Consider the following 57671-nt stretch of genomic DNA (forward strand, 5'->3'; position numbering starts at 1 on the left):
GCGTCAGCGGCGCCACGTTCGGCCACAACGAAATGGTCTCCAGCGTATCGATCCGCCCGGCGAGGTGTGACGATCTGCCCGCACTTCTGCTCGCTTCGCTGGTCCAGAACCCGCATCACGCCTCACACCCCTTGCACCGTGTGCTGCTTAGCTTGTTTGAATGAGCGCACGTATTTCATCGAACACCCTTGCCTTCACGGCGAGCACGGATTCAGCCGTCAATGACGGGCTCAAGCATTCGATTGCGGACAGGTGGCTCCGCACACATCCCACGCTGCCGCTTCCCGGACGCGGCCACACCCTGGAGCGCTGGCAGACGCTGGCCGATATCGCGGCAGAAGACCTGTGCGTGGCCAAGTTGCTGGAAGCCCATTACGACGCACAGGCCATATGCGCCGACCTGGGCGTGGATATCATGACGCCGACACAGCGCTGGGCGGTGTGGGCGGCCGAGCCGCCGGGGTCCGATATGCGTTTTTCCGGGCAGACGCTCAGCGGCACCAAGGCGTGGTGTTCCGGCGCCGCGCAGGTGACGCATGCGCTGGTGACCACGCCCCATGCAGGCAGCAGTTGCCTGTTTGCGGTGGCACTGGATCAGCCCGGTATACAGATCGACAGCAGTGCGTGGCAGGCAGTGGGGATGCAAGGCATCGAGACGGCCAATGTCCGCTTCTCCGATACGCCGGCGCGGCAGATCGGCGCGGCCGACGCGTACCTGACCCGACCTGGCTTCTGGCATGGAGGCGCCGGCATCGCCGCGTGCTGGTTCGGCGCCACCGCCGCAGTTGCCGATGTGCTGCGCGCCTCTGCACGCCTGAGCAAGGACCCGCACGCGGCCGCGCATCTGGGCGCCATCGATGCAGGCCTGGCATCTGCCGCTGCGTTGCTGCGTCAGCTTGCCTCGCGCATCGATGCGCAACCGCAGCAGGCACATCTGCGTGGCGTCCTGCAGGTCCGCAGCGTGGTCGAAGCAGTCGCACGCGATACGCTGGACCGGGTCGCTCGCGCATTGGGGCCAGGGCCGCTGTGCAATAACCGCGCGCATGCGCAGCGCTGCGCCGACGTGTCGGTATTCATTCGGCAACATCATGCCGAACGCGACCTGCAAGCCCTGGGCGAGCTGTGCCAGCAGGAGGCATCGCCATGGAAGATCTAGCCGGGCGGCCCATCGAAGGCGCAGGCACGCCGGAAGCGGCATGGCGCGCCGCGCCGTGTCTGAGTGCGCTGCCACGCGTCACCCTGCCGCAGCTGCTGCAAGGCAGCCAGCGCCTGGTGGTGGTCGCGCCACATCCGGACGATGAAGTGCTCGGCTGTGGCGGGTTGATTGCTGCCACGCGTGCCGCCGGCATGCCGGTGTTGATCATCGCGTTGACCGACGGCGAGCAGGCCTATCCGGATGAACCCGGTTGGCGTCCGCAGGTGCTGGGCCCGGCGCGGCGCCTGGAACTGGATGCAGCGGCGCAGCAGCTGGGCGTATTGCCGAGCGCACTGATCCACCTCGCCTTGGGCGATGGTGCGCTGGCGGCCTGCGAAGCGCGCATGGCAGAGGCCATCGGCAGTCTGATCACTGCGCAAGACACGGTGCTGGTGACCTGGGAGCGCGATGGCCATCCCGATCATGAGGCGGCGTCGCGTGCGACCCGTGCCGCGTGCAAGGCGCAGTCTGCCCGGCGTCTGCAATACCCGGTCTGGGCGTGGCATTGGGCGCGTCCGGAAGACGCCGTGTTTGCCGATGGCTCTGCGGTGCGCTTGGATCTGGCGCCTGCAGTGCTGCGTGCCAAGCAGGATGCCATCGCCTGCTTTGCCACGCAGTTGGGCCATTGCACGCCGGCGGTTGCAGAACCGATTCTGCCGCCGTCGGTGCTGGAGCGCTTTGCGCGGCCGTTTGAGGTCTTCATCCGATGACGGTGCTGAGCGTTGAGCACTTCGAGCAGATGTATGCCGATGAAGACCCGTTCGGCTATCGCTCGCGCTGGTACGAGCAGCGCAAGCGCGACATCCTGCTCGGTGCCCTGCCCTACGCAAGGTTCGCGCGTGGCTGGGAATTTGGATGTTCCAACGGCGAGCTGACCGCGCAATTGGCACCGCGCTGCGACACGCTGCTGGCCACGGATCTGTCGCAGCAGGCGGTCGAGCTGGCGAGCGCGCGCGTGCAGGGGCTGCCTGCGGTCACGCTGCAACAGGCGGCGCATCCGTCGGACTGGCCGGAGAGTCTGTTCGACCTGATTGTCTTCAGTGAGGTGGGCTATTACCTCGAAGCTTCGGCGTTCGAAGAAACCGTCGCGCTGTTCGCCCGCTCGCTCACCGCCCGGGGTTGTCTTGTGGCGTGTCACTGGCGGCATGCCTTCGAGGGTGCGTTGCGCAGCGCCGAGCAGGTCCACGGCGCGCTGAACCAGGCACTGGCAATGGACACGTTGTGCGTCTATGAGGACGCGGACTTCGTGCTGCAGGCCTGGATGTCGGGCCCATCGATTGCGCAACAGGAGCAGCTGCGATGATCGCGGTCACCATCCCGGCGCATAACGAAGCGGATCTGATCGGCGACTGCCTGCAGTCCATTCTAGTGGCAGCCGCGCACCCGCACCTGTGTGGAGAGCGCGTGGAAATCCATGTCGCGCTTGATCGCTGCACCGACGGCACCGGCGCGATCGCCCGCGCGCATGGCGCAAGAACCGTTACTACCTGCGGGGGCGTCGGCATAGCGCGTGCAGCGGCGGCCTCGGCCGCGATCGCGCGCGGGGCGCGCTGGCTTGCGTTTACCGATGCCGACACCTGCGTGCCGCCGGATTGGCTCTCGGCGCAGCTCGATTGTGCCGCCGATGTGTTCTGTGGCGTGGTGGAAGTGACCGATTGGCACGATTTCCGCCCCGAAACACGGCAAGCCTTCCTGGCCAAGGAAATTCGTCGCGACGGTCACCCGCATGTGCATGGCGCCAATCTCGGCATGAGTGTGGCCGCTTACGTGGCAGCCGGTGGCTTCTCAGCGCTGAAGTGCAGCGAAGACGTGGCGCTGGTGTCGGCATTGGAGCGTGCGGGCATGCAGATTGCCCGCCTGGTCAAGCCGGTCGTCAATACCAGCGCACGCCGTATTGCCCGCGCGACCGGCGGATTCAGCGATCACCTGGCGCGCCTGGAAATGGCCGTGCTGGCAGGGGAGCCGGTGCTGGGTAGTTGATGTCGTCGCTGAGCGCCTTACCGCGTCATGCGACAGCAAGCAGCCGAACCGCCAGCCCGTATCGATCGCTCGCCCGCGTTGGAAACGATCGCGTTTGCGGGCAGCATGGATAAATCAGTTTATCCCGCTGATCGCTAGTTCGATCACCGCCAGCTGCCGCTCCACAAGACCCTATGTTTATCTGTATAAGCGGGCTGTGCATATACTGTTGCGGTCGCGTTCTTTTGATTCCATTGCCGCCTGCAGATTATTCTCCATATCGCTTGCATATTGAAAAAATAGCGATCAAGGTGCAACTGCGTATTGACTGACTGCAACCGGCAAGGCGGCCACTGCCGCTACCGAGGTTATGATGGCCCCCACGATGTTTCGGCAAATCGGTCGTTACCGATTGACTGCACATACGTTTCCGGTGGACGGCGTTTTCTCCCCGGAGATCCTGGTGTCGTTCGATGATGGAATCACCTTGTACGGCCAACGACATGCAGTGCGATTCGACACGCAGCTTGCCGCGCACCATTACGCCAGACAATGGATGGACCGATGCACGGTGACGCCGCTGGGCATTCTCGAGAGCGTCTAGCTGTTTCGGGCATGTCTGATGTCGTCAACCAGGCAGCGTCGCTGCCAGCCGGCACATTGTTTCAGGGTATGGACGACACCGACCAACGGTTGAGCAACCGCCTCGCCGTGCTGCGCACGTTCGCTTGGTCAGACAACGCGCCGCGCTCGGCGGCAGCGACTGCTTGCTGCACGTGTCGCCTGAACCGCTTTGGCCATCGTGCTGCCCGGAGCCGCCACACTGTATGCGGCATCGACACGCGCCAGATATGCCAATGCATGCACGTTGACGTCGCTGACGCGTCCATCCAGGGCACTTCCCTGGTGGAATCCAGCAACGGCTCGACGACTCGCCCAGAGCGATGGACGGGAAAATCCTGCGCGCTGTTCAGTGTGGCCGAATCGATCACGCGTTTTTCGCGTGGGAAACGTAGTGTGGTGCATGCATTTTCGGAAAACTGCGTTATGGGCTCTCACAACGAAAAACTGATCCTGATTGTCGAGGACGATGCCGATACCCTCGAGATCGCCACCTTGTTGCTGACCGAAAGTGGCTATGCGGTCGTGACTGCCAGCGATGCCCAAGGTGCGCTGGAGCAAATCGATCATTGTCCTGCGATAGCGCTCGTGTTCACCGACCTTCAGATGCCGGGGCTCCTGGATGGATACGGCCTGATTTCGTATCTGCGTGCCGACGGCAACAACCTGCCGGCAATCCTGACATCGGGGTTAGGGCATTCTCCCAAGGGATTGCCCAGCCGGACGATGTTTTTAAGCAAGCCTTACAATCGCCGCAGCCTGGTCCAGAATATCGAGGCATTCGTCGGCCATTAGCGTGGCCGGCGGCGAGGCAACCCTACCCTCGTCCTGATCGAGCATGCGCAGGTTTCAAGGCAGGGGCATTGCGCAGGCCGGATCGATCGATCGCGACAACCCGGTGAAACCATCGCCGTCATCGTCAAACCCGTGCATCACGACCGGTCCCCGATCGCTGCCTGGCATCATCTTGCCGCACGTCGCCAGCCTGCATTGATCGCTTCCTGGCTGGTGCAGAAAAAGCGCTCGCCCTTCGCAGGTGAGATGCTGGTCCGCTGGTAGTCGCGTTGCCCGGGCATGTGGAAGATCTTGCTGCCCTTGCTCGAGATATTGCCCTTGATGGCGCAGTGCGCAGGCAGCTGCGTCTGTGCTGCCGCCTGAGCCCGCCGTGCCGATTGGTTGCGTTTGCCGCGACGGTAGTCGGCTGGCATCTGGAAGGTGCCGGCCCAGAGGTTGCGCCGCTGTTGCTGCGCGGTGCGTTCGTCGGCGACAAACGCGGTGGCGTACTCGCGGTAGGCCACCGCCCAACCGGACTGCACCATCCAGCGGTTGACCGATTGTCCCTGCACGTAGCACTCGGCAACGACTCGTCCGTAGCGATCGGTATCCTTGGGTTGGCAGCGAACCGTCCTGTCACGCAGATAGCCATCCAGGGCAGCGGCGGAACGCCGGCCGCAAGGCCACGCGCTGCCGGTATCGCTGGTGCATTGCTGCGCACTTTCGGGGGCATCGACGCCCCACAGGCGGATACGCTTCTGCGCGAGCGTGATGGTGTCACCATCGGTGACGGTTGCCCGGCCAACCAGCTCTGCTGCGATAACGGGTGAGGCGAACAGCGCAACGACAACAACCACCGAACATCTGGACAACATCAACAACAAGCCTCGGGTGATCGGCAGAGCGTGGTCCGTCTGTTCTTGCCTGGGTGACAGCGTCTAGCCGATTGGCTCACCAGCTTCCATCGCGCTGGTGCCCGCATCGACCAAGCGACGCGGGGCGGCACTGTATGCCAATGGGAAGGCGCTGCCTATCCCTTGCTGCGGCCTGCGAGAAGGCCATGGCATGGGGCGTTCATCGAATACGTTCAAACCGCCGCATTCAAGGCCGAGCACACGCGGCGAGCCCGAGGTAAAGGACAAGTGTCATTCCTTGTAGATGCGTATCTCTGGACAGATGTCTCGCCGTTGCCGAGAGACAGGTCATCCCTGCCCCGGTGCACCGTTGGCACGCGCAAGCACCACGCGCCGCCCGGTCCCTTGCGGAACCGGGCATGCAGGCAGACTTATTGCGCTGCCGGTTGTGGCGACACAGGCGCCGCATCCGGCGTCACGCGCCAGATCGTATTGGCCAGATCGTCCGCAACGATCAATGCACCCCGCGGGTCGAGCGTCACGCCGACCGGACGGCCGCGGGTCAGACCATCGTCGCCATGGAAGCCGGAGACGAAGTCGATCGGGTTGCCCGCGGGGCGGCCATCGCGGAATGGTACGAACACCACCTTGTAGCCCACTGGCGGGTCGCGATTCCAGCTGCCGTGTTCGCCGACGAACACGCCGTCGGCAAACTGCGCCCCCATCGCGGTCGACGAGAACGCCACACCGAGTGCGGCGACATGCGAGCCCAGCGCGTAGTCGGGCACGATGGCCGACGCAACCTTCTGCGGATCCTGCGGCATGACCCGCGTGTCCACATTCTTTCCCCAGTAGCTGTAGGGCCAGCCGTAGAAACCGCCTTCGCGCACCGAGGTGAGGTAGTCGGGCACCAGATTCGGACCGATCTCGTCACGCTCGTTGACCACCGCCCACAATGCGCCGCTACCGGGCTGTATCGCCAATGCAGTGGGATTGCGCAAGCCGGTGGCATAGCTCTTGTGGGCGCCGGTTGCCGGATCCACCTGCCAGACCTGGGCGCGGTCGACCTCGGCAATCATGCCGCGCTCGGTGATGTTGCTGTTGGAGCCGATCGCAACATACAGATAGCGTCCATCCGCACTGGCGGTCAGGGCCTTGGTCCAGTGGTGGTTGATGGCCGACGGCAAGTCGGTGACCTTGCTGGGCGCAGCGCTGGCCTTGGTCTGCCCCTGCTGATAGTCGAAGCGTACCAGTGCGTCCTGATTTGCCACATAAAGTGCGTTGCCGATCAGTGCCAGCCCGTAGGGTGCATTGAGCTTGTCGGCAAAGACGGTCTTCAGTTCATACGTGCCGTCACCATCGGCATCGCGCAGCAAGGTCAGGCGGTTGCCGCTCTTGACCGAGGTGTTGCCCTTGGCCTTGATCGCTCCGGCAATCACGTCCTTGGGCTTGAGATTGGGTGCGCTGCCGCCGCGGCCTTCGGCAACCAGGATATCGCCGTTGGGCAACACCAGCGTCTGGCGTGGAATGCCCAGCCCGGTGGCGATCGCGGCGATGCGGTAACCCGCAGGCACGGTGGGCTTGCGATCACCCCAGGCAGTCGGCTCGGCGATGGTCATGTCGGGCAACAGGCCACGATCCGGCGCTGGCAATTCGGGGCTGGCGCCATGTTGCGCGAGCTCGGGGGCCTTGCCGCAGGATGCAAGCGCGGCAGCGAGCACGGAAACCGACAGGATGGTCAGGGTATGACGCTTCATCGGGCACCTCCCACGCGCAGGCTGGACAGCCCCGACCAGGTTGCAACCAGGGCGAACGCGGTCGCGATCAACGAAAACGCCAACGCCGCCGGCATGATCGCCCAGGCGTCGCGGGCATGATGCAAGGCGTCGAAGAAGCCGACGATCCATGCGGCGCCGAGCGCGATCACATAGATCACGTTGCGGCTTCCGCGAACGAAGCCGACGATCGCACACAGGAGCGCGATGGTCGTCAACACCATCGCACCGATCAGCAGCCATGCGGCGAAATTGGCCCACTGGATCTGATGGCTGCTCCAGTACGCGTAGTCGCTCAGCAAGGTACCGAGAAACAGCGGCCACACACCGCCGAGCACGGCTGCGTGGAACGGATGGATGGCCCAGGATCGGGCGGGCATGGCAGTGGAATTCATGGCGGACTCATTGGGAGCGTTGGTGAAACGTGCCCCGATGCTGCCAGCTGCCACGTGATGAGCGCGGTGATGCTGGGTCTTTTCTGTGCGATGGACCGCACCGAAAAAAGTCGGAAGCCTAGACCACTCATCCCGCCGAGCAACTCCTGGATCGCCGGCGCGACCGTAGGTCGTAGAACGTAGGTCATGGAACCCTATGTGTGCTCCAGGCCGCTCCCTACGCTGGGCTCCATCCACTGAAGGAGCAGGCAGAGGAAAGCAGTCGCAATAATGTTGCCGGCAACCGCGTCGACCATGGCCGGCACGGCCAGCGCGACCGACACCGCGGCCACGACGCGTACGGTCGCCGCACTGGCGCGTGAGGCCGTTACCTTCTTCGACGGCCATCGGCCCGGCGATGTCGTGCTGGTCACCCCCGGGAACAAGGTCGTAGTGCGCCAGAACTCCGCAATGACCGATGTCGGGAATCGGGAGGCGATGCAGCCCGATGCCGCACTACCTCGCGTGCGGCACGAGGGGAAGACACCGACGCGCTGAGCCTGACAAACGACTTCAAGGATCTGCCACCGGGAGTCGATCCGGGCACGCAGTTTCGCTACAGCGATTCCAACTAAAGCGTGCCGACCCACCCGATCGAGCGCGCATCCGGTCAACCCTGTGCCGCCTACATGCAGTATCGGCAGCAGGCTTTCAGGATGGTTTGAAGTCCGATGCGGGTCTGCAGTGATGAGCACCGCTCATAGGACCATGCAGGCTGGATGGATGGCGCGGCGTTGCATCTGCCTCATGCTGGCTGCCGGCATCCATGGCAAGGCAACAGCGATAAAAAAGCGCAACGTGATGCGTTCGATTCGGCGTGATGTGTGCATCGCCAACGCGCTCTCTACGCCGGACTGTTTGGCGTCGGATGCTTGGATTCGCACTACCTTGCCCCTAAATCGGTGGAGAGATGCGATGCCATGTGCGAGCGCGCTGCGTCGCTCTCTCCTGTCCACGGCTGCGCTGGTGTGGAGCGCAGCTGCCTAGTTCTCTGTTGCCCCTCCCCCCACGGCAGCACATCCTTCGGAGATCACGTCCATGACGACCCACGCCACCTTGTCGCCAAGGCAGCAGGCCATTGCGCCGATTGCCGCGTTTGCGGCCACTGGCGACATCGAGCGCTTGAACACTGCATTGGAGGCGGGCCTTGATGCAGGCATGAGCATCGGCGACTGCAAGGAACTCTTGGTCCAGCTGTATGCCTACGCCGGCTTTCCACGCAGCCTCAATGCACTGGCCGCGTTGATGCAGGTCACCGAGGCACGCAAGCTGCGCGGCATCGCCGATGCGCCGGGACACGACCCTGGCCCGGTACCGAGCGGCGATGCGCTGCTCGCACTGGGCACCGCCAACCAGACCCGTCTGACCGGCGCGCCGGTGACCGGGCCGTTGTTCGTGTTTGCGCCGGCAATCGACCAATACCTCAAGACGCATCTGTTCGGCGACATCTTTGCCCGCGACAACCTGGACTGGGTGAGCCGTGAACTGGCCACGATCAGCGTGCTCGCCGCCCTGGAAGGCGTGGAGGCGCAACTGCAGTCGCATTTGAAGATCGGCCTGAACATCGGCGTGACCGAGGCGCAGCTGCACGCGCTGGCCCAGGTGCTGGACAAGCGCGTCGGTGCGGCCGCGGGCACGCGCGCCAAGGCTGCGCTGGCCAAAGCCAGGGCGCAGTGAGCCTGCGGCACGCTGCGATGACCGCAGCGCCTGCTGCCGCTGCGCACGCAGCTGCCGATGGCGGCGCCGGGTCGAACCCGGTCGCACGCCGCTAACGCGGCGCCGGGCCCGCCGCCAGCGCAGACCTTGCGCCGGCCTGCTTGACGATCAACTGGCCGATGTACTGCTCGGCCAGTCTGGTGCCGATCTCCAGCGCGGTTTGCAGCGAGCCGAACGTGGGCGCGGTCGGCAGCGGCACCGGATGTCCACAGACCTGCAAGGTCTCCAGGACGATGCGCCGGTGCCCGAGCTGTCGAGCGACCACGCGGTACGGCAGGCCCTGGTCGGTGCCTTCGGCTGACATGCTTTCGGTGCTGTGGGTACTCATCGGACTCGAGCATAGCTGCCATGCCCAAATTCGGTGGCGGCGGAACTTGAACCATTTATGCAGACGCTAGCGCTGCGACAGCGGCTTACTGCCAACGTGGGCATGCGCCCAGACCGGCCAGCCCGTGCCGGGATGGCACTGTAGCCACGCCCCACTTGTGGATGCGCCCCCTCTCGAAACGCTGAAGACCGCTGAAAACCTGGTGTAGGGGAATGCAGAATTTCGCGTACGAACCCGGAAATACCGGCTTGAATATTCCCCCTGTATTCAGCTTGACGGTTTCAGAACGACACGTACCAGCGCCGGAGGAACGCCGCATATCCATTGCTTCATCGATTGCGGCCCCCGCGTTTTTTCGCGGAATATGCGAGGAATCAAGCACAATGGCCGGGGCCGCTCGCTTTCGGTCAGTATAAATCGAGCGGATATAATGATTCTTCGGCAGGAAGTGAATATAACGCCGAGGCGATTTTCGATAGGCCAAAATCCGGCGAACGCATTACGGAAGAGTCTGCCAGAATTGCTAACTTACAGTCGAATCCGCTACAACGTGTGGGTCATTCACCGACATCTTCGACGGATTTCCTGATTACCTGCGATATGCATCGCATCTAGGATTGCCGCCCCCGGAGATTCGTGACGACTTATTGTTGTGTTCGCTCCGACATTCCGTTGCGGTTGGGCTTGGTAGCGGGATTTTAATCCAATTTAGCTATGGATTAGATCGTTAAATTCTATGCGTAGCGTTTTTCTCTGAATAGCAACTGTCCGTTCAGGTTTTAGAGTTTATCGCTAGCGCCGTTAAACAATCTCGCAAGCACACGGTCGAATGCATTGGCGCATTACCGTGTTATCCGGAGCGCTTATCTGAGGGGACAGATTCGCGGCGGATAAAGTGAATAACGCGTGAAACCAATATGCCACGCCGGCCATCGCCGGTGCTGGAATCGTCTGCGCCAAATTTTAGGTTTTTTGCAGTTGCGGCGCGCCACTACCGGAATCGACCAACCCATGAATCGCTCGCTACTCGCAACCACCATCGCCTCCTGCCTTGTCCTGACCGCCTGTGGCGGCGGTGGCGGTGGCGGCAATGTCCGCAGTGATCCGCCGCAGACCACGGTGGTCGCACCGACCCCGTCGACGCCTGCACCCACCACGCCGACGACGCCGACGACGCCGACCGCGCCAACGCCCCCCACGACCCCGACGCCGTCGGAAACGCCTACAGCCGATCCGCTGCCCAAGGCCGCCCCGGCGCCTGCACCTGCGCCCGCCCGCTACCAGGGCCTGGGCAGCAACCTGCTGGTGCCGACCAACGCAGATCTGGCGCAGCAGGCTGGTGCCAAGGGTCAGGGCGTCAAGCTGGCCGTGCTGGACGACAATCTCTACGGCAGCTACGCGCCGGTCAGCGGCAAGGTCGATGCGTTCACCGATTACACCGCCAGCCCCGGCACACCGGAATCGGCGTCGAACGCGCTGCGCGGCCACGGCACCGTCATCTCGGCATTGGTGCTGGGCAATGCGCAGGACGGCTTCGCCGGCGGCATCGCCCCGGATGCGGACCTGCTCTATGCGCGTATCTGCGCCGAAAATTCCTGCGGCACCCAGCAGACCCGCAGCGCCGCGGTGGACCTGGCCGCTGCCGGCGTGCGCATCGCCAACCTGTCGATTGGTGCCTCGTATGCGGATGCGGCCAGCAGCGCGAATGCGGCCCTGGCCTGGAAGTACGCGCTGACCCCGCTGGTGCAGGCAGATGCGTTGATCGTGGCCGCCACCGGCAACGACGGCGCGGCAGAAGCCTCCTACCCGGCCGCGACGCCGGTGCAGGAAGCCAGCCTGCGCAACAACTGGCTGGCCGTGGGCGCGGTCAACATCGACAGCGCCGGCAATGCCGCCGGCCTGACCAGCTATTCCAACCATTGCGGCGCCGCGGCGCAGTGGTGCCTGGTGGCGCCGGGCAGCTACTTCGCACCGGCGCTGGCCGGTACCGAACTGCAGGGCCAGATCGCCGGCACCTCGTTCTCCACTGCCGCAGTGAGTGGCATCGCGGCGCAGGTGCTCGGTGTGTATCCGTGGATGAGCGCCTCCAACCTGCAGCAGACCTTGCTGACCACCGCCACCGACCTGGGCGACCCCGGCGTGGACGCCTTGTACGGCTTCGGCCTGGTCAATGCGGCCAAGGCGATCAAGGGCCCGGCGCAGTTCATCAACAACTGGTCGGCCAACGTGACGTCCGGCTACGACAGCACCTTCAGCAACGACATCTCCGGCGCCGGCAACCTGACCAAGAACGGCGCCGGCAAGCTCACGCTCAGCGGCAACAACAGCTACACCGGCGGCACCAGCGTCAGCGACGGCGTGCTCGCCCTGTCCGGCAGCCTGCGCTCGGACGTCATCGTGCTCAACTCGGCCACGTTCGAATCGCGCGGCGGGGTCATCAACGGTGGCTACAGCCTGGCCAACACCACCGGTACCACCGCCATCGAATTGGGCAAGGGGCTGACCGTCACCGGCCAGGCCAGCTTGAAGGGCAACCTGCTGTTGCTGCCGGAAGCGGCTGGCTACAGCGTCGGCAGCAGCGAAAGGATCGTCAAGGCCGGCGCGCTGCAAGGCAGCTTCGACCGCGTGCAGTACGCCAACAACTTCTTCTGGACCGCCTCGCTCGCCTACGACCCCACCACCGTCACCGCCACGCTGACCCGCAATGCCTCCGCTGCCAGCGCGCAGGCGGCCGGTGCGCCGCAGTCGGTGGTCAACGGTGCCACCCAGGCCGATACGCTGGTCAAGGTGCTGGACACGCGTGTGGCCGCCGGCGATACCGATAACCTGGGTGGCCTGATCAGCGCCACCGGCGCGCTGCTGGCGGCCAATGATGCGCAGGTAGCCGCATCGCTGCCGACCCTGGCCGGTCAGGTGCACGGCATCGAGCGCACGCTGGGCTTCCAGTCCGCGCTCAACGATGCGCGCGTGGCGGCCGATCGCCTGCCCTATCTGGCCGACACCAGGTCGCTGACCACCTGGATGCAGGGCAGCTATCTGGACGGCGAGTTGGGCGGCAAGGGGTTCGACTCGGCCGATTACACCCAGCAGGCCACCACCGTCGGCGTGGATCTGCCGATGGGCAGCGCCGGCACCATCGTGGGTGCGGCGCTCAGTTCGGGTCAGGATCGTGCGCATATCGACGCATCGGCCAGCCGCCTGCGCTCGGACCGCTATGCGATGACCGCGTACCTGTATCAGCCGATCGGCCAGGCATATGTGTCCGGGATCGGTTCGTACGGCATGAGCAACGTGGACACCGAACGCACGGTGCAGGCCGGCAGCATCGGCGAGCGCCTGCAGGATCGCCGCCACGACACCAACTGGTCGCTACGCGCCGAAGTCGGCCTGATGCCGCAGGCTGGGCTGTCGCCGTTCATCGCCGCAGGCGTGGTCAGCCAGACCCAGGATGCCTTCAGCGAGGCATCGGCCACCGGCCTGGGGTTGAGCGCCAACAGCGATACGCTGCGCGCCGGCTACGGCGAGGTGGGCGTACGCGGCCATCTGGTGCGCGGCAAGTGGGGCTTCGATGGCTTGATCGCTTACCGTTCGCTGCTCGGCAACCCGAACTCTGATTTCACCGCGTGGTTCACCGGCCTGCCGGAAGCGCGCTTCAACGTGGCCGGCGAGCCGGTGTCCAAGCAGTCGGCGCGTGCCTCGGTCGGCGTGCGTTACCAGCTCAACGATGCCTTCTCCATCTACGGCAACGTGGGCGCCGAGCGCGGTCGTTCGGATGCCAACAGCATCAATGCCAATGTCGGTCTGCGCTGGCAGTTCTAAGCGCCGGCCGCAACCCGCGGTGCAGCGGCAAGGCTACGTGGCTGGCGTGCAAAATCGGTACGCGCTACGCCCGGGGTGCGGTTGCCGAGGCAGCCGACCCGCACCTGGCGGTGCAGTCGTTGCGATGGGCGTGCCTGCGCTGGTGTCGAAAAAAAGCCCCGGCAATGCCGGGGCTTTCTGGTTTGCGGTGCATCAGAAGTTCCAGCCCCAGGTGACCTGGCCGCCGTATGCGGTCTGGCCATCGCCGTTGAGTCCTTGCAACGACAGCGCCATGCGGCTGTTGGGCGAGGTGATCAGGCTCACGCCCAGTTCGCCGACCACCGCGTTCTTCGCCAGCGTGACGCTCTGCACCGAGAACTGCGAACCGGTGCCGATGAAACCGGCCGACCGCTGCACGGCGCGGTCGCCGAACGCATGGCGCCACCCGACCGAGGCATACACCCCGGCGGCCGGACCCAACTGCCAGCGCCCGCGTAGACCCACCGTGCTGGTGGTGTACTCGTCCTTGGCACTGTCGACCAACAGCCCGGCAATCCCGCCACGCTCGTTGAAACCATCGGTCTTCAGATGCGTGTAGTCCGCCGCGACGAAGGGGCTGTACACCGCATTGCCGGTGCGCAGGTTCCATGCCGCTTCCATCGATACGGTGATGGCCTTCGCGTCGTAATCGCTGGTCAGCCGCTCTTCGAGCACATCGGGCAGCATCACCCGGCGGCTGCTGTCCACGCTGTAGTCCGCGTAATCGACCGACGCCTGCAGAGCGAACGCGGACCAATCGGCCTGGCCGTAGATGCCGGCATGGGTGCCATCGATATCGGAACGATCGAGGGACTCGCGCGAGCGGGTTTCGATGTCCTGGTTACCGACCGCGATACCGACCACACTGCGCTCGCCGATGCGCCGCTCCGCACCAGCCATGATGCCGTTGTCCTCGCGTCGCACCGAGGCGGCGTTGGCATCGCCATCGACACGGTTGGGCAGGCTACGGCCGGTGATCCAGACCGTGGTGTCACCCACGCGCGCATCCTGACTGTCGCCACGCAGGTGATTGCCGACCCCGCTCTGCAGGAAGCGGCTATCCAGCAAGGCGGTCGCCGTGCTGGCATGGCTTTCGCCCGACAACGAGGCAAACGCCGTGCTGATCGCCTGCGGGTCATCGGGCAGACGCACCACCGCCTGGTAGACCGGGCTGGTGGTTGGCAAGCCATCCACGGCCGCTGCGGCAGCCTGCTGGTTCGGCGCGGTGACCGCATCGACCATGGCCTCGGTGTTGCGGCCGAACGACACCGACAGCGCGGTGGCGCTGGCGCTGACATTCGGTGAAACGAAGGCATAGTCGGAGACGACACTGCCGAACTGCCCGGTGAGCCCGCCAGTGGCGTTGATGACCGGAATCTCGGTAAACAACGGCAGATCCGTCGCACGCACCAGTTGCAGGGTGCTGCCCGGCGCCAGCGTGGCCGCACCGCCCACACTGATGGGTGTGACCGCGCCGCCTGCGCCCGGCGTGACCTGCAAGGTGGACCCGCTGCCGAGCGTGGCATCGCCGCCGACGCTGATGGTGCCGACGCCGCCACCGATCGCCACGGTACCGCCCGAGCTCAGGCCGCCGACGCTGCCGCTGCCGGTGAGCGTGCCGCCCGGGCCCACCGTGACCGGCCCGCCCAACGCGGCACCCGGATTGGCCGGGTTGCCCACGCTCAGGGTGCCCGCAGCAACTGTGATCGGCCCGGTGAAGCCGCCGCTGTTTGCGGTGACCAGCAAGGTGCCCACGCCATCCTTGAGCAGGCTGCCGCTGCCCGACAGGATTCCCGCGTAGGTGCCATTGCTGGCTTGCTGGAACACCAGCGCGCTGTTGTTGGCAATGTTGCCCTGCAGGCTGTCGGTATCGCCGATCACTGTACCGGCGTTGATCGTGGTGCCACCGAGATAGGCGTTGACACCATCCAGCGTCAACGCACCCGCACCGTTCTTGATTACCGTACCGCTACCGGTGATGTTGCCGGCGAACGTGCCATCGCCGGCCTGGTCGAACACCAGTGTCGCGTTGTCGACGATGTTGCCCTGCAGGCTGGTGGTGGTGCCGATCAGGCTGCCGCTGGCGATGGTGGTGCCACCGCTATAGGTATTGGGTGCCACCAGCGTCAACGCCCCTGCCCCCTGCTTGACCACGCTGCCCGTGCCACTGACTGCACCGGCGAAGACACCATCGCTGGCCTGGTCGAACACCAGCGTGGCGTTGTCCACGATGTTGCCCTGCAGGCTGGTAGTGGTGCCGATCAAGCTGCCGGCGCTGATCACGGTGCCGCCGGTGTAGGTGTTGGGCCCGAGCAGTTGCAGCGCGCCGGTGCCGGCCTTCTGCAATGAGCCGGTGCCGCTGAGCGTGCCGGCATAGACGCCGCCGGTGTCCTGGTTGAACACCAGTGCCGCGTTGTTGGCGATATCGCCCTGCAGGCTGGTGGTGTCGCCGATCAAGGTGCCGGCCGTGATCGTGGTGCCGCCGGTGTACCCGTTTGCACCGTTGAGCAACAACGCGCCGGCGCCATCCTTGATGACGCTGCCGGTGCCGGTGACCGAACCGGTGAACACGCCATCGGCCAGCTGGTTGAATGCCAGTGTCGCGTTATCGGCGATGGCCCCCTGCAGGCTGGCGCTGTCGCCAACCAGCGTGCCGGCATTGACCGTGGTGCCACCGGCATAGCTATTGCTGCCGTCCAGTGTCAGCGTGCCGGTGTTGGTCTTGATCAGCGCGCCGCTGCCACTGATATCACCGGCAAGCGTGAGGTCTGCCGGGTTGTCGACACTCAGCGCAGCGCCCAGGGTGAGCGCATTGCCCACTGCTGCGGCAACAGGGTTGGTCAGCACCGCATCGCCGACCACCGCCAAGGTGCCGGTGCCTAGTGCGTTGTTGCTGCCGATCGACAACGTGCCATCGCTCAGCACGGTCCCGCCGGTATAGCTGTTGTTGCCACTGAGCGTGAGCGTGGACCCGCCGGCCTTGATCATGCCGCCGGCACCGCTGATCGCGCCGGTCAGGGCGAGATCGTTGCTGCCAGGCAGCGTGACCGCACCGTCGAGCACCACCGCGTTGCCCACTGCCAATGCCTGATTAGTATCGAGGCTGGTGCCGGCTGCCGCGGTCAAGGTGCCGGTTCCCAATGCCTGCGCATCGCCCAGCACCAGCGTGCCGCCGCCAAGCGCGGTGCCGCCGGTGTAGGTATTGGCGGCGCCCAGCACCAGCGTACCGGTGTCGAGTTTCTGCAGCGTGCCTGTCCCGCCGATGCCGACGTCGATGGTGCCGGTGACGCCAGGGTCGACACGGATGATGGTGGTCGCCGCATTGGCGCTCAGCGCACCGGCGCCGGCATCGCTCAGCACATAGCCGTCGCTGATGAACTGCATGCCGGTGATGCCTTGCGTGCCCTGCACGCCCACGTTGGCGGCGGTGCCGGCGAACACGGCAAAACTGTTCTGCCAGTCGCTGTTGCTCAGCCCATCGATCGAGGTCCAGTTGGTGGAGCCGGCGGCCCACACGCCAGCCCCACCATCGATGCTGCCATTGGCGATGGTCTGCGCACCATCCCAGAACTGCACATTGCTGCCGGGCGACACCAGCACCACGTTGACCTGCTGGGCCAGCGCGGTCTGCAGCGTCAGCTGGGCCGGGTCCACGTTGCCGGGCAGCGTGCCAACGCCCAGCCCGTTGTCGGTCAACCCACCGGTGTAGTCGATCAGGCGATACACGCCGGTGCCGAACCCGCCGATGTCGGTGATGTTGAGCGTGCCGTCCAGGGTGAGATCGCCATTGACGGCCAACACGCCGGTCTGGCTGGGGACGCCCAGGAACGCGTCGAGCGTGGCGTTTGGAGCCAGGCTCAGGCTGCCGGTGGTGAGCACTGCGCCACTGCTCACCACCAGGCGGCCGCCATCACTCACCGTGACCGCCGCATCGACCACACCGCTGCCACTCAGGCTGCCCCCGCTGCCCACGGTCAGGCCGCCGGCACTGGCCAGCGTGCCATCCACATCCAGCGTGCCGGCGGTGACCTGGGTGGTGCCGCCGAGCGCGCTGGTGCCGGTGAGCTGCAAGGTGCCGGTGCCGACCTTGTCCAGATTGCCTGCATCGCTCAGGCTGCCGGCAAAAGTACTGCCGACGTTGTTGGCGCCAAGCTGCAGCGTCGTACCGCCCGACACCGCGACAGTGCCCTGCCCGGTCACCGCGCCCAAGGCCGTATCGCTGCCGAGCGACAGCCCGGCACCCGCGGCGATGTCCACGGCGCTGGTGTTGCCCAACGCGCCCGGGGCGGCAGTGGCGAGCACGCCGGCCTGCACCGAGACCGGGCCGGTGAACGTATTGACGCCAGACAGGGTCAGGGTGCCCAGCCCCGTCTTGGTCACGGCACCCGCGCCACTCAGCACCCCGGTCAAGGCCAGATCGTCCGCGCTGGCAATGGTCAGGTCGGCGCCCAGACTGACGCTGTTGCCCAATGCCAACGCAATCGCATTGCTCAAGGTGGCATTGCCCAGCACCGACAGGCTGCCGACGCCAAGCGCGGTGTTGCTGCCCACCGCCAGGGTGCCTGCGTTCAACACGCTGCCGCCGACGTAGCTGTTGGCACCATCGAGCGTGAGCGTGGAAGTGCCGTTCTTGATCAGGCTGCCCGCACCGCTGATCGGGCCGGACAGGCTCAGGTCGTTGCTGCCGACCAGGGTGAGCGCACCCGTGAGCGCCACCGCATTGCCGAGCGCCAATGCCTGGCTGCTATCGAGGCTGGTACCGGTTGCGGCGGTCAACGCGCCGCTGCCAAGTGCCTGCGCGTCGCCCAGCACCAGGGTGCCTCCGCTGAGTGCGGTGCCGCCGGTGTAGCTGTTGGCCGCATCGAGCACCAGTGTGCCGGTGTCGAGTTTTTCCACGCCACCGCTGCCGGAGATCGCCACATCGATGGTGGCGGTTGCACCTGGATCCACCCGGATCGCGGTCAACGGGGCGGTCACCGCCAGCCCACCCGCGCCGGCGTCGGTCAACTGATAGCCATCGGTGACGAACTGCAGGCCGCCGATGTCCTGCGTGCCCGCCACGCCCACCGCGCCGGCGCTGCCGGCAAAGACCGCGAAATCGCCTTGCCAGGTGCTGTTGGCAGTGCCGTCCTGGGTGGTCCAGTTGGTCGCTGCCCCCCACGTGGCTGCACCGCCATCGACAGTGCCGTTGGCCGTGGTCTGCACCCCATCCCAGAACTGCACGATGCTGCCCGGCGCCGTCACCACCAGGTTCAGTTGCTGGCCGATGGCGGTCTGCAGCGCGAGCTGGCTGAGATCCACGCTGCCCGGAAACAGGCCGATCGCCAGGCCGTTGTCGGTGAGCAGGCCGGTGTAGTCGATCAGGCGATACACGCCCGTGCCGAACCCACCGAGGTCGGTGATGTTGAGCGTGCCGTCCAGGGTGAGGTCGCCGTTGACCGCGAGCAGCCGCGTAGTGCTCGGCGCTGCCAGTGCGACGTCCAAAAACGCACCCGGTGCCAGGGTCAGGCCACCCACGCTGAGCGAGGAGCCACTGCTCAATGCCAGCCGGCCGCCGTCGGCGATGGTCACGTTGCTGGCCACGTTGCCGGTGGTGCCGGTGCCGGTCAGGCTGCCGCCCAGCGCCACGTTCAACGCGCTGGTATCCAGGCTGCCGATCACATCCAGGGTGCCGCCGCTGACCTGGGTGGCACCACCAATCGCGCTGCTGCCGAGCAGGCGCACCGTGCCCGCGCCAACCTTGTCCAGACTGCCGCCGCCGCCCAGGCTGCCGGCAAAATCGCCGCTCCCCAACTGCAGCGTGCCGCCGGCATCGGTAGTGACGCTGCCGGCACCGCTGAGCGCGCTGATCAGGCCACCGGTGCCGAGATTCAGCACCGCCCCTGCAGCGACATCGACATTGCTGGCGTTGCCGAGCGACGCGGCCGTGCTGGCCACCAGCGTGCCGGCCTGGATCGCCAGCGGGCCGGTGTAGCTGTTGCTGCCATTCAAGGTCAGGGTGCCGGCGCCGGTCTTGATCAAGTCGCCGGTCCCGCTGAGGGCGCCGCTGATCAGCATGTCCGCACCGTTGTCCACGGTGAGTGCTGCGCCAAGCGCGATGTCGTTGCCCAATGCCACTGCAATCGCATTGCTCAGCGCCGCATTGCCGACGACCGACAGGCTGCCGGTGCCGAGTGCACCGTTGGCGCCGACCGCGATGGTACCGGCCGTCAACGTGGTGCCACCGCTATAGCTGTTGCCCGCGTTGAGCGACACCGTGGTGGCGCCATTCTTGATCAGGCTGCCGGTGCCGGTGATGGCACCGTTCAAGCCCAGATCGTTGCTGCCGACCAGCGTGAGCTGATCGTTCAACTGCAGCGTATTGCCCAGCGTCAATGCGGCGGTGGCATCCAGTTCGGCAGCACCGCCGACCAGCAGCGTACCCACGCCCAAGGCAGTGTCGTTGCCGAGCACCAGACGCCCGGCATCGAGCGCAACACCGCCGCTGAAGGTATTGGCATTGGCCAAGGTCAGCGTGGCAGCACCTTGCTTGTCGAGGCTGCCGATCCCGCTGACGACGCCGTTGAGCGTGATGTCCTGCGTGCCTGGCAGCGTGAGGGCGCCATTCAAGGCAAGCGCATTGCCCAGTGTCACCGCAGTGCCGGCATCCAGCGTGGTGCCGTCCGCGGCGCTGAGCGTGCCCAGCCCCAGCGCGGTGTCGCTGCCGACCACCACTGCGCCGCCCTGCAGCTGCAGGCCGCCGGCCCAGGTATTGCTGCCGTTGAGGGTGAGCGTTTGCGCGCCGTTCTTGATCAGGCTGCCGGCGCCGTCGACCACGCCATCGAGCGTGAGGTCCTGGCCATCGATACCGAGTTGACCGGTGAGGTTGACCGCGTTCTGCAAGGTCACTGCAGTGCTGGCAGTGAACTGCGTGCCATCGGCAGCCGTGAGCGCGCCGGTGCCCAGTGCAGTATCGCTGCCGACCACCAGGGTGCCGGTGTCGACCAGGGTACCGCCGGTGTAGAGATTGTTGCCGGTGAGCGTCAGCACACCGGCACCCTGCTTGATCAGGCTGCCCGCGCCACTGATGATGCCGGTGACGCCCAGATCGGTATTGCCGGTGAGCGAGAGCGCACCGTTCAGGGCGACGTCGTTGCCGATCGTGGTCGCGACGGTAGCCTGCAGCTGCGTGCCATCGGCAGCGGTCAGCACACCGGTGCCCAGTGCTGCGCCGTTGCCGATCAGCAAGGCGCCTGCATTGAGATCCACGCCACCGGCAAAGCTGTTGGGTCCAGCCAGCGTCAGTGCAGCGGCGCCGTCCTTGATGACGCCACCCACGCCGCTGACCGCGCCGGTGAGGGCGAGATCCTGGCTGCCGCCGAGTTGCAGATCCGCTTCCAGCGCGACGTTATTGGCGAGCACGCGTGCGGCGGTGCTGTCGAGCAGCCCGCCGCCGACGGTCAGGGTGCCAAGCCCCAAGGCCGTGTCACTGCCCAGGACCAGGCTGCCTGCGCTCAGCCGCGTCCCCCCGGTATAGCTGTTGTTGCCGGCCAGGGTCAGGCTGGCGGGACCCAGCTTGTCCAGGCTGCCCACACCGGTGATGGCGCCACTGAGTGTGAGCGCGTTGCTGCCCCCCACATCGACCAGGCCCGCCAATGCAATGGCATTGGCCAGCGTGCTGACGGTTGCAGTGTCCAGGGTGGTGCCAGCCGCCGCGTTGAGCGCGCCGACACCGAGCGCGGTGTCGCTGCCCACCGTCAACTTGCCCGCGCTGAGCGTGGTGCCGCCGCTGTACAGATTGTTGCCGCTCAGCGTGAGATCGCCGCTGCCGGATTTGACCAGGCTTCCGGTCCCGCTGACCGCGCCGCTCAGCGTCAGTGCCTGCGCCCCGCTGAGTGTCAACGCACCCGGGGTCAACGCGATCGCGTTGCTCAGCGAGGTGGCCGCCGTGTTTTGCAGGGCCGCATTGCCGGTGACGTTCAAGGCACCCGTGCCCAGTGCGGTGCCGCTGGCCACCTGCAAGGTGCCGGCATTGAGGTTGGTACCACCGGTATAGGTATTCAGGCCGCCCAGGGTCAGGGTGCCGGTGCCAAGCTTGGTCAACGCACCGGTGCCGCCGATGGCGCCGGTCAGATTCACGGCATTGCCGCTGCTGCCCACGCCCAAGGTGCCGGTGAGTGCAATCGTGTTGCCCAGGGTTGCCGCTGCGGTGGCATCCAGCTCGCCGCCGCTTGCGGTCAATGTGCCGGTGCCCAGTGCCGCGTTCGCGCCTACCACCAGGCGCCCGGTATTCAAGCTGGTGCCGCCGGTGTAGGCGTTGTTGCCGCTCAGCGTGAGGTCGCCCGCGCCGCTCTTGATCAGGCTGCCGCCACCGTTGACGGCACCGCTCAACGTCAGCGCCTGCGCGCCGGTCCAGTTCAACGGCCCGCCCAGGCTGATGCCGTTGGCCACCGTCAATGGCGCACTGCTGCTGAGGTTGGACGCGCCAGTGACATTCAAGGCACCGGTGCCCAGTGCCGAAGCAGTACCCAGTTGCAAGGTGCCCGATGCCAGCGTGGTGCCGCCAGTGAAGGTGTTGGTACCGCCGAGCGCGAGTGTGCCGGTGCCGGTCTTGTTGATACCACCGGCACCGGCAAGCGTGCCGGTCAACGTGAGTGCGTTGCCGCTGGCGCCCACGCCCAGCGTATTGGTCAGTGCAAAATTGTTGGCCAGGGTCAGCGGAGTGCTGGTCTCCAGCTGTCCACCGGCGGCGGTCACCGTGCCCGCTCCGAGCGCGGTATTGGTTTCGATCAGCAGCGTCCCGGCACCCAGCGTCGTGCCCCCGGCATAGGTGTTGTTGCCGCCAAGGGTCAGCGTGCCGGTGCCGATCTTGTTCAGCGCTCCGGCGCCACTGACGCCACCGCCTAGCCGCAGATTGCTGGCACCGCCGATGCCGATGACGTTGTTGAGCACGAACGCGTTCGGCAGGTTGACGGCCGCACTCGCAAGTACGCTGCCGGCAGATGCGTTGACGGTGCCTGTTCCCAACGCGCTGTTGGTGCCCACGGTCAGTGACCCGCCGAGCAGGTTGACGCCGCCGCTGAAGGTATTGGCGCCGGTCAGGCCCAGCGCACCGGTACCGGTCTTGGTCAGCGCACCGGTGCCGTTGATGGGGCTGGCCACGGTCAACGCATTGGCGCCCTGCAAGGTCAGACCACCGGTGCCCAACGTGATGCCGGCGGTCGGCGACAGGCTCAGCCCGCCGGCTGTTGCCTCCAGCGCACCGCCGTTGGCGCTGATGGCAGTCCCCAGCTGCGCGGGATTGGCGAACTGCAATACGCCGCCATTGAGCGCGCTGCTGCCGAAGTTGCTTGCGCCTCCCACCGACCAGGTGCCGCTGTTGACGCGCAGGCTGCCGAAATTGACGTACTGCGCCGTGCTGAGCGTTCCTACGCCGGTGCTGCCGCTGCCGGTTCCGCTGGCCGAATTCTGCAGGATCAGCGTATTGGTGCCGCCTGCACCGCCATCCACCACACCGGTCTGCGCAAAGCTCAGCAAGCCGCCTGGTCCAAGCAATTCGAGCGCCAGCCCGCCGCCGCTGTTGACGCTGCCACCGGTCACCGCAGTGAAGGTATTGGTGCTGCCTGCCCCCAACGACACGCTGCCGTTGATGGTGCCGGAATTGACGAAGCTGTTACCGGTAGCCGAGCTCTGGAAGCCCACGCGCCCGTTGATGGTGCCGGTGTTGACCGCATTGACGGTACCGCCGCCGCTGACCGCAATCACCGGCGTATCCGCACTCAGGACCGACAGGTTCAACAACGCACGGCTATCGATCAGGCCGGCGTTGTTGATCTGCACGACGCCATTGCTGGCCGAGGTGATGCCGAGCGCCATACCGTCGAGATTGAGCAGGTTGGCCCCAAGCACGCCGCCGGTGCCGTAAATCGCGCCGCCAGCGAGATTGTTGGCGGTCACCGCGGTGGAACTGGCATTGCCCATGGTGACGCCGGTGCTCAGCACCGACAACAGGCCAAGCACGGATGGATCGATCGTGCCGCTGTTGTTGAGGGTGGAATTGGTGCCGCTGAGCGCAACGGCGGTGCCGCCAAGCAAGCCGGCGGTCATTTGCGTGCCTGCCGCCACGTTGACGGTCAGGTTGTTGGTGCCGCTTGTGAAGCTATTGCTGGTGATTGGCAGCCCGGTGCAGGTGACGGTTGCGCCCGCTGCAGGAACCGCAGGCGTGCATGCTCCCCAGGCCAGCATCGGTGCGGCCACTCCCACCGCCAGGACGACAAGGTTCGACACACTGCGGCGGGTTGCCCCGGACTTGCGCCGCCGCCGCACTAGTTCGTGCGTCACGACCCAATTGCCAATTGCTGCGTTCCAGACCAGCGCAAATGCACGATTCATTGTTATTCCCCCTGTATCGCCGTGCAGAGACTCACGCACACACACACGCGCTCTCCAACAGCAGAAAGTTGATTTACTGTCGAGTCGGTTTAAAGCAATTAAAGCTGCGCCCGCTTTTATCGTCTTGCGGATGAGTGCGTTTAATACCACTCCCTGCGAGCAATAGTGGGAGATTAATAAGAAAATCGCCATGCTTGAAACTGTGCTGAATATCACTAACCACAACACTGCCCACGACGCACGTCGAAATTGTCGATTGGTTTGCTCGTGCCCGCCAACGCTCTCCAGCCGCCTCATGCAACGGTCACCGCACGTCTGGCTGGTTGCATCTCGCTAAAAAACAGGCATTTTCTCGCATAAGGAGCGAGCCATGCCTGGAAGAGTCCGAATACCTGACGGTGATTTGATGCGGCCACCCAGCTGCTGGCGAACCGGACCATTTGATTGAAGATCGCGCACTTGATGCTGCGCTGCAGGAGCACTTTCCGGCATCGGCTATCACACTCTGCCGGTGAATGAGTCCGCTTTCATCATTAAGACCACCGCCAACCGTCGACGCCGATCAGCGATTACGGTATTTGTGTGCAGGCGCTCCGCCGGTCCGGTTTATGGTCGTGTTCGATAGTGCGGACGGAGTTTATTGAAGCGAGCCGGATTACTTCAACGGCGTGACACCGGATGATCGTCACCTGTCGATGACCTCGGTTTGTTTCTAGTAGCCATGCGGTGTGTGATGTTCAACACGGAATCTGACGACATGACGCTTGCTTTGGACCCCAAACGGCAGGAACAGCACTTCGACTGGTCAGGCGTGCCGATCGACCTGGGCGGCATGGAGCCGCTCGATCAGATCGCGCGCCTGCTCTGCCATGCACTGGTTGCGCCCGCGGCTGCATTGACCATCGTCGAAGGTGGTCGCGTGCGCGTGCTGGCGGCGCGCGGCATCAGTACCGAGCATGTCGAGCAAGCCATCGAACTGTGCCGGCATGCGTCTGCCGCGGCCAACGGGGTGAGGGAACTGATCGAACCTGCCGCACTTGCGCCGATCCAGTTGGGCGACGCTGCCTTTCCGGGCCTGCCGGCACGGTTTATCGCGTGCGTCCCGGTGGGTGCGCCGCAGACCGGCGTGTCCGGCACCTTGTGCGTGATCGACACGCGTGAGCGTCTCCTGGCCAGCCAGGAACACCAGCAGCTGTTGATGTTCGCCAACGTGGCAGCGGCGCAGCTGGAGCTGCAGTTCGGTGCCGGGCGGCGCGAACCGCATAGCGGCTTGCTCAATGCACGCCAACTGCAGTCGGATCTGGATGCCCTCGCCTTCGGCAGCCACTGCGTGCCCACCATTGCCGCCTTCATCGAGGTCTATGACACCCAGGCGGCCAATGAAGCGCGTCAGGCGCTGGGCATGCAGCCACTGGAGGAACTGGTGCGCCACGCCAGCTATGTGCTGACGCGCGCATTGCGCGGCAAGGCCACCGTCTATCACGTGGCACCGATGCGTTTTGCGTTCTTCCTGTTGAATTCCGCGCCCGACGAGATGGAGGACCTGTTGCTCGATCTGCGCGACATGTTGCATGCACCGATGGATGCGGCCGGCATCCCGATGTCGTTGACCTTTCATGCGGGCGTGGTGCGCTTTGCACCGCAGCAGCCGGACACCAATGATGTCATGCGCAAGGGGCTGGTGGCGCTGGGCGATGCGATCAGCAACCACGCCATCGTGTGCTGGTACAGCGCCTCCCACGACGATGCGATCCAACGCTCGTACCGGCTGGCGCTGGACGCCGAAAAGGCCCTGGAAGCCGGTGATTTCCGCCTGGTCTTCCAGCCCCGGATCAATCTCGAGGACCTGTCGGTGACCGGCTTCGAGGCACTGCTGCGCTGGCGGCATGCCAGCCTGGGCCCGATCGGCCCGGACGAATTCATCCCGCTGTTCGAAAAGACCGCCCTGATGTGCACCGTCACCAACTGGGTGATCGAGCACGCGTTGGTGCAATTGGCCAGCTGGCGCGCGCAGGGGCTGGATTTTTCCATGTCGATCAATCTGTCCTCGCGCGATTTCGGCAACCTCAATCTTGCCGCAGACCTCATCCACCGCTGCCGGGAACTGGCCATTCCCACCCAGCGGATCGAGCTGGAAATCACCGAGGGCCGCTGGCTGCGCAGCAATGTGGAGGCGGTGCCGCGACTGCGCACCCTGCGCGACGCCGGCGTCAGTGTGGCCATCGACGACTTCGGCACCGGCTACAGCAACTTCGGTTACCTCACCGAGCTGCCGGTCAACGTCCTCAAGCTCGATCGCTCGTTGGTGACCGGCATCGCCACCAAGGCCGGCATGCAGATGCGCGCCGAGGCGGTGGTACGCCTGGCCAGTGCGCTGGGATATCGCACCGTGGCAGAAGGCATCGAACACGCCGACGAAATTGCACTGCTGCGCAGTTGGGGATGCGACGAAGCACAGGGGTATCTGCTGGCCCGGCCGATGGAGGCGGAGCTGGTCGCCGCGTATGTGGCAAACGCGGTGGCCGAGCAGCGCTTGCCGTGATGCGATCTGTTCGATGCGCGCCATGTGCGCGCATCCGCAGTGATCGATGCGCGCAGTACCGCCCTCGCCTCTTGCAGTGAGACACGTGGCAACGCAGCGCGCATGCTGCGTTGCCACGCGGCGATCAACTCAGATCGTGCAGGTCCTTGCCCAGCGGCGGACCAAGCGTCCAGTCGGAAAAACGCACCTTCAGCCCGGCACGCTCCGGCGTGCAGCACATCGGCCCGACCTGATATGCCTCGGCAACGGGAAACGGGCAAAGCCTCACCAGCGGCCAGGTCTTTCCGTCGGCCGATACCTGCAGACGCAGGACGCCGTCGGCAACGGTGGCGCGGATCCAGAAATCCTTGGGGTCGCCCTCGTAGGGGCCGGTCGCCCAATCGGAGACCGGGTTGGTCAACACGCTGCTGAGCATCGCACGGCCATCGCTGAGCTCGATGCCCGCCTTGACCCAATGCTGCTCGTCCACGCGCACCATGATGCCGGCCTGATCGTAGAGCGACTCGTATTGCGCGCGCACCCGCAGCTGTGCAGTGAAGCGCGCCGCGGCGGTGAGGCCGAGAAAATGCCCGCTATCGCGGGTAAACCCGTAATGCGTCTTGCGCCAGAAATCGGTGGCCTTGTCGGTGACCACATCCAGTGTGCCGCCGTCGATAGCGACGGTGCGTGGCCGATTGAGCCAGCTGCCATCCTGCCACTGCGTGTGCTGTGCCATCGTGTTCTCCGTGTTGGGTTGCCTGGCAAGCACGCCGCCGCTGATGGCCATTCCCATCGCGCCGCCCAGCAGGCGTCTGCGTGCACTGTCTATCGCATCGTGGGTCATCCAGTGTCTTCCATGCATTTGACGAACTGCATAGTCTAGCCGCGCAGTGGGTCAACGCGCATGCGCTTGCGCAGCGGTGCAGATGCTGACGTCGCCGTAGCGACAGCTCCGATGCGCGTTGCCGGCCCGTGCTGTCAGTGATGTGCGAGCGCGTAGTCCAACGCCGCGCAGATGGCCGCCACCTGCGCGGCATTGCACTGCGCAGGTGTCGCGCGTGGGCTGTCGGGATACACCTCGGTGGTGGTGCGATACCGTGCGCCGGTGACGCCTGCGCACAAACCCAGACGCCGCACCGGGTAATTGATGACGCCATGCGCGACCACCGCTGCGCCGATGATCTGGCCGTTTGCATCGGCAGGTGCGATATGGGTGACCTCGGCGACGGCGGCAATGATTGCCTGCTGAAACTGCGGTTGCGGATCTTCGCTGTCGCCCACCAGGTAGAAGCCATCGGGAATGCTGCCAGGCACGAAGTCGACGCCGTCACGTGCGGCCAGGGCCGGGCGAAATTCGCTTTCGTCGCTGTCGGTGGTTTCGTGCAGGTCGATGTGCACCAGCGCCTGCCCGGCCACTGCGGCGACCAGCTGCATCAATGCCGCCGACTCGGCGGCCGGGCTGTCCGGGCGAAACGCACGATTGGGGTCGATGGCATTGGCATTCCAGCGCTGGACCCGCTCGTAGCCCCACGGATTGACACAGGGCGCCACCAGCAGATTGAGCTTGCCTGCGTAGGCTGCGGCACGGTGCTGCAGGAATTGCAGCGCACCTTGCACGCCGCTGGTTTCGTAGCCATGCACGCCACCGGTCACCAGCGCCCACGGCAACGCGGCGTCCCAGCCGGCGCTGCGCAGCGCAATCAGCGGATAGTGCTCGGACGCCGCCTGGATCGTTCTATAAGGCACGCGCTCGAGGCTGGCATCCAGCGCATCGATCACCTGCACCACATCCGTCGCATGACTGCGCTGACGCCGCTGGCGTGCCCGCCATGCGGCGCGCTCTGCATCGCCCCAGGGTTGCCTTGCGGTGCCGATCGGATACGCCATGCGGTCTGTCATTCCAGGTGCCGTCCATTGAAAAGACGGCCAGGGTAAGCGCTTCACGCTGGGTGGTCCATTCGGCGGCTGGCGCGATGCCCATGGCTCGCAAGGCTGAGTCCGGTTGCAGGCTGGCGCCGCTGAAAATTCTGCAGCGGATGCAAATCCTGCATTCGCTTGGGAAAACACAGCAGGCAATTGCGAAATATTTCCCTGCAATCGATAGCGTGCGCAAGACAATCAGTGAAAAAACTTCCGACACCCTGGTGATGCATTGCACATCAACATCTGCGTGATGTCTCGATCAACTCATGCAAGGCGAAAGTCGTCGAAGACCCTGCGCAGCTGCAATCGATTGTTCACGCCTTTCTGGCGGCCTAGCGGCCACGCCCGCAAAACGACGCAGGCCCCGCACGTCGCGTGCAGGGCCTGCGGTCCCGCTGCAGCAAGAACGGCGCGCCGGATGCGCGCCGCACTCTTGCCTAGACGGCCTCTTCCTGAGGTTTGGCCTGCTTGGAACGCCCCCCCTTGCTGCCGATCCGCGACATGTGATCGCGATCGCGGCTCACGGCCTGACCGCCCTTGCGGCCCGCTTCGCGTGCTTCGTCGCTGGTGAATTCGTGCGCATTGCCACTGGCATGCGCTGCCTTGCCGCCACTGCTCGCCAACACGCGGCGCTTTTCAGGATCCAATGCGGCAAAACCGCGCCGGCTACGCGTACTGCTTTGTCCGTCTTCCACTGTGCCTCCTCTCGATGCGTCGATCACGCCACTGGTAGGGGGGGTAACGCAACTATCGTGCCAACACGCAAAGCCAGGCGAGACGGTGCACGGCCGCACGTTGCAGGAAAAAACAGCTGCGCTCGCTGTGCAAATCTTGCACTCCCGGTGATGGCTGGCCGACGCGTCGCAGGCCAGATGTGGATAGCGCTACCAGTGCCCCGGCGCGCGCGCCTGATCGCGCCGATGCTGCCCGGCACCATCTCGGCATGCAGCATCGGCAGAGCATCGATGTCCTCGCTCGCCCAAGGAACCAGCGAGCCGGAATCAACGCCAGGGCGCGGCGACGTCAGGCCGGCAGCGCGGGAACGGTGCGCCCGGCAGCCAGCAATGCGGCCACATGCCGCGCGATGCTCAGGCAACAGGTCAGGCCTGGCGACTCGATGCCGAACAGGTTCACCAGACCGGCGATGCCGTGCATGGACGGACCATCGATACGGAAGTCGACCGCCGCCTCGCCTGGTGCGCTGATCTTCGGGCGGACGCCGCAATAGCCGGGCTGCAACGCGCCGTCCGGCAGGCCAGGCCAGTAACGCCGGATCGCTGCGGCAAACCGCGCGGCATGGCCTGGCGCGCAGTGATAGTCGGGCTGCGCGACCCACTCCACGTCGGGGCCGAAGCGCGCACGCCCGTGCAGATCCAGCGTGAGATGCACACCCAGGCCACCGGGTTCGGGCATGGGGTAGATCAACTGCTGGAATGGCGAGCGCCCTGCCAGCGTGAAGTAACTGCCCTTGGCGAAATAGCCGCGCACCTGTGCATGCGCTGGCAAGCCATCGATCCGCGCGGCCAGCGGCGGTGCACCATGACCTGCCGCGTTCACCAGCCAGGCACAGGTCAGCCGCGCCGATGGCTGACCTGCGACGGTCACGCGCAGCCCTTGCGCAAGCGGCTCGACCTGGTCGACGTGTGCACGCAGCGCCACGGTGGCGCCATGCGCTTCGGCATCGCCCTGCAACGCCAGCATCAGCGCATGGCTGTCGATGATGCCGGTGGTGGTGGACTCCAGCGCCGCGACGCAGCGCAGGGCCGGCTCGCGCGCCTGCATGTGTGCCGCGTCGAGCGGCAGCAACCCGTGCGCGCCGCCGGCAATGGCGCTGCGGTGCAGCCGATCAAGCTGCTCGCGCTGGCCGTGGTCGCAGGCGATGATCAATTTGCCGCAGCGCCGATGCGGCACGTGGCGCTGCTGGCAGTACGCGTACAACAGTGCATTGCCGCTGATGCATAACTGCGCCTTCAACGAACCGGCCGGATAGTAGAGCCCGGCATGGATCACCTCGCTATTGCGTGCGCTGGTCCCGGTGCCGATGGCGGCTTCGGATTCCAGCACCAACACCTCGTGCCCCCGCATCGCCAGCTCGCGCGCAATTGCCAGCCCCACCACTCCGGCACCTATCACGATGCACTCGACGTCTTGCATGGCCGTTCTCACACGAGGGTCGATCAGTCTACCCGCCTACTAGAACGCACAGAGTTGTTGTGATCGCCATCACTTTTTTCTCACAAACCAACCCTATATTCGGCTCGACACATGACGTAAATCACGTTACTCGACGCTACAGACGTTTCCCGCATTTGCGGTGTGCATTCTTCCCCCACCCGAGCGCGCGCTGTCGCGTCCGGTTCGAAGCTGCAATCACCGAAGGAGTTTGAATGGACGCAACGCGTTCGGTCCTGCTTGCCTCCAATTACGAGGCATGGCCAGAGGCCTTCAATGGGCAGGCGTATGCGTTGCTCAACGTGGTCCGCAGCCTGGAACACGCGCAGTTGCTGTGTCCACCCGCGGCCGAGTACACCCGCGGACGCGGCGTCAATCCCGGCGTGTCGTATCTGCTCAACGAACTCACACACCGTGGCGTCTCTGCGCTGCAACGGCTGAGCGGGCGGCCTGCGCTGTCCAACGCACAGCCCCGGGTGGTCGAACAGGACCATGACCTGTTCTTCTACGTGTGCCAGTTCCCCAGGGAATTGGGCACGCTGGCCCGCATCAAGGGATGGCGCGAGCGCTGCCGTACCCGCGTGGTGTATCTGCTGGAAACCTGGCCGGAATTGCTGGACTCGCAGAAGGCCGAGCTGAAACTGCTGGACCAGTTCGACCATGTCTTCGTGCTCAACGCCAGTTGCGTCGATGCGCTGCGCCGCTACACCAGCACCCCGGTGTCGTTTCTGGCCAGCGCCTGCGACACACTGCTGGCGACGCCATTGCCGCGGCCGCCACAGCGCTGCATCGATGTGGTCAGCATCGGTCGGCGCATGCCGCAGGTGCATGCGCGCTTGCTGGCACATGCACAGGCCAACCCCGATTTCTTCTATCTGCACGATGTGCTGCGCGGCGGCGCGGTGCAGGACTGGGCGGCACATCGGCTGCAGTCGGCCGCCATGATCAAGCGCGCCAAGTTCTTCATGGCGCACGACTTCGTGGTCGACACCCAGGGATTCTTCAAGGGTGTGAAAAAACAGGCGCTGGCAACACGCTATTTCGAAGGTGCCGCCGGCGGCGCGGTGATCCTCGGCTCCGCGCAGGCATGTCCGGAATTTGCCCAGTACTTCGATTGGGAAGACGCCGTGATCGAGCTGCCGGCCGATGGCGCGGAGATCGGCCCGTTCCTGCGCGATCTGGAGCAGCAGACCGAGCGCCTGGAGCGTGCCCGTCTGCACAACGCCGTGCAGTGCCTGCGACGGCACGACTGGGCACACCGGTGGGCGCAGATCCTGCAGACGCTGCAGTTGCCGCCCCCGCCGCTGATGGCCGAGCGCCTTGCCATGCTCGACAACCTGGCCACGATGGCCGAACAGGCCGCCTGCCCGCCGGCGATCGCGCTGAGCATGACCGCCTAGCGCCTTATCGCACTGCGCCGCGACCAGCGGCGCCTCAGTTCAAGGATCAGCAATGAAAGCAGTCATTCTGGCAGGCGGCCTGGGAACGCGCATTTCCGAGGAAACCGCCATCCGCCCCAAGCCGATGGTGGAGATCGGCGGCAAGCCGATCCTCTGGCACATCATGAAGATCTACGCGCACCACGGCATCCAGGATTTCATCGTCTGCCTGGGCTACCGCGGTGAGGTGATCAAGGATTTCTTCATGAATTACCACATGCGCGAATCCGACGTCACCTGCGACCTCGGCAGCAACACCACCACCTTGCACAACACCCGCGCCGAGCCCTGGCGCGTGACGCTGGTCGATACCGGCGCACAGACCATGACCGGCGGCCGGTTGCGCCGCGTGCGCGAACATCTGCGCGAGGAGGCGGCGTTCTGCATGACCTATGGCGATGGCGTGGCCGATGTGGACATCACTGCCGCCATCGCGCTGCACCAGCGCGAAGGCCGCATGGCCACGGTCACCGCCGTGCAACCGCCCGGCCGCTTTGGCGCCCTGCGGGTGGAAGGCGAGCAGGTCACCGGATTCCGCGAGAAGCCGCTGGATGGCGATGGCCTGATCAACGGCGGCTTCTTCGTGCTCGATCCGCGCGTGATCGACGTGATCGAGGGCGATGCCACCGTGTGGGAGAACAGCCCGCTGGAAACGCTGGTCGATCGCGACGAGCTGAGCGTGTATCGCCACGACGGCTTCTGGCAACCGATGGACACGCTACGCGACCGCAATCATCTCGAAACCCTCTGGTCGTCCAATCGCGCGCCCTGGCGCGTGTGGGAGTAACAATATGCGTATTCTGATCACCGGCAACATGGGCTACATCGGCCCGGTCGTGGCCGCGCATTTGCGTCAGCGCTATCCGCAGGCCTGGTTGGTGGGGCTGGATCGCGGCTGGTTCGCGCACTGCCTGTCCGACCCACGCCGCCTGCCGGAAGTGGTGCTGGACCAGCAATGGTTCGGCGACGTGCGCGATCTCACTGTGCAGCAGTTGCAGGGCTTCGACGCGGTGGTGCACCTGGCGGCGATCTCCAACGATGCGATGGGCAAGCGTTTCGAGCTGGTCACCGATGCGATCAACTGCCGCGCCAGCGTGGCGGTGGCGCAGGCGGCCGCGCAGGCCGGCGTGGGGCACTTCGTGTTCGCCTCCAGCTGCAGCGTGTATGGCGCCGCCGCCGATGGCACGCCACGGTCGGAAACCAGCGCCATCGCACCGCTGACGGCGTATGCGCATTCCAAGATCGATACCGAGCGCGCGCTCGCACAGCTGGACACCGACATGGTGATCACCTGCCTGCGCTTTGCCACCGCCTGCGGTGCCTCGCCGCGTCTGCGGCTGGATCTGGTGCTCAACGATTTCGTCGCCAGCGCAGTGGCCAACGGCACCGTGGAGGTGTTGTCCGATGGCTCGCCCTGGCGGCCGTTGATCCATGTGCGCGACATGGCGCGCGCCATCGACTGGGCAGTGAGCCGTACACCCGCGGCCGGCGGGCAGTTCCTGTTCGTCAATGCCGGGTCGGAGCGCTGGAACGTGCAGATCCGCGATCTGGCCCATGCAGTCGGCGTGGCGATTCCCAGTGCGCACGTTGCAATCTCCACCAGCGCGCCGACCGACAACCGCTCCTATCGCGTGGACTTCTCCCTGTTCGAACGCCTGGCGCCGGAACATCAACCGCAGGAAACCCTGCGTTCGACCATCACCGAGCTGCGCGACGACCTGCAGCGCGCCGGGTTCAACGATGGCGACTTTCGCCAGCGTTCGGACTTCATTCGTCTGCGCATCCTGCAGCAGCTGGTCGACACAGGCGCCCTGGCACCGGATCTGAGGGTGGCGGCATGATCTTCCACTCCACCCCGCTGGCAGGCGCGTTCGTGATCGAGCCGCAGCAGCGTGGCGATGAACGCGGCTGGTTCGCACGCGTGTTCTGCACCCAGGAGATGGCGCAGGCCGGCCTGGTCGATCAGTTCGTGCAGGTCAACAACTCGTTCAATGCGCAGGCCGGCACCCTGCGCGGCATGCATTACCAACTGCCGCCCGCCGCCGAGGTCAAGATCGTGCGCTGCATCCGTGGTGCACTATGGGATGCGATCGTGGACCTGCGCCCGGATTCACGCACGTATCTGCAGTGGTACGGCATTGAACTGACTGCCGACAATCGCCTGGCCCTCTACGTGCCGCGCGGCTTTGCGCATGGCTTCATCACCCTGCAACCGCAGACCGAGGCGTTGTATTTCGCCAGTGCGATGTACACGCCGCAGGCCGAGCGCGGCTTGCGCTGGAACGATCCGCGCCTGGGCGTGCAGTGGCCGCTCGAACCACAGCTGGTGTCCGACAAGGATGCCGCCTGGCCGGACTTCAACGAACACCAACACGGCATCCCCACCCTTGCCGGACTCACTCAGCGGGAGCGCGCATGAACATCGATCGTCTATTGCAGGCGCGTGCTGTCGAAGGCCGCCCATTGCGTGTCGGCCTGTACGGCGCCGGCTTCATGGCACGCGGCATCGTCAACCAGATCGCGCACTCGGTGCCGGGCATGCAGGTGTCGGCGATCTGCAACCGCAGCGTGGACAAGGCACTGGAGGCCTACCGCCAGGCCGGCCAACACGCGCGCGTGGTGGATGGCGCCGGCGAGTTGAAGCGCCAGATCGCTGCCGGCATTCCTGCGGTGACCGACGACCCCGCACTGCTCTACGAATGCGATGGGCTGGATTGCCTGATCGATGCCACCGGGGCCATCGACTACGGCGCGCGCATCAGCCTGGGCGCCATCGCCCATGGCCGCCACATGGTCACGATGAATGCCGAACTCGACGGCACCGTCGGCCCGCTGCTCAAGCGCAAGGCCGACGCGGCCGGGGTGATCTTCAGCGCCTGCGATGGCGACCAGCCCGGCGTGCAGATGAACCTGTACCGGTTCGTACGCTCGATCGGTCTGACGCCGCTGCTGTGCGGCAACATCAAGGGCCTGCAGGACCCGTATCGCACACCGGCGACACAGGCCGGTTTCGCCGCGAAATGGGGCCAGGACCCGCATATGGTCACCAGTTTTGCCGACGGCACCAAGATCAGCTTCGAGCAGGCGATCGTGGCCAATGGCACCGGCATGTCGATCCTGCAGCGCGGCATGACCGGCCATGAGCATCGCGCACATGTCGACGAACTGACCCGGCGCTACGACATCGAGGCCCTGCGTGCGGTGGGCGGGGCGGTGGATTACGTGGTCGGCGCCCTGCCCTCGCCCGGCGTGTTCGTGCTGGCCAGCCACGACGATGCCAGGCAGCAGCATTACCTCAATCTCTACAAGCTCGGCGAAGGCCCGCTGTACAGCTTCTACACGCCGTACCACCTGTGCCACTTCGAGGTGCCGCTGTCGGTGGCGCGGGTGGTGCTGCTGGGCGATGCAGTGCTGCAACCCCTGGGCGCGCCGCTGGTGGAAGTGATTGCCACCGCCAAGCGCGACCTGGCCATCGGCGAAACCATCGACGGGCTCGGCGGCTACATGAGCTACGGCCAGTGTGAGCGCGCCGACGTCACCGCAAACGCAAGGCTGCTGCCGATGGGCGTGGCCGAAGGCTGTGTGCTCCGCCATGCGGTGCCCAAGGACCAGGTGCTGACCTACGACGACGTGCAGTTGCCGGCCAATCGCCTGATCGATCGCCTGCGTGCCGAGCAGGCCAGCGTCTTCGCCGACGCTGCGGAACTGGCTGCCTGAGCGCGCAGACAGCGGCCTGCGGCCGCGTGCCGATGCCGCAGCCGATGGCCGTGCTGCCTGCCCGTCCCACCATCGGCGTGCTGCAGGCCGGGCGTGCGCTGGCCGCCACGATGGTGGTGCTCAGCCACAGCGTACTGCCCACCACGCACCTGGTGCAGCCGTTACCGGAATGGCTGGCCGCGGCGCTGGCGCACGGCTACCTGGGCGTGGATTTCTTCTTCGTGCTGTCGGGTTTCATCATCTACTACGTCAACCATGCCGGTGCGGGCACGCCGGGCTGGAGCCGCGATTACGCCGGCAGCCGTCTCAGCCGCATCTATCTGCCGTACTGGCCGGTGGGGATCGCGCTGGCGCTGGCCTATACGCTGCGGCCCAGCCTGGATGATGGCGACACCGGCTGGTCATGGCTTGCCACGCTGACCCTGCTGCCGGTCGGCGGTCAGTCTGCATTGGGCGTGGCGTGGACGCTGGGCTACGAGCTGGTGTTCTACGCACTGGCGTGGCTGTTCTTCCGCAGCGGGCATCCGCTGCGCTGCGCGCTGCTCTGGGCGGGCCTGACGCTGCTGCATGCCGCCGTTGGCGCGCCGTTCGCGCAGCCGGTGGAGCTGTCCTGGCGGGCGTTGCTGCTGCATCCCATCACGCTGGAATTCGTGTTCGGCATGCTGGCGGCACGCGCGGTCTTGAGCGCTGCACCGTGGATGGTGTGGGTCAGCCATGCAGTTGCGGTGGTCGCGTCCGCGTGCTTCGTGCTCGATGGCATGCAACGCGTGCATTCGCCGCTGTTCGGCCTGGCGATCGCCGGCGCAGTGGTCGGCCTAGTGCGCGCGGAGTGGCGTGGCTGGCTACGTATCGGCCCGGTGCTGCTGTTGCTCGGCAATGCGTCGTATGCGATCTACCTGGTGCACATGCCGCTGATGTCGCTGGTGGCACGCACCACGCGGCGGATGGGGCCGCTGGCCACCTGGCCGGTGAACCTGCTGCTCAGCGTGGGCGCCGCACTGCTGCTCGGCGTGCTCTATCACCTGTGCTACGAGCGCATCGCGTTGCGGCATGCGCGCCGCCTTCTGCGTTGAAGCGTCACGATGCCGCCGCGCGTGGATTGGCGCGCGCGGCGGTCCGCAGATCGCGCTCAGCCCACTGCCTGCTCCAGCAACTTGCCGACGCGATCGTCGCACTGCGCTGCCGCCTCGGATAAGGCAGCGCCCACCAGCAGCAGGGTCGGCAAACCGGGCAGCATTGCCGCAGCGGTAATCCCCAGCTCGCCCAGCGTGGTGAGCCGGCGTTGCTGCTCGGGCCGGGTGGCGGCCTGCACGATGGCCGCCGGCGTGCTGGCCGGCAGATGCACCAGCAAGGCGCTGGCCAAGGCCTCGGCACGCCGCAGGCCCATGTAGATGCCCAGCGTCGTGCCGCTGGCGGCCAGTGCGCCCCAGTTCGGTTCGCCGTGATCGTGCGTATGCGCGGTGACGAACGTGATGCCATGGCAATGGCTGCGATGGGTCAGCGACACCTCCAGCGCGGATGCCGCGGCGAATGCGGCGCTGACGCCGTTGATGATCTGCACGCCCACACCGGCGCGGCGCAGGAAGCTGATCTCCTCGCCGGCGCGCCCGAACAGCAGCGCATCGCCGCCTTTGACGCGCACCACGCGCAAGCCCTGCAAGGCGTAGCGCCGCATCAGCCGGCAGATGAAGTCCTGTGGCGTCGAGCGGCAACCACCACGCTTGCCGACCCGGATCACCCGCGCCTGTGACGCGAGGTCGACGATCTGCGGGTTGGCCAGATCGTCCAGCAACACCACTTGCGCGGCCGCCAGCGCCTTGACCGCCTTGACGGTGAGCAGGTCCAGATCGCCGGGGCCGGCGGACAACAACACCACATCACGTACGCAGGAAGGAAGGACTGACATGAGAAGGTCTCGCAGGATGTGAGGTCAGGAAGGCCGCTCAGGCGTGCCGTGGTTGCCGGCACAGCCGGGTGAGTTGCGGGACACAGGAGCCGCAGACCGTGCCGCAGCCAAGGCGTTGCTTGAGCTGGGGCAGATCGGCACCGTCGTCGATGGCGGCATGGATCGCAGCAGTCGAGACCTGCATGCAGCTGCAGACGATCGGGTCGCTGGGTGCGCCCTGTGTCTGCGCAAACACCGCCAGCCGCGGACCACGCCACGGCAAGCCTGCCAATGCGGTGCGCAGTAATGCCTGGTTGGCCTCGCTGGGCTGCGCCGCGGTGAGCAGCAGGCCGTCGATATGGCTGTGGCCATCCTGCATGCGCCAGCCCACGCGACGCATCAGCCCGCGGCGCAGGTCGCGGTACTCCAGCACGTCGGCGCCGGCCGGCAGCTGCAGTGCCGCAACCAGACGGTCGAGCCAGCCGGCATCCGGGGCGCGCTCGCAGGCCGCATGCAAAACCGCCCAGTGCCCGCCGGCCCCGGCCAGCGGCTCGGCATGCAGCCGCAGCGATGCATAGCCGCAATCGCGCAACAGCGGCTGCAGCGCCTGTTGCAGGGCCAGCGCATCGCCGCGCCGCGCCGCCAGCAGATGCCAGCCGAACACCGCCTTCTCCACCCGCACCGCCGCATGCTTGAGCTCGGGCTGCTGCGAGCGCGCGTCCACCGCCGGGCTGCTGACTTCGTTGATGCCGCCGCTGGACAGGTGCTGCCCGCTCCAATGCATCGCGGCGAACACGGCGCCCGAGCGCAGCTCGTCGGAGAGTTCCAGCGGCAGCACCAGCGCACCGCGCTTGCTGGCGATCTGCACCAGCTCGCCAGCGACCAGGCCGCGTCGCGTCGCATCGTCCGGATGCATGCGCAAGGCCGGTTCGGGGCTATGCGCAAACGCCGCCGGTACGCGTCCGCTGCGCGACATGCCATGCCATTGATCGCGCAGCCGTCCGGTCAGCAGCCGCATCGGGAAACGTGCCGAGGTCGGCTCGGCCACCTTGCGATACGGCGTGGCGTGGAAGCGCGCGCGCCCGTTGCCGGTGGCGAACACGCCGTCGGCATAGCGCTGTGCCTGCCCGTGTGCGGCGCCGGCAGGGAATGGCCACTGCTGCGGCCCGCCATCCAGCATCGGGTAGTCCAGCCCGCCGATATCCAGGTCACGGCCCACCGTCAACGCGCGATGCTCGTCGAAGATCTGCGCGGCGCTGTCGAACCCGAACAGGCCTGTGCCGCTCGCTGGTGCAAGACGCGCCTCGAGCCGGCGCGCCACTTCACTGGCGATCCACCAGTCCGCGCGCGCCTGGCCCGGCGCGTCCACCGCCTTGCGCACGCGGGTGATGCGACGCTCGGAGTTGGTCACGCTGCCGTCCTTCTCGCCCCAGCTGGTGGCCGGCAACAGCACGTCGGCATATGGCACGGTGTCGGTGCCGGAGAACGCGTCCTGCACGATCACCAGCTCGGCCTGTTCCAGTGCGGCGCGAATGCCATCCACCTCCGGCATCGAGTGCACGGGGTTGGTGCACACGATCCACACCGCCTTCAGGCTGCCGGCACGCAGGCGCTCGAACAACTGCACGGCGGGTGTGCCGGCCGTGGCACTCAGCCGGCCGGCCGGCAGATGCCACAGGCGTTCCAGTTCCGCACGGTCCTCGGCATTGCCGATCTCGCGATGCGCCGCCAGCATCGTCGCCATGCCGCCGACCTCGCGCCCACCCATCGCATTGGGCTGGCCGGTCAGCGAAAACGGGCCTGCACCCGGCTTGCCGATCTGCCCGGTCGCCAGATGCAGGTTGATCAGCGCCAGGTTCTTGTCGGTGCCCTGCGCGGACTGATTCAGGCCCATGCAGTACAGCGACAAGGCCGCCGGGCTGCGCCCGAACCACTCGGCCGCCTGCACCAGGTCCTCATGCGAGATACCGCAGATCTCGGCGCTCATGCGCGGGGTGTATTCGCGCAGCAGGTGCTTGAGGGCGTCGAAGTCCTCGGTGTGCGCGGCAACAAAACGCGCATCCACCAGACCCTCCCAGATCAGGTGATGCAGCATGCCGTTGAACAGCGCAACGTCGGTTCCGGGCTCGATTGCCAGGTGCAGGTCGGCCATGGCCGCGGTGTCGGTGCGACGCGGGTCGATCACGATCCAGCGAATCCCGGGATTGCGCGCGCGTGCATCTTCCAGGCGGCGAAACAGCACCGGATGCGCATACGCCATGTTGCTGCCGGCAAACAGCACGGTCTGCGCCAGCTCCAGATCCTCGTAGCAGGTCGGCGGGCCGTCGGCGCCCAGCGCCAGCTTGTAGGCGGTGACCGCGCTGGACATGCACAGGCGCGAGTTGGTGTCGATGTTGTTGGTGCCCAGCAGCCCCTTGGCGAGCTTGTTGAAGACGTAATAGTCCTCGGTCAACAACTGGCCCGAGAGATAGAACGCCACCGCATCCGGGCCATGCTGCTCGATGATCGCCGCCAGCTTGCCGGTGACGTGGTCGAGCGCCTGATCCCAGCTGACCGTCGCCCGCGGCGCCTGCCGATGACGACGCAGTTCGGGCGCGAGTACCCGCCCCTGGGTGCTGGCGACGGTCTGCGGCAAGGCCAGGCCCTTGCTGCACAAGCGGCCATGATTGGCCGGATGCAGCGGGTCGCCTTCGATCCCGACGATGCGTTCGCCAGTGGCATCGTGCTCGCTGTGGATCAGCACCCCGCAGCCCACGCCGCAGTAGCAGCAGGTCGAGCGCGTGATGCGATGCATCGGCGCGGGCGTCTGCAGCGGCACCGCCTCACCGGTCAAGGGTCGCTGCTGGCCGTCGCTCATGCGGCCGGCTCGGCGACGGCATCCGGCAACGATACCGGCTGCAACACGATCCACACCGCATCGGCCTCCACTTTGACCGGGTAGCGCGGCGCGCAGCCCACATCCGGTGCACAGGCCTGGCCGCTCTGCAGGGCGATCGCCCAGCCGTGCAACGGGCAGGTCACCGTTTCGCCAGCCACGATGCCCTGCGACAACGGCCCGCCCTTGTGCGGGCAGCGGTCGCGCAACGCAAACACCTGGTCGCTGGCGGTGCGGAACAGGGCGATCGGCGCAATGCCGTCGACTTCGAGCACGCGCGCGCCCAATGCAGGCAGGTCCTGCAGCGCGCACACGCGGATCCACGGGGTCTGCTGCATGTTCATTCCTCCACCGTCGCGACCGGCGCGGCGATGCGTAGCGGTTGGTACTCCTGCCGACGTTCGCCGGCGATACGCGCCTTCCACGGGTCGACCAGGCCTTCCAGCGAATACAGCAGGCGCTCGTACAACGCACGCCGGTTGGCCGCGTCGTCCACCACCTGTGCGCGGATGTAATCCAGCCCCACCCGTGCGATGTAGTGCACGGTGCGATCCAGGTAATACGCCTGCTCGCGATACAGCTGCAAAAACGCACCGGTGTATTCGCGCACGTCCTCGGCGGTGCTCACCTTGACCAGGAAGCGGGCCACCTCGGTCTTGATGCCGCCATTGCCACCGACATGCAGCTCCCACCCCGAGTCCACAGCGATGATGCCGACATCCTTGATGCCGGATTCGGCGCAGTTGCGCGGGCAGCCGGATACCGCCAGCTTCACCTTGTGCGGGCTCCACATATTGGCCAGCATGGTTTCCAGGTCGATGCCCATCTGCGTGCTGTTCTGGGTGCCGAAACGGCAGAATTCGCTGCCCACGCAGGTCTTCACGGTGCGGATCGACTTGCCGTAGGCGTGGCCGGAAGGCATGCCCAGATCGCGCCACACATCCACCAGGTCTTCCTTCCGGACCCCAAGCAGATCGATGCGCTGGCCACCGGTCACCTTGACCATCGGCACGGCGTACTTGTCGGCGACATCGGCAATGCGGCGCAGCTCGCCGGCATTGGTCACCCCGCCCTTCATCTGCGGAATCACCGAGAAGGTGCCGTCCTTCTGGATGTTGGCGTGCGCACGCTCGTTGATGAAGCGCGACTGCGGATCGTCGATGGCCTCGTGCGGCCAGCTCGACAACATGTAGTAGTTGATCGCCGGCCGGCAGGTCGCGCAACCATTGGGCGTGCGCCATTCCATGAAGGCGTAGGCCTGCGCATGGGTCAGCAACCTGTGCTCGCGAATGGCGCGACGCACCTCGCCATGGCTCAGATCGGTGCAGGCGCAGACGGCCTTGGTTTTCGGCGTTTCCTGGAAGTTGGAACCCAGGCAGTTCATCAGGATCTGCTCGACCAGCCCCGTGCACGAGCCGCAGGAACTGGCCGCCTTGGTGTGCTTCTTCACCTCATCGACGGTGAACAGCCCCTGCTCGCTGATGGCCTTGACAATCGTGCCCTTGCACACGCCGTTGCAGCCGCAGACCTCGTCGCTGTCGGCCATCGCACTGGCGCGGTCCTGCCCGCCGGTGCCGGCATCTCCGAGTGCGCTCTCGCCGAAGATCAACTGGTCGCGCTGCGCCTGGATCGGCGTGCCGTCCTTGAGCAGCTTGAAGTACCAGCCGCCATCGCTGGTGTCGCCGTACAGGCAGGCGCCGACCAGCACATCGTCGCGGATCACCAGCTTCTTGTAGACCCCGCCGGCCGGATCGGACAGCACGATCTCCTCGCAGCCATCGCCGCCCATGAAATCGCCGGCCGAAAACAGGTCGATCCCGGTGACCTTGAGCTTGGTCGAGGCCACCGAACCGCGGTAGATGCCGATGCCGAACTGCGCCAGGTGGTTCGCGCACACCTTGGCCTGCTCGAACAACGGTGCCACCAGGCCATACGCGATGCCACGGTGGTTTGCGCACTCGCCCACCGCATACACGCGCGGATCGAAGCTCTGCAGACTGTCGTTGACCACGATGCCGCGCGAGCAATGGATGCCGGCTTCCTCGGCCAGGCGCGTATTCGGGCGGATGCCCGCCGCCATCACCACCAGGTCGGCCGGGATCTCGCTGCCATCGGCAAACTTCACCCCGACCACCTCGCCCTGCGCATTGCCCAGCAAGGCACTGGTTGCGGTACTCAGCTTGAACTCTAGCCCGCGCGCGCGCAGCGCCTGCTGCAGCAGGTTGCCGGCCACCGGGTCGAGCTGGCGCTCCAGCAACCACCCGGCCAGATGCACCACGGTCACGTCCATCCCGCGCAGCTTCAAGCCATTGGCCGCTTCCAGGCCGAGCAGGCCGCCACCGATCACCACCGCATGCTGCTTGCTGCGCGCGGTCTCGATCATCGTGCGCGTGTCCTGGATATCGCGGTAGCCGATCACACCGTTCAAATCGTTGCCGGGGATCGGCAACACGAACGGCACCGAACCGGTGGCGATCAACAAGCGGTCGTAGTCGGCCTCGGTGCCATCGGCGGCGATCACGCGGCGACGCACCCGATCGATGCGCGTGACTTCCTTGTTCAAATGCAAGCGGATGCCGTTGTCCCGATACCACTGCAATGGATTGAGCACGATGTCGTCGAACTCCTGCTCGCCGGCCAGCACCGGCGACAGCAGGATGCGGTTGTAGTTGGGGTGCGGCTCGGCCCCGAACACGGTGATCTGGTACATGCCCGGCATCAGCTTGAGCAGTTCCTCCACGGTACGGATGCCGGCCATGCCATTGCCGATGACGACGAGTCTGGGTTGCTTCATTGCCTGGATTCCTGTCGACATGTCAGACCCGCGCCGCGCCGGCGCTGGACCATTCGCTACGCCACTGTGTCTTGACCCCGGCCAGCAGCGCCCAACCACCGAGTGCGAACGCAGCGAACACCCACATGCCGATCGCGTAGCTGCCGGTGTGCTGCTTGAGCACGCCCAGGCCCGCAGCCAGCGCAAACCCGCCGATGCCGCCGGCCATGCCGATCAAGCCGGTCATCACGCCGATGTCCTGCGCAAACCGCTGCGGCACCAGCTGAAACACCGCGCCATTGCCGGCGCCCAGGCACAACAAGGTCAGCACGAACAAGGCCAGCGTCACCATCGCACCGCCCGCACCGACACCTGCGATGCCCACCAGCGCAGCCACCAGGAGATAGACGGTGAGCAAGGCACGCGTGCCGCCAACGCGGTCCGCAATCACGCCGCCCAACGGGCGCATCACCGACCCCGCCAGCACGCAGGCAGCGGTCGCCCAGCCCGCAGTGCGCGCATCGAAGCCGAACTGGTCGTGGAAGTAGCCCGGCAACGCGCTGGCAAACCCGGAGAAACCGCCAAAGGTCACCGAATAGAAAAACATGAAGCGCCAGGCATCGCGGTTGCCCACCAGCACGCGGCCGTAGTCGGACCAGCGCTTGCGTGCGACCGGTGCCGGCGCCTCCTTCGCAATCAAGACAAAGACGATCAGCGTCAGCAGCAACGGGATGCATGCCAGTCCGAATACATTCTGGTAACCGAACGCCAACGCCAGCATCGGTGCGAACAACGCCGCCAGCACCGTGCCGGAATTGCCCGCACCGGCAATGCCCATCGCCGTGCCCTGATGCTCGGGCGGATACCAGCGCGAGGCCAGCGGCAGCGCAACCGCGAACGAGGCACCGGCAATGCCGAGCAACACGCCCAGCAGCAACACCTGCCCCATGCTGTGCACGCCGAACTGCCAGGCACCAAACAACGACGCGATCACCGCAAGCTGTGCGGCAACGCCGGCACGCTTGGCACCGATACGATCGGCCAGCATGCCCAGCGCCAGCCGCAGCACGGCGCCGCACAGGATCGGCACCGCCACCATCAGGGCGCGCTGCTGCGTATCCAGTCCCAGCGATTGCGCAATCGGCACCTGCAGCGGACCGAGCAGATACCACACCATGAAGCTCAGGTCGAAATACAGGAAGGATGCGAACAAGGTGGGCGTGTGCCCGGATCGCCAGAACGAGCGCTGCATAGAGACCTCTTCGAATGCGATGGCCAAAAAAAACGGCGCCCCTCCGGTAAAACCGGAAGGACGCCGTTGTCCTGGATGCGTGCGGATCGCCGTTGATCCGCTGCATCGTGTGTGTGTTGTTGCAGGTACGCCGTTGCACCTGCACGTGAGTGCCAAGCAATCAACGTGCCAACTTGCGCACCCGGGCATCATGCCGTTGCAAGTCACTGGAAAATGGTAGCTTTCTTGCAATGCCTGCAGTTCGCCAACGATCTGTCGAGGAACGGATGCAGCGTGCCGTTCCCGGCTTTCGTGCGCCGATGCACCAATAGCGTGCGTCGGTTGGTGCGCGCCCTGCCCCATCGCATGGCTAAGAGCGCCGAATACATCTGGTGCACTACAAGGGCGAGTTGTCCTTATTGGATGCAGTCAAATTTTAGGTCGAAGCTTGGCTAGTCGAGGGCGCGATGCCCTCGCCGCCTGCGGGACATGCCGTGAATCCATCCGTGGACGCTCGGTGGCGGCCTCCATGCCGCCACACGGTCCCGCAACCGGCGAGGGCACCGCACCAGGAAGTGATCGGCTGCCCTTTCTTAGAGCCTTTATTCAACTTGCGCCGGGCAGATGAGAAGTTTGTGGGGTGCGTATCGAAGACCTGTCTGCCGCCCGGCCTGCGCTGGGAAGTCGATCTAACGCACCGGGATCCGAACAACGCACCTCATGCCCTGCTTGCAACCACACACCGACCATCTCCACAGGTCCTTGCCCGCTCACCGTCGCGGGACCTTGAGCGGCATGGATGCCGCGCCAGAGCCTACAGGGACGTACTTGCGGCGTGTCCTGCGATGGTGGGCGGGCAAGGGCCCTGCAACCAAGCGGCAGACCACATGCTTCGCGCCGCTGCCGCTGCCGCTGCCGTTGTAATTTTTGCCGCTGCTTCCGCTTCCACTCGATCCAGTGCATCCAGCCAACTGCAGCCTGGCTGACCGCATGACCCTCTTGTCAGCCACGCTCAGCGCGAATCGAACAACCGATTGCTGCGGTGATCGCCCTCCGGCACGGCCACGCCGATGCGTGCGGCCGCGCGCCGATAATTGTCCAGTCGATGGATGTCGCGCAGCCGCGCGATGTCGTCTTCCTGGATGTCATGCCAGCCCCAGCGTTGAAACTGGGTCAGGAACCACTCGCCGTCCGATAGCCATGGCATGTTGACCGCGCCATCGCGGTGAAAGGCCAGCGCCGTCCCATCGTTCGCAGATGCCTTCGCATCAGCATCGGCATCCAGGCAGGCCGCCAGATGCGCAGCCGACACACCGATATGCTGCGGCTCGGCCAGCCACTGCGCACATTGCGCGCGATTGGCCGGGTCCGCATCCAGCCAGCGGCAGGCCTCCAGCACGCAGGCGGTCAAGCGTTCGGTCAACTCGGGTTGCAGCGCCGCGAATTCGCGCCGGCAGGCCAGCACTTTTTCCGGATGGCCGGCCCACAGCTCGCCACTGCGGATCACGCGTCGACCGCTGCCCTGCGCCTGCGCAACCGCCGCCCATGGCTCACCGGAGCAATAGCCATCGACCAGGCCACTGGCCAAGGCGTCCGGCATCTGCGGCGGCGGGATGCTGAGCACCTCCACTTCGCGCATCGGGTCCACGCCGCATGCGGCCAGCCAGTAGTACAGCCATAACGCATGCGTGCCGGTGGGGAAGGTCTGCGCGAACACGGCGCGGCGCCCCAGGCTGGCCAGCGCCTGTGGCAAGGTCTGCCCATCGGCCAAGGCCTGTGCGAGCGCAGGTGCCAGCGTGATCGCCTGGCCGTTGTGGTTGAGCGTCAGCAACAGCGCCATCGGGCACTGCGGCCCGGCAATGCCCAGGTCGATCGCATAGACCAGGCTGGCCAGGGTGTGCGCGGCATCGACCTCGCCCGCCAGCAGACGGTCGCGTACGCCGGCCCAGGACGCCTGCCGTTGCAAGTGCAACTGCAGCCCATGCACATGATCCAGGCCCAGTCGTTGCGCCGCGACCAGGGGCGCGCAATCGATCAGCGGCATGTAGGCCACGCGCAGTACGGGGAGGTCGGCTTGGCTCATGTGGTCATCCCAGCAACTCGGCCATGGCCACGATGCGTCGCGCCACTTCGGCCAGTTTGACGCCCTGCTTCATCGCCTGCTGGCGCAGCGCCGCGTAGGCGTCGGCCTCGCTCAGGCCGCGTTTTTCCATCAACAGGCCCTTGGCGCGATCGATCAGCTTGCGGTCCTGCAGCGCCTGCTGCACATCGTCCAGGCGCTTGCGCATGCTGCTTTCCTGCGCAAACCGCGCAAGCGCCACCTGCACGATCGGCGCCAACCGCGCCGGCGCCAGGCCATCGACCACATAGGCAGTGACGCCGGCACCGACGGCCGCATGGATCAAGGCATCGTCGCCATCGCCGGAAAACATCACCACCGGGCGCGGCGCGTGGGCATGCAGCATCGACAGTTGCTCCAGGGTGTCGCGCGAGGGCGAGTCGACATCGATCACCACCACGTCCGGCTGCTGACTCTGTACCGCATGCAGCAAGGCACCGACCGATGCCACATCGTCGAGCACCGTGTAGCCGGCGCGCGTCAATGCCTGACGCAGTTCGCCGATCGGCTTTTCGGTATCGTTGACCAGCAGGACACGCATTGGCGGCAGCGAGGCGTGGACGTGGCCTGATGGTGCCATGCAACATGCCGTCGATGCGAGCCATCCTTTCGGAGTACGTCTGATGCCGTTGTTCCCGTTGTTCGCAAACCTGCAGGCGCGCGCCGTGCTGGTCATCGGCGGTGGCGAGGTCGCCACGCGCAAGGTGCTGGCGCTGCTCAAGGCCGGCGCGCACGTTCGTCTGTACGCGCATGCGCTCTCGCCCGAACTGGCAGAGCTGATGCAGGCCGGCCGTTTCGAACAATTGGGCGGCCAGTTCGATCCGGCCTGGATCGATGACGTGTGGCTGGTGGTCGCCGCCACCGACGATGGCGCGTTGAATCAACGTGTCGCCGCTGCCGCCGGTGCGCGTCAGCGCCTGGTCAACGTGGTGGACGATGCGGAGCTGTCGACCTATCAGGTGCCGGCCATCGTGGACCGCGATCCGCTGGTCATCGCCATTTCCTCCGCCGGTGCCGCACCGATGCTGGCACGCCGCCTGCGCGAACGGCTCGAGCGCGAACTGGATGTCTCGGTCGGTCGCTTTGCCGGCCTGTTTGCGCGTCACCGCGAGCGCATCCGCAGCCAGTTCCCCGACATGAATCGGCGCCGGCGCTGGTTCGACCGCGTCATCGACGGCAACGTGCCGCTGCTGCTGCAGGCCGGCAACGACGACGCGGCCGAAAGCGCCTTCATCGCCGCACTGGACGACGCCGGCGCGGTGCCGGCACGTGGCAGCGTGCAACTGGTCGGCACCGGCCCCGGCGATCCCGGCCTGCTTACCCTCAAGGCGCTGCGCGCGATGAATCTGGCCGACGTCCTGCTGATCGGCGACGACATCCCCGAGGCAGTGCTGGAACTGGCAAGGCGCGATGCCTCACGCCGCGGCTTGCCGCACGATGCCGCGGCACAGCACGACGTCTTGCTGGAACTGGCCACCGAAGGCCTGCACGTGGTCGCGTTGCGCAGCGGCACCGGTTACAGCGATACCGATGCTGCCGCAATCGATGCCGCGCTGCAGGCGCGTGGCCTGGCGTGCGAGCGTGTGCCCGGCATTGCTGCGCGGCTTGAAGCCGGCGCATGAGCGGTGTGCGCGTGTAGCCACCGCCTCAGGTTTTCGGAAAGCGCTTGCGCGCACTGTCGCGCACATCGATATCGAAGGTCACCTGCAACGCCGTCTGTTCGGCGTGGCCAGCACCGGCGTCGAAGCTGAAGCGCAGCCCCTCGCGGCTGGGCAGTTGCCGTGCATGGTCTTCCAGCGCATCGCGCGGCACCGACAACTGCCAATGGTCGGTGGCGCAGTTGCAGGCTGCATGACCGCCGGTCAGGCTCACGCTGTGGCGCACCAGGCGCGCGCCCTGCCCGCTCGGCAAGCGGCTCAGGTTCTCGACCGTGCGCCCGGCAAGCAACGCGGCCAGTTCGGCTTCGTCGATGCGAAAGCGCAGCTGCTGACCTTCAATCTGGATTTTCATGCGTGAGCTGACTCCACTGCTCGGGCGTATTGCAATTGACGAACGCGGCGCGTTGGCTGGCGGTGACAGCCACGCGATGGCAGTGCAATGCGGCCTGCAAGGCGCGCAGCGAGCGCGACGGCCCGGCGCCGGCCATCAGCGCAGCGAGTGCCTCACGCACAGCGGCATCCAGGTGCAGCCGCATCGGCAACATCTGGTCTTCGAAGGCAACGCAGCGCTGATGTGGTGGGGCCAGCAGCGGCTCCAGCAATGCCCTGGACAGCAGTGGCATGTCGACCGGTACCACCACCAGCGTCACTGCATCGGCCAGTCGACTGATGACGCTGGCCAGGCCGCCAAGCGGCCCCAGGTCCGGCTGCACGTCGGCAATCCCGGCATAGCCCGGGCGATCGCCGCTGATCACCACATCGCGCGCGCCGGCATCACGCAGCAAGGTCTGCATGTGCTCCAGCAACGGACGGCCGTGCCACTGCAGCAGCGCCTTGTCCTGCCCCATCCGCGAGGACCGGCCACCGGCCAGCACCACACCCGTCCAGGCAGGCGTGGCGCTCATGCCGCCCGCCCGCCGGCACCACATCGCGCCACGTGCCGGCGCACGCTCATGGCACAAGCGCCGGTGCGGCCGGCTGCAGATGGCCCAGCCCGAACACCTGCCCCGTCGTCGCGGGCGCGGCGCCCGCGTCCTGCGGTTCCAGCACTGCCCACACATTGGCCTGCAGCAACGGCGCCACGCGGAACGACTCCTGCTGTGGCAGGATCTGCACGCAGAGCACGCCGGCAGCGCTGCAGCTCAAGCGTGCGCGCAGGTGCTGCCGCCAGAGTGGCCGTGCCTGCATCGGCGTCTCCAGCGCAACCTGCAAGCCGCGCTCGACCGGCATGCCAAGCAAGCCGCGCAACGCCGGCTCGACAAAAAAACGCAGCCCGGCGGCGCTGGCCATTGGATTGCCCGGCAGGCCGACATACAGCACGCCGTCCTCGAAGCGCGCCAGCAACACCGGCTTGCCCGGCCGCACTGCAACCTTGTGGAACAGCATCGCCGCGCCATGCCGTGCCAAGGCATCCGGCACGAAATCGTAGCGACCGCGCGACACCGCGCCCGTGCTCAGAATCACATCGGCGCCCGCATTGCGCGCCTGCGCAAGCGCCGGATCGAAGCCGGCAGCGTCATCGCCCACCTGTCCATGCCACACGACTTCGGCACCGGCTGCACGCAGCTGGCTGAGCAGATAGCTGCTGGTGCCATCGCGGATCTGACCAGGCTGCAGCAGCTGCGCCGGATCGCCGACCAGCTCGCGGCCGGTCGCAATCAGGGCCACACGCGGACGCCGCACCACCTGCACATGCGCACACCCCAGCGCGGCCAACAGCATCAGGTGGGCGGCGCGCAGCACGGTGCCGGCTGCGATCACGCGATCGTGCAAGGCCACATCTTCTCCGCGTCGCCGAATGTGCTGGCCGGCGCGAAGATCGGTGCGCAGACGGATGCGGCTGGGCCGTGGGCCATCATGCGCCAGCACGTCCACCTGCTCGATCGGCACCACTGCATCGGCACCCGCGGGCAAGCCGGCACCGGTCATGATTTCCCAAGCGTGGCCAGACGCGATGCCACCGGCATCTTCACCTGCGGCAACGCTGCCGCCGATGACGTGTTCGCTGCCGGCGGTTGCACCGCGGCCGGCAGTGGGCAACGCAAATCCATCCATCGCACTGTTGTCGAACACCGGCAGCTCGGCCGGACTCGACAAGGCCTGCGCAAGCACCCGTCCCTCGGCATCGGCACTGTCCACCCACTCGCCGGCAAGCACGGCGATCTGCTGATGGACAATCGCAAGTGCGTCGGCGTAGCTGATCATGAGCAAGGCACGGTCGAGCGATGGATGACCTGGCTAGGATACCGGCCCCCGGGCGCGGCCGGTACAGGCATGGCGGTTGCGGCATCGCTGCGTCCTGCTGCACGCACAAGCCTGTCTGGCCGATGGCGCGCGTCGCTTGAAGCCGCTAGAACGCCATGCCCACATGGCACCTCGCACTATTGCACGCCGTTCCCCACGGTAGCCGTTCCGCATGCAACCCGTCGACCTTGTGGGCTGGCTCGCCAGTACCATCCTGATTGCCACCTTGATCCGCCAGATCTACAAGCAATGGCGCTCGGACGCAGCGCACGGCGTGTCGCGCTGGCTGTTCATCGGCCAGATCAGCGCCTCGGTGCTGTTCATCCTCTACAGCTACCTGGTCGGCAATGCAGTGTTTATCGTCAGCAACGTACTGATCCTGCTGACCGCCCTCACCGGGCATGTGCTGCACCGGATCAAGCAGCGTCGGATGGAGCGTCGCCATGCAAGCGGCACCGGCTAACCCTGCCGCATTATTCAGCGCGTTTCTTCGCCCGCTTGCGCGGCTTGGGGGGTGCGGTTGACGTGCTGGTGGCGGGCGGCGTTGGCGTCTTCTTCGTCCCGGTCTTGGGCGCCGTCTTCGCGGTTGGCTTGCGCACCGCAGCTGCCTTCGCGACGGGCCGTCTACGCGGCTTGGACACAGCCTTGGCCTGCGGTGCCTGCCCGGCTACCACGTCCGGCACACGCACGCTGATCCATGTCGGCGCGTGATCGCTGGCTTTTTCCAATGCACGAACCCACTTGTCCACGCCGGCGTCCTGCAGTCCGGGCGCCAGGGTGCGATTGAGCAGCAAGTGATCGATGCGCAGGCCGCGATCACGCGCAAAATGCTGGCGAAAATAGTCCCAGAAGGTATAGATCGGCGTCTGGCCGTGGACGGCAAGCAGGCTGTCGGTCCAGCCCTGGTCGAGCAGGGCCCGGTACGCCTGGCGGCTCTCCGGCTGCAGCAATGCATCCTTGCGCCAGCCTTTGGGATCATAGATGTCGGCATCGGTCGGCACCACGTTGAAGTCGCCGATCAGTGCGACCGGGTGTGGCAGGTCCACCAGCGTCCTGGCATGCCGGATCAGGCGTTGAAACCATGCCAGCTTGTAGTCGAACTTCGGCCCGGGCTGCGGATTGCCGTTGGGTAGATACAGGCAGGCCACCACGACCCCGTGAATTGCCGCTTCGAGATAACGGCTCTGCGTATCGCCACGGTCCCATGGCAACCCCCGACGGATTTCCACCGGATCGGCGCCACGCGCCAGCAATGCCACGCCGTTCCACGACTTCTCGCCCTGCCAGATCACGCCGTACCCGGCATCACGGATCGCCTGTTCCGGAAAGGCGTCCTGCGTGGCTTTCAGTTCCTGCAAGCCAACGATGTCCGGTTGCTCGCGCTGCAACCAGTCCAGCAAATGCGGCAGCCGGCTAGTGATGCCATTGACGTTGAAGGTCGCGATCTTGCGGGTGGTGGCGGACATGGGCGAACGGCCAGATGAGCGTAATGGAACAGCATTGCCGGCCTGGCATTAAGCAGATGCTCAAGCGGAGTGAAGCTCCGCCGTGCTGGCATAGATACCCACGCCTTGCAGACGATCAGCCTGTGTCGCCGGTCTTGACCGACACACTCGAAACCTTGACCGCCCGTTGCAGCGGCAACCGGGCGGTCAGTCACTTGCCGGCAATGCGCACAGGCCTCAGCGTCCAGCACCCTTGGTGCCGGCCTGCAGGGCCTTGGCTGCCGCCAGATGGTCGGCGACATGGCTACGCGTGGTCTGCAGATGCGTCAGCACCTGCGGCGTTTTGGCAGCGGGAATCAGCTGCTTGTCCAGCGCTGACAATGCATCGGTGTGGTCCTTGACCATCGCCGTGACGTAGGCGGCCTCGAATGCCTTGGCGTCGAGCTTCTGCAGCGTCGCCAGTTCGGTCTTGCCCTTGCTCATCTGCGCCTTGGCACTGGCAGCAGACACATCCGGCGACCATTTGGCCAGCTTCTGATTGTTCTCGGTGTGCTCCTTGACCATCTGCATCGCATAGTCGCGCACGCCGCCTCGCACCTGCTTCTGCAACGCGAGATTGGCCGCGTTGATCTCGCTGGTATTGATGGCGCTCAAGGTGCCCAGCGCCTCGCGCTCCTTCGCGTTCGGCATGCTGTTGGCCCCCTGTTGCTGGGGGGCGGCCGGCATGTCGGCCTGCGTTGCAGTCTGCGCGTGCGCAGCGACGGTGACGCCCAAATACAGGGCCAGCGCTGCAAACATCGGGTGACGTGCTTTCATGAGAATCTCCACGCTAGAGGATGTGCCTCCATGCTGGCCCTCCCCGCGTGACCCGATCGTCGAACCGGTGTCGACGATCGGAGAAAAAACCTTGCTGCACCGCACCGCACTTCACCTCGAGTGAAGGTCACGAAGTTCTTCGGCGCCATTGGGTGCAGTGCAGTGCGGTGCGCCAATGGATCCCGTGGCGATCGCGTATGGCTCGGATCATCGGACTGCGTGCAATCCTCGGCAGCCCGACACCCGCGTTGCGATCGAACGCAGGACGCACACGCGCCGCAGGCTCGAGTCTCCATCGGTTCCGCGTGGCGGCCTGACGGTGTGCCGGCAGCAATTGCATGCCGATACGGCGCCCGCCAGGCTGAACCGGCGCAGGCACCGCTGCGGGCAAGCCGGCGCTACAACTATGCCGCGCCGGCTTGCTGCCGGTCGATGCTGGAGATGCGCGGATCGGGCGTAGGCCAACCTAGCTCACCGCAACGCCCACGCATCGAGGAGCGCGGGCTCAGGCGCCGGGATCCGCAGGTCCAAGCTGATTGGCCGCCAGGATGTCGTCGATCCGCTTGACGATTTGCGCCGCCTGCTCCTGCGAGCCCGCGGCAGCGGTGATCTTCTCTGCACGTGCGTGGAAGACATCCCAGAAGTCGTCCGGATGCTGGCGACGCATATCAGGCAATGCATCGGCAAGTTGTTTCAGTTGCGCGTCGATATCAGGTGTCATTGAGGGTCTCCTTGTACGACCACGCTACCGCCGTGCTGGTGAGCCTGATGCCAACATGGCAATCCCGTGCATCGCATGCCCTGCGTTTGCGCGACAATGGCGCCATGAGCAGCCACGACATCTCCCCTGCAAACGCCCGCCTGCGCGCCCTGCAAGGTGCCTTGCTGGTCGATATCCGGCAGCTGCACGAGCGTGCCGGCGGCCAGGCCGAAGGCGCGTTGGCCATTGCGCAACGCGATCTGGAAACCGCACCCGCACAGCACCTGTCGGAGCAGGCGCGCGAGATCGTGCTGATCTGCCAGAGTGGCAAGCGCTCGGCACACACGGCGGAGATCCTGCGCGCGAAGGGCTATACGCAAGTGTCTTCGGTGCTCGGTGGCACCACCGCATGGACGAGCGCCGGCCTCCCCCTGGTGCGCCCGACCCTGCCGCCCGACGAGCAGGATTTTCTCGAGCGGTATTCGCGCCATCTGCGCCTGCCGCAGGTCGGTCTTGAAGGACAGCAGCGCCTGGCGCGTTCGCGCGTGTTGCTCGTCGGTGCAGGCGGGCTCGGCTCGCCTGCGGCGTTCTATCTCGCCGCCGCCGGCGTCGGCCAGCTGCGGATCGTCGATGACGATGTCGTGGACCGCAGCAATCTGCAACGCCAGATCCTGCATGTCGAGGACAGCGTCGGCATTGCCAAGGTCAGCTCGGCCGCGCAGCGCATTGCCGCGCTCAATCCACGCGTGCAGGTCCAAGCGCGGCAGGCGCGCGTGACTGCCGACAATGTCGACGCCTTGCTCGAGGACGTGGATGTCGTGGTCGACGGAGCCGATAATTTTCCTGCGCGTTATTTGCTCAACGACGCCTGCGTCAAACTCGGCAAGCCGCTGGTCTACGGCGCGGTACAGCAGTTCGAAGGGCAACTGAGCGTGTTCGATGCCGGCCGCAAGCGCGGCCAGGCACCGTGCTATCGCTGCCTGTTTCCCGAGCCACCGCCAGCCGAATTCGCGCCCAGCTGCGCCGAAGCCGGCGTGCTGGGCGTGCTGCCCGGCGTGATCGGCCTGCTGCAGGCCACCGAGGCGATCAAGCTGCTGCTCGGTATCGGCGACACACTCACCGGACGCTTGCTCAGCTTCGATGCGCTGGCGATGCGGTTCCGCGAGATCCGCCTGCCGCCCGATCCGCAGTGCCCGGTCTGCGCACCTGGCGTCGCATTCGCCGGTTATGCCGATTACGCCGCGTTCTGCGGCAGCGCAATCGGCTGAGGGCGGCGACCGAACGGACATCGGCGGCGTTGGTTGCCGCCGATCCCCGCGCGCCGGCTTGCTGGGTAGACAGGCGATGTCTTCCGCTGCGTGTCGTCGCTCCCTCAGCGTCGCCGACACCATGTGACGCACCGTTGGCGGATGCGTGCGAATGGCACGAAAGCAACGGCATGGACCAAAAACCGGGGCACCTGCCGCACCGTGCAGCGGCCGCGCCCGCTGGCGTCAGGCACGGTATTTCCTGCTGGCGGCGCCTGGTTCACCAAGGGATCACAGCGCGTAGGGAATCACCCGCACGATCTCGCCCGCCTCGAAGCGCCGCGCCTGTTCCGGCAATACGATCAGGGCATTGCTGTCGGCCGCGCCACGCAACAGATGCGATGCATCGCCGCGGTGCGGCAATGCGCTCAGACGTCCGTCTTCGCCGCACTCCAGGCGCCCGCGCAGGAACTCCAGGCGCTCGTGGCGTTTTTCCCACGGGCTTGCCAGCGCCGCATGCCAGGACGGACGCGGCTCGCTACGTCCCTGCAGGCCATCCAGCAACGGCACGCCGTAGGCGATCAACGTCGCCAGCACCGAGACGGGGTTGCCCGGCAGGCCCAGCACCAGGCAGCGCCCAATCTGGCCCAGCACCGCCGGCATGCCCGGGCGCATGCGCACGCGCCAGAAGTGGATGCGGCCCAGTTCGCCGATCAGTTGCGGCAGATAATCCTTCTCTCCCGCCGAGACGCCGCCGCAGGTGATCACCACGTCGAAGGCCGCAGCCGCATCTTCCAGCATCGTGCGGATACGTTGCGGATCGTCGGGCAGGGTCGGCCAGGCGGTCGGCGCATAGCCCAGTGCCCGCAGCTGCGCCATCAGCATGTCGCGGTTGCTGTTGTAGATCTGTCCCGGCCCCAACGGCATGCCCGGCTCCACCAGCTCATCGCCGGTGGCCAGCACCGCAATGGTCGGCCGCGGCGCCACTGCAAGCCGCGACAGGCCCAGCGCAGCCGCCAGTCCGATCCGGGCTGGCGTCAACACCTGCCCGCTCTGTATCACCAGGTCGCCCGCGCGCACGTCGCTACCGGCCTGGCGTACCGCCGCACCCAAGGCAGGCGCCGTGCGGAAGCGCACCACGCCATCGCGCTCCTGCGCATCTTCCTTCGGGATCACGGTATCGGCGCCATCGGGCAGCGGCGCACCGGTGGTGATGCGCAGGCACTGGCCCGCGCTCAGCGTGCCGGTCCAGCGCTCGCCGGCGAATTGTTCACCGACCAGTTGCAATGACGCATCGCCAGCAGCGACATCGGCATGCCGCAACGCAAAACCATCCATCGCGCTGTTGGCGAAGGGCGGCAATGCAAGCGGCGCAATCAGATCGGCAGCGCAGATGCGCCCATCGGCACGCGAGGTGGCGATGTTTTCGTCAGGCGGACGGCTGTTGGCTGCGACGGCCTGCAGGATCTGCAATGCCTGCGCATAGGGAATGCGGGAGGGATAGTCGGTCATGGCGCGCAGGATACCAGTGCGACACGACGGCCCGGAGCGCCCGGCACCGCGCGTGCAGGTGCCGCAAGCAGGTCAATGCCACTACCCCCGGTGTGGTACGCGCCGCATCGCCATGGCAAGAAGGGTCCGGCACTCACTCCACCTGACGATCGCGCGCCACGCGTGGCTGGTGCCTGCCGCCCTGCCGGCACCCGCACATGCCCTAAGTGCCCTGCTTACTTGCCCTTGACGTGCTTCATCAACCGTCTTTTGCGCGCCACCTGCCGTTCGGTGAGCGTGTTCTTCTTGCCCTCGTACGGATTGGCACCCTCGCGGAAGATGAAACGCACCGGCGTGCCGACCAGCTTGAAGCGCTTGCGGAAGAAGTTTTCCAGATAGCGCTTGTAGGACTCCGGCAGCACCTTCAGGCGCGTGCCATGCACGATGAAGGTCGGCGGATTTGCGCCACCCGGATGCACGTAACGCAGCTTGGAAACATGGCCACGGATGCTCGGCGGCGGATTGGTCTCGTAGGCGATTTCTAGCGCCTGGTTGACTTCGCTGGTGCTGAACTCGTGCGTGGCCGACGCGTGTGCGCGATGGATCGCCTGGAACAACTCGCGCATGCCCGAGCCGTGCAGCGCGGAAATCCGCACCGCCTCGGCCCAGCTGACGAAGCCCAGCTTGCGCGACAGCAGGTCTTCGGCCTGCGCACGCTGGTAGTCGCTCTGCCCGTCCCATTTGTTGATCGCCACCACCAGGGCACGACCGGCATCAAGGATCGCCCCCAGGATGGTCGCGTCCTGATCGGTGACGCCTTCGCCGGCATCGAGCATCAGCACCGCGACCTGGCATTGCTCGATCGCCTGCAGCGTCTTGAACGCGCTGAATTTCTCCACCGCCTCCTCGACCTTGCCGCGGCGACGCAGGCCGGCCGTGTCGATCAAGCGGTACTGGCGCCCGTCGCGGTCCATGTCCACGGCGATCGAATCGCGCGTGGTGCCCGGCACTTCCGAGGCGATCATGCGCTCCTCGCCGAGCAGGCGATTGACCAGCGTCGACTTGCCTACGTTCGGGCGGCCGACAAAGGCGACGCGTACACGTGCCGGGTCGGTGTCCAGCAACTCGCCGGCACCTTCCTCGGGCAGGCGTGCGCCGACTTCCTCGAGCAACTCGTCGATGCCCTGCCGATGCGCGGCAGACAGCGCCACCACGTCGGAGAAGCCGTAGCGCGCGAATTCCGAACGCACGGTCTCCTCGTCGGTGCCGTCGATCTTGTTGATGACCAGCACGGTCGGCCGCGCCAGCTTGCGCAGCCAGGCCAGGATCTCGTCATCCAGCGAGGAGGCACCTTCGCGGCCGTCGACCACGAACAGCACCAGATCGGCTTCACCGGCCGCGGCACGTGCCTGGCGTGCGGTGGCGCCGGCCAGGCCTTCCTCGTCGCCGGCGATACCGCCGGTATCGACGACGATGAACGGGCGCTCCTCGTCGAGACGGCAGACCCCGTAGTTACGGTCGCGGGTGACGCCGGGCTGGTCGTGGACCAGC

The 57671-nt window shown here is 66.0% G+C and carries 44 protein-coding genes (2 of these 44 only partly in view); 20 read left to right on the top strand and 24 right to left on the bottom strand.

The window, feature by feature from the left end:
- The 6 genes from EO141_RS03995 to EO141_RS04025 form a co-directional block, all read left to right on the top strand.
- A protein-coding gene (locus EO141_RS03995) for a hypothetical protein (protein ID WP_127168571.1) crosses the window boundary here: on the top strand, window positions 1-164 show its 3' end. The gene continues 190 nt to the left of window position 1, outside the view; only the last 164 of its 354 coding nucleotides appear in the window; its start codon lies beyond the left edge, outside the window; the stop codon is at window positions 162-164.
- On the top strand, window positions 161-1156 hold the full coding sequence (locus EO141_RS04000; protein ID WP_164739052.1) for an acyl-CoA dehydrogenase: 996 nt from the start codon (window positions 161-163) through the stop codon (window positions 1154-1156). The genes EO141_RS03995 and EO141_RS04000 overlap by 4 nt, the downstream gene beginning before the upstream one ends.
- Window positions 1144-1905 carry a PIG-L deacetylase family protein gene (locus EO141_RS04005; RefSeq protein WP_127168572.1) on the top strand — a complete coding sequence of 254 codons (762 nt, stop codon included), beginning with the start codon at window positions 1144-1146 and terminating at the stop codon, window positions 1903-1905. The genes EO141_RS04000 and EO141_RS04005 overlap by 13 nt, the downstream gene beginning before the upstream one ends.
- On the top strand, window positions 1902-2498 hold the full coding sequence (locus EO141_RS04010) for a class I SAM-dependent methyltransferase (RefSeq protein WP_127168573.1): 597 nt from the start codon (window positions 1902-1904) through the stop codon (window positions 2496-2498). Before EO141_RS04005 ends, EO141_RS04010 begins: the two co-directional genes overlap by 4 nt.
- A complete protein-coding gene (locus EO141_RS04015; protein ID WP_119131967.1) occupies window positions 2495-3175 on the top strand; it encodes a glycosyltransferase family 2 protein in 681 nt (226 codons plus the stop codon). The genes EO141_RS04010 and EO141_RS04015 overlap by 4 nt, the downstream gene beginning before the upstream one ends.
- A 1026-nt stretch (window positions 3176-4201) precedes the next feature.
- Window positions 4202-4570, top strand: a complete 369-nt coding sequence (locus EO141_RS04025) for a response regulator (RefSeq protein ID WP_104582620.1) — start codon at window positions 4202-4204, stop codon at window positions 4568-4570.
- 167 nt (window positions 4571-4737) lie between these two features.
- On the opposite strand, the gene EO141_RS04030 is transcribed toward EO141_RS04025, so the two are convergent.
- The 3 genes from EO141_RS04030 to EO141_RS04040 form a co-directional block, all read right to left on the bottom strand.
- On the bottom strand, window positions 4738-5424 hold the full coding sequence (locus tag EO141_RS04030; RefSeq protein ID WP_126970304.1) for a thermonuclease family protein: 687 nt from the start codon (window positions 5422-5424) through the stop codon (window positions 4738-4740).
- 410 nt (window positions 5425-5834) lie between these two features.
- Window positions 5835-7160, bottom strand: a complete 1326-nt coding sequence (locus EO141_RS04035) for a sorbosone dehydrogenase family protein (protein WP_127168574.1) — start codon at window positions 7158-7160, stop codon at window positions 5835-5837.
- Window positions 7157-7573 carry a hypothetical protein gene (locus EO141_RS04040; RefSeq protein WP_104582623.1) on the bottom strand — a complete coding sequence of 139 codons (417 nt, stop codon included), beginning with the start codon at window positions 7571-7573 and terminating at the stop codon, window positions 7157-7159. Before EO141_RS04040 ends, EO141_RS04035 begins: the two co-directional genes overlap by 4 nt.
- A gap of 270 nt (window positions 7574-7843) precedes the next feature.
- Between EO141_RS04040 and EO141_RS04045 the strand changes: the two genes are divergently transcribed.
- Entirely contained in the window at window positions 7844-8110 is a 267-nt protein-coding gene (locus EO141_RS04045) for a hypothetical protein (RefSeq protein ID WP_127168575.1), read from the top strand.
- 540 nt (window positions 8111-8650) lie between these two features.
- Window positions 8651-9289, top strand: a complete 639-nt coding sequence (locus EO141_RS04050) for a carboxymuconolactone decarboxylase family protein (RefSeq protein ID WP_127168576.1) — start codon at window positions 8651-8653, stop codon at window positions 9287-9289.
- A gap of 91 nt (window positions 9290-9380) precedes the next feature.
- Here EO141_RS04050 and EO141_RS04055 read toward each other — a convergent pair whose 3' ends face one another.
- Complete coding sequence (locus EO141_RS04055; RefSeq protein WP_104648747.1) at window positions 9381-9656, bottom strand: hypothetical protein; 276 nt, start codon at window positions 9654-9656, stop codon at window positions 9381-9383.
- 1011 nt (window positions 9657-10667) lie between these two features.
- Here EO141_RS04055 and EO141_RS04060 point away from each other — a divergent pair.
- On the top strand, window positions 10668-13475 hold the full coding sequence (locus EO141_RS04060) for a S8 family serine peptidase (RefSeq protein ID WP_127168577.1): 2808 nt from the start codon (window positions 10668-10670) through the stop codon (window positions 13473-13475).
- Window positions 13476-13667: 192 nt separating this feature from the next.
- On the opposite strand, the gene EO141_RS04065 is transcribed toward EO141_RS04060, so the two are convergent.
- Window positions 13668-23864, bottom strand: a complete 10197-nt coding sequence (locus EO141_RS04065) for an autotransporter-associated beta strand repeat-containing protein (RefSeq protein ID WP_127168578.1) — start codon at window positions 23862-23864, stop codon at window positions 13668-13670.
- 730 nt (window positions 23865-24594) lie between these two features.
- Here EO141_RS04065 and EO141_RS04070 point away from each other — a divergent pair.
- Entirely contained in the window at window positions 24595-26406 is a 1812-nt protein-coding gene (locus EO141_RS04070) for an EAL domain-containing protein (protein ID WP_104648744.1), read from the top strand.
- Window positions 26407-26530: 124 nt separating this feature from the next.
- Here EO141_RS04070 and EO141_RS04075 read toward each other — a convergent pair whose 3' ends face one another.
- Both EO141_RS04075 and EO141_RS04080 read right to left on the bottom strand, forming a co-directional pair.
- Window positions 26531-27229: a DUF1349 domain-containing protein gene (locus EO141_RS04075; protein ID WP_104648743.1), complete on the bottom strand. Its 699-nt coding sequence runs from the start codon at window positions 27227-27229 to the stop codon at window positions 26531-26533.
- A 134-nt stretch (window positions 27230-27363) separates the two neighbouring features.
- On the bottom strand, window positions 27364-28284 hold the full coding sequence (locus tag EO141_RS04080) for a M14 family metallocarboxypeptidase (protein WP_127168579.1): 921 nt from the start codon (window positions 28282-28284) through the stop codon (window positions 27364-27366).
- Window positions 28285-28364: 80 nt separating this feature from the next.
- Here EO141_RS04080 and EO141_RS04085 point away from each other — a divergent pair, with 80 nt between their 5' ends.
- Window positions 28365-28559: a hypothetical protein gene (locus EO141_RS04085; RefSeq protein ID WP_127168580.1), complete on the top strand. Its 195-nt coding sequence runs from the start codon at window positions 28365-28367 to the stop codon at window positions 28557-28559.
- A gap of 186 nt (window positions 28560-28745) precedes the next feature.
- On the opposite strand, the gene EO141_RS04090 is transcribed toward EO141_RS04085, so the two are convergent.
- Together EO141_RS04090 and EO141_RS04095 are read right to left on the bottom strand one after the other, a co-directional pair.
- Window positions 28746-29003: a KGG domain-containing protein gene (locus tag EO141_RS04090; RefSeq protein ID WP_024940389.1), complete on the bottom strand. Its 258-nt coding sequence runs from the start codon at window positions 29001-29003 to the stop codon at window positions 28746-28748.
- 328 nt (window positions 29004-29331) lie between these two features.
- A complete protein-coding gene (locus EO141_RS04095) occupies window positions 29332-30462 on the bottom strand; it encodes an NAD(P)/FAD-dependent oxidoreductase (RefSeq protein WP_104582631.1) in 1131 nt (376 codons plus the stop codon).
- A 233-nt stretch (window positions 30463-30695) separates the two neighbouring features.
- Between EO141_RS04095 and EO141_RS04100 the strand changes: the two genes are divergently transcribed.
- Genes EO141_RS04100 through EO141_RS04125 form a run of 6 tightly spaced genes read left to right on the top strand, consistent with a single transcriptional unit; the run spans window position 30696 to window position 36709 of the window.
- The gene (locus tag EO141_RS04100; protein ID WP_127168581.1) at window positions 30696-31880 is read left to right on the top strand and encodes a glycosyltransferase; all 1185 of its coding nucleotides are present in this window, start codon (window positions 30696-30698) and stop codon (window positions 31878-31880) included.
- 52 nt (window positions 31881-31932) lie between these two features.
- Window positions 31933-32706 carry a glucose-1-phosphate cytidylyltransferase gene (gene rfbF / locus EO141_RS04105; RefSeq protein WP_047125361.1) on the top strand — a complete coding sequence of 258 codons (774 nt, stop codon included), beginning with the start codon at window positions 31933-31935 and terminating at the stop codon, window positions 32704-32706.
- A 4-nt stretch (window positions 32707-32710) separates the two neighbouring features.
- On the top strand, window positions 32711-33760 hold the full coding sequence (locus EO141_RS04110; RefSeq protein WP_127168582.1) for an SDR family oxidoreductase: 1050 nt from the start codon (window positions 32711-32713) through the stop codon (window positions 33758-33760).
- The gene (gene rfbC, locus EO141_RS04115) at window positions 33757-34338 is read left to right on the top strand and encodes a dTDP-4-dehydrorhamnose 3,5-epimerase (RefSeq protein ID WP_127168583.1); all 582 of its coding nucleotides are present in this window, start codon (window positions 33757-33759) and stop codon (window positions 34336-34338) included. The genes EO141_RS04110 and rfbC overlap by 4 nt, the downstream gene beginning before the upstream one ends.
- On the top strand, window positions 34335-35636 hold the full coding sequence (locus EO141_RS04120) for an SAF domain-containing protein (protein WP_115677137.1): 1302 nt from the start codon (window positions 34335-34337) through the stop codon (window positions 35634-35636). The genes rfbC and EO141_RS04120 overlap by 4 nt, the downstream gene beginning before the upstream one ends.
- A gap of 44 nt (window positions 35637-35680) precedes the next feature.
- The gene (locus EO141_RS04125; protein WP_127168584.1) at window positions 35681-36709 is read left to right on the top strand and encodes an acyltransferase; all 1029 of its coding nucleotides are present in this window, start codon (window positions 35681-35683) and stop codon (window positions 36707-36709) included.
- Window positions 36710-36765: 56 nt separating this feature from the next.
- On the opposite strand, the gene cobA is transcribed toward EO141_RS04125, so the two are convergent.
- From cobA to EO141_RS04160, 7 genes are all read right to left on the bottom strand, one after another.
- Window positions 36766-37512, bottom strand: coding sequence for a uroporphyrinogen-III C-methyltransferase (cobA, locus tag EO141_RS04130; RefSeq protein ID WP_206514778.1), 747 nt, complete (start codon window positions 37510-37512; stop codon window positions 36766-36768).
- Between the two features lie 67 nt (window positions 37513-37579).
- Window positions 37580-40378, bottom strand: a complete 2799-nt coding sequence (locus tag EO141_RS04135; RefSeq protein WP_164739053.1) for a nitrate reductase — start codon at window positions 40376-40378, stop codon at window positions 37580-37582.
- Entirely contained in the window at window positions 40375-40740 is a 366-nt protein-coding gene (gene nirD, locus EO141_RS04140; protein WP_164739054.1) for a nitrite reductase small subunit NirD, read from the bottom strand. The genes EO141_RS04135 and nirD overlap by 4 nt, the downstream gene beginning before the upstream one ends.
- Window positions 40737-43154, bottom strand: a complete 2418-nt coding sequence (gene nirB, locus EO141_RS04145) for a nitrite reductase large subunit NirB (RefSeq protein WP_241236619.1) — start codon at window positions 43152-43154, stop codon at window positions 40737-40739. The genes nirD and nirB overlap by 4 nt, the downstream gene beginning before the upstream one ends.
- Window positions 43155-43212: 58 nt before the next feature.
- Window positions 43213-44382 (bottom strand): nitrate/nitrite transporter, encoded by a 1170-nt coding sequence (locus EO141_RS04150; protein ID WP_180497010.1) that lies wholly within the window; start codon window positions 44380-44382, stop codon window positions 43213-43215.
- A gap of 1030 nt (window positions 44383-45412) precedes the next feature.
- A complete protein-coding gene (locus tag EO141_RS04155) occupies window positions 45413-46483 on the bottom strand; it encodes a CmpA/NrtA family ABC transporter substrate-binding protein (protein ID WP_127168587.1) in 1071 nt (356 codons plus the stop codon).
- A 4-nt stretch (window positions 46484-46487) separates the two neighbouring features.
- Complete coding sequence (locus EO141_RS04160; protein ID WP_024940396.1) at window positions 46488-47060, bottom strand: ANTAR domain-containing protein; 573 nt, start codon at window positions 47058-47060, stop codon at window positions 46488-46490.
- An 82-nt stretch (window positions 47061-47142) separates the two neighbouring features.
- On the opposite strand from EO141_RS04160, the gene EO141_RS04165 reads away from it, so the two are divergent.
- Complete coding sequence (locus EO141_RS04165; RefSeq protein ID WP_127168588.1) at window positions 47143-48141, top strand: NAD(P)-dependent oxidoreductase; 999 nt, start codon at window positions 47143-47145, stop codon at window positions 48139-48141.
- Between the two features lie 25 nt (window positions 48142-48166).
- Here EO141_RS04165 and EO141_RS04170 read toward each other — a convergent pair whose 3' ends face one another.
- Genes EO141_RS04170 through EO141_RS04180 form a run of 3 tightly spaced genes read right to left on the bottom strand, consistent with a single transcriptional unit; the run spans window position 48167 to window position 50382 of the window.
- Window positions 48167-48529 carry a hypothetical protein gene (locus tag EO141_RS04170; RefSeq protein WP_119131986.1) on the bottom strand — a complete coding sequence of 121 codons (363 nt, stop codon included), beginning with the start codon at window positions 48527-48529 and terminating at the stop codon, window positions 48167-48169.
- Entirely contained in the window at window positions 48513-49082 is a 570-nt protein-coding gene (locus tag EO141_RS04175) for a molybdenum cofactor guanylyltransferase (RefSeq protein WP_127168589.1), read from the bottom strand. Before EO141_RS04175 ends, EO141_RS04170 begins: the two co-directional genes overlap by 17 nt.
- A 46-nt stretch (window positions 49083-49128) precedes the next feature.
- Complete coding sequence (locus EO141_RS04180; RefSeq protein ID WP_127168590.1) at window positions 49129-50382, bottom strand: molybdopterin molybdotransferase MoeA; 1254 nt, start codon at window positions 50380-50382, stop codon at window positions 49129-49131.
- 211 nt (window positions 50383-50593) lie between these two features.
- Here EO141_RS04180 and EO141_RS04185 point away from each other — a divergent pair, with 211 nt between their 5' ends.
- Window positions 50594-50884: a hypothetical protein gene (locus EO141_RS04185; RefSeq protein ID WP_115677146.1), complete on the top strand. Its 291-nt coding sequence runs from the start codon at window positions 50594-50596 to the stop codon at window positions 50882-50884.
- A 10-nt stretch (window positions 50885-50894) separates the two neighbouring features.
- Here EO141_RS04185 and xth read toward each other — a convergent pair whose 3' ends face one another.
- The 3 genes from xth to EO141_RS04200 form a co-directional block, all read right to left on the bottom strand.
- Window positions 50895-51887: an exodeoxyribonuclease III gene (gene xth / locus EO141_RS04190; RefSeq protein WP_127168591.1), complete on the bottom strand. Its 993-nt coding sequence runs from the start codon at window positions 51885-51887 to the stop codon at window positions 50895-50897.
- 216 nt (window positions 51888-52103) lie between these two features.
- On the bottom strand, window positions 52104-52682 hold the full coding sequence (locus tag EO141_RS04195; RefSeq protein ID WP_127168592.1) for a DUF4142 domain-containing protein: 579 nt from the start codon (window positions 52680-52682) through the stop codon (window positions 52104-52106).
- A gap of 505 nt (window positions 52683-53187) precedes the next feature.
- Window positions 53188-53403 carry a hypothetical protein gene (locus EO141_RS04200; RefSeq protein WP_104582649.1) on the bottom strand — a complete coding sequence of 72 codons (216 nt, stop codon included), beginning with the start codon at window positions 53401-53403 and terminating at the stop codon, window positions 53188-53190.
- 104 nt (window positions 53404-53507) lie between these two features.
- Between EO141_RS04200 and moeB the strand changes: the two genes are divergently transcribed.
- Complete coding sequence (gene moeB, locus EO141_RS04205; RefSeq protein ID WP_126945951.1) at window positions 53508-54650, top strand: molybdopterin-synthase adenylyltransferase MoeB; 1143 nt, start codon at window positions 53508-53510, stop codon at window positions 54648-54650.
- A 270-nt stretch (window positions 54651-54920) separates the two neighbouring features.
- Here moeB and glp read toward each other — a convergent pair whose 3' ends face one another.
- Both glp and der read right to left on the bottom strand, forming a co-directional pair.
- Complete coding sequence (gene glp / locus EO141_RS04210; protein ID WP_126970279.1) at window positions 54921-56141, bottom strand: gephyrin-like molybdotransferase Glp; 1221 nt, start codon at window positions 56139-56141, stop codon at window positions 54921-54923.
- A 215-nt stretch (window positions 56142-56356) separates the two neighbouring features.
- Window positions 56357-57671, bottom strand: the 3' portion of a protein-coding gene (gene der / locus EO141_RS04215) for a ribosome biogenesis GTPase Der (protein ID WP_126970277.1). It continues 83 nt past the right edge of the window; the window shows 1315 of its 1398 coding nt (coding positions 84-1398); its start codon lies beyond the right edge, outside the window; it ends in the stop codon at window positions 56357-56359.

It is taken from the genome of Xanthomonas sp. BRIP62415, assembly GCF_003993515.1.
GTDB lineage: Bacteria > Pseudomonadota > Gammaproteobacteria > Xanthomonadales > Xanthomonadaceae > Xanthomonas > Xanthomonas euroxanthea.

Excerpts from the sequence above, each read along its gene's own strand:
- EO141_RS04000 (WP_164739052.1), top strand. The coding sequence starts at position 161 with ATGAGCGCACGTATTTCATCGAACACCCTTGCCTTCACGGCGAGCACG.
- EO141_RS04065 (WP_127168578.1), bottom strand. The coding sequence starts at position 23,864 with ATGAATCGTGCATTTGCGCTGGTCTGGAACGCAGCAATTGGCAATTGG.
- EO141_RS04030 (WP_126970304.1), bottom strand. The coding sequence starts at position 5,424 with ATGTTGTCCAGATGTTCGGTGGTTGTTGTCGTTGCGCTGTTCGCCTCA.
- EO141_RS04085 (WP_127168580.1), top strand. The coding sequence starts at position 28,365 with ATGGCTCGCAAGGCTGAGTCCGGTTGCAGGCTGGCGCCGCTGAAAATT.
- EO141_RS04025 (WP_104582620.1), top strand. The coding sequence starts at position 4,202 with ATGGGCTCTCACAACGAAAAACTGATCCTGATTGTCGAGGACGATGCC.
- EO141_RS04040 (WP_104582623.1), bottom strand. The coding sequence starts at position 7,573 with ATGAATTCCACTGCCATGCCCGCCCGATCCTGGGCCATCCATCCGTTC.
- EO141_RS04165 (WP_127168588.1), top strand. The coding sequence starts at position 47,143 with ATGCCGTTGTTCCCGTTGTTCGCAAACCTGCAGGCGCGCGCCGTGCTG.
- nirD (WP_164739054.1), bottom strand. The coding sequence starts at position 40,740 with ATGAACATGCAGCAGACCCCGTGGATCCGCGTGTGCGCGCTGCAGGAC.
- nirB (WP_241236619.1), bottom strand. The coding sequence starts at position 43,154 with ATGGCCGGCATCCGTACCGTGGAGGAACTGCTCAAGCTGATGCCGGGC.
- EO141_RS04200 (WP_104582649.1), bottom strand. The coding sequence starts at position 53,403 with ATGACACCTGATATCGACGCGCAACTGAAACAACTTGCCGATGCATTG.
- EO141_RS04170 (WP_119131986.1), bottom strand. The coding sequence starts at position 48,529 with ATGAAAATCCAGATTGAAGGTCAGCAGCTGCGCTTTCGCATCGACGAA.
- EO141_RS04005 (WP_127168572.1), top strand. The coding sequence starts at position 1,144 with ATGGAAGATCTAGCCGGGCGGCCCATCGAAGGCGCAGGCACGCCGGAA.
- EO141_RS04055 (WP_104648747.1), bottom strand. The coding sequence starts at position 9,656 with ATGAGTACCCACAGCACCGAAAGCATGTCAGCCGAAGGCACCGACCAG.
- rfbC (WP_127168583.1), top strand. The coding sequence starts at position 33,757 with ATGATCTTCCACTCCACCCCGCTGGCAGGCGCGTTCGTGATCGAGCCG.
- EO141_RS04195 (WP_127168592.1), bottom strand. The coding sequence starts at position 52,682 with ATGAAAGCACGTCACCCGATGTTTGCAGCGCTGGCCCTGTATTTGGGC.
- EO141_RS04015 (WP_119131967.1), top strand. The coding sequence starts at position 2,495 with ATGATCGCGGTCACCATCCCGGCGCATAACGAAGCGGATCTGATCGGC.
- EO141_RS04110 (WP_127168582.1), top strand. The coding sequence starts at position 32,711 with ATGCGTATTCTGATCACCGGCAACATGGGCTACATCGGCCCGGTCGTG.
- EO141_RS04155 (WP_127168587.1), bottom strand. The coding sequence starts at position 46,483 with ATGAGCCAAGCCGACCTCCCCGTACTGCGCGTGGCCTACATGCCGCTG.
- EO141_RS04050 (WP_127168576.1), top strand. The coding sequence starts at position 8,651 with ATGACGACCCACGCCACCTTGTCGCCAAGGCAGCAGGCCATTGCGCCG.
- EO141_RS04100 (WP_127168581.1), top strand. The coding sequence starts at position 30,696 with ATGGACGCAACGCGTTCGGTCCTGCTTGCCTCCAATTACGAGGCATGG.
- EO141_RS04060 (WP_127168577.1), top strand. The coding sequence starts at position 10,668 with ATGAATCGCTCGCTACTCGCAACCACCATCGCCTCCTGCCTTGTCCTG.
- EO141_RS04160 (WP_024940396.1), bottom strand. The coding sequence starts at position 47,060 with ATGCGTGTCCTGCTGGTCAACGATACCGAAAAGCCGATCGGCGAACTG.
- glp (WP_126970279.1), bottom strand. The coding sequence starts at position 56,141 with ATGACCGACTATCCCTCCCGCATTCCCTATGCGCAGGCATTGCAGATC.
- EO141_RS04125 (WP_127168584.1), top strand. The coding sequence starts at position 35,681 with ATGGCCGTGCTGCCTGCCCGTCCCACCATCGGCGTGCTGCAGGCCGGG.
- rfbF (WP_047125361.1), top strand. The coding sequence starts at position 31,933 with ATGAAAGCAGTCATTCTGGCAGGCGGCCTGGGAACGCGCATTTCCGAG.
- EO141_RS04075 (WP_104648743.1), bottom strand. The coding sequence starts at position 27,229 with ATGACCCACGATGCGATAGACAGTGCACGCAGACGCCTGCTGGGCGGC.
- EO141_RS04080 (WP_127168579.1), bottom strand. The coding sequence starts at position 28,284 with ATGACAGACCGCATGGCGTATCCGATCGGCACCGCAAGGCAACCCTGG.
- EO141_RS04045 (WP_127168575.1), top strand. The coding sequence starts at position 7,844 with ATGTTGCCGGCAACCGCGTCGACCATGGCCGGCACGGCCAGCGCGACC.
- EO141_RS04180 (WP_127168590.1), bottom strand. The coding sequence starts at position 50,382 with ATGATCAGCTACGCCGACGCACTTGCGATTGTCCATCAGCAGATCGCC.
- moeB (WP_126945951.1), top strand. The coding sequence starts at position 53,508 with ATGAGCAGCCACGACATCTCCCCTGCAAACGCCCGCCTGCGCGCCCTG.
- EO141_RS04185 (WP_115677146.1), top strand. The coding sequence starts at position 50,594 with ATGCAACCCGTCGACCTTGTGGGCTGGCTCGCCAGTACCATCCTGATT.
- EO141_RS04135 (WP_164739053.1), bottom strand. The coding sequence starts at position 40,378 with ATGAGCGACGGCCAGCAGCGACCCTTGACCGGTGAGGCGGTGCCGCTG.
- EO141_RS04095 (WP_104582631.1), bottom strand. The coding sequence starts at position 30,462 with ATGCAAGACGTCGAGTGCATCGTGATAGGTGCCGGAGTGGTGGGGCTG.
- EO141_RS04010 (WP_127168573.1), top strand. The coding sequence starts at position 1,902 with ATGACGGTGCTGAGCGTTGAGCACTTCGAGCAGATGTATGCCGATGAA.
- EO141_RS04035 (WP_127168574.1), bottom strand. The coding sequence starts at position 7,160 with ATGAAGCGTCATACCCTGACCATCCTGTCGGTTTCCGTGCTCGCTGCC.
- xth (WP_127168591.1), bottom strand. The coding sequence starts at position 51,887 with ATGTCCGCCACCACCCGCAAGATCGCGACCTTCAACGTCAATGGCATC.
- EO141_RS04175 (WP_127168589.1), bottom strand. The coding sequence starts at position 49,082 with ATGAGCGCCACGCCTGCCTGGACGGGTGTGGTGCTGGCCGGTGGCCGG.
- EO141_RS04120 (WP_115677137.1), top strand. The coding sequence starts at position 34,335 with ATGAACATCGATCGTCTATTGCAGGCGCGTGCTGTCGAAGGCCGCCCA.